The following is a 57,671-nucleotide window of genomic DNA, read 5'->3' on the forward strand; positions in this document are numbered from 1 at the left end:
TTAGGCTCTGTGCACAAAAATAAATTTTCATCGAAGCCAAATAAAAGTACAAGCTAATTTAATCATACCTAGATATGCTGAAATAGTTTTATCAAACCTAGAAAATACTCTTCTAAAATGTTTGATTTTAGAAAAGAAATTCTCTATCAAATGTCTTTCTTTGTATATATGAATATCAAAATCTATAGGGTTTATAGTATTTGATTTACAAGGAATAACAGCTTCAGAGGATATATTTTGAATATGTTCCCTAATCTCATTAGAATGATATGCTCTATCAGCGATGACTTTTGTATTATATATTTTTTGTAGTAAGTCTATAGCTACCTTACTATCATGAGTTTTGCCTTCTGATAGTAATATTTCCATAGGATTGCCTAAAGCATCCGTCATAGCATGAATCTTAGTGGTTACTCCTCCAACTGACCTACCAATTGCTTGGTTATCATTCTTGTCATATCCTGTAGAACAGGCATGCGCTCTTGTTATCGTTGAATCAAGCATAACTTCTTGTAAATCAGGGTTTTGTACCGACTTAAATAATCTAGAGAATATACCTTTATCACACCAGTCTTTAAAACGCTTATGTATTGATCTATATTTACCATAATAAAATGGTAGCATCCTCCATTGGCAACCTGTACGTAACACATAAAATACAGCTTCAATAAACAATCTCAATTTGTCTTCATCATTGCTATGTATACCTTTTTGTGATTTTAAGAATGATAAAATACTTGACCAGAATACTTCTTTTATATGATAATGCATTTGCTAAACCCTTGGTATTTATTGTCTTTCAACTTTTAAATAACAACGGTTTAGCTATTTTCAATCTAATTTATATTTTTTGTGCACAGAACCTAATATAATCTATAGAGTTTTAAGCTTTATAATTTAGTTTGTTATATATAGTTTTATTATTTACATACCTCTACGATTAGTTTATTTTCATTAGTGATTTAAAAAGTTTTGTTTCTTCAGTGTATCTAAAAGTTGATTAGATAGATTATTAAACTCATCTTGTCTATATTTTAACTTGGTGTATACTTCTGCCAAGTTTTTAACCTTACTTTCCTCAATTTTCTTTTTTAGTTCTGGAAAGGACATATAGCGATTCCAACCTTCTTGATTACGGTCATAATAGATTTCTCTGATGTCATCATCTGTATAGTCGTGATACGTATCATAGTGAATAACTCCTTTGATTGGTAGTCTTGACCTTTTTTCTGGATTTTCGTCTGGGTAACCAAGAGTGAATGATGTTATAGGGACTACATTTTTAGGTAAATTTAAAATTTCAATTATTTTTTGAGCACTCCAAAGAGTAGTGCCCATGTAACAAGTACCTAGTCCCTCACTTTCTGCAGCGATAACCATATTTTGAGCTGCAATACATGCATCAACTGTTCCATTCATAAAACTAATAAAATTATCAAAATTTTGAGGAGCATTTTCTAAATTTAACCAACGTCTCATACGATTTAAATCAACACAAACTGTAATTACAATAGGTGCTTGTTTAACCATGTTTTGTTTATGTTGAGCTTCATATAATTTATTTTTAATAGTTGTATCTTTACTGATGATAATAGAAATAATCTGCATATTACCACTTGATGCAGTTCTTATTCCTGATTCTAAAATTCTATTTAATATTTCTTCTGGAACAGGATCTTTCTTAAATTGTCTAATTGAACGATGATTAATTAGTGTTTGATATGTGCTCATAATAAGTCTTTACAGTATCATAGTAATAATTTGATATTAACATAAACACATATTTAGAGTTATTGATCTAAACAGCAAAATTTACAATATATTAGTTCAGATATAAGTATTTATTCTTAATAAGCTTTATTAAAAATAAAGGGTGTTAGAAATTTTCTAAAATAGATACCTTATTCTAGAATGTCCATAATTAGTTATAATTGGTCTAATTTTTGATATTTTTATATAAGTGATTTTTATACCATTTAAGGTGTGAATACCATATGGGGATAAAAATGAAAAATATTTATGATGTTGTAATTTCAGGAGGCGGACCATCTGGTGTAGCCGTAGCTATTGAGTTAGGTTTACATGGTATTAAGACTCTAGTTCTAGAAAAACATGATGAGCCTATGTACTCAGCTCGAGCTCAATTACTTAACTCAAGAACAATGGAGCTAATGTTGCGCTGGGATACATGTGATGCTCTTAGAAAAGAAAATATGCTTAATGTTTCTAATTTTATATGGTGCTCTGGATTAAATGGTGATGTCTATTCTTCGGTAGAGATGCATGATTACCATAATAATAATTCTCCGGAAGAGATTATTCATATTCCACTATGGGTGACTGAAGGAGTCTTAAGATCAAGGTTGAATAAACTAAGCTCAGTTGAAATGTTGAAAAACACGGCAGTTACTGAAGTTAATAATCAAAGCGATGATTTTATACAAGTAAAAGCTAAAAATCGTAAAACTAACCAAACACAAGAGTTCTATGCTAAGTATGTTATTGGTTGTGATGGTGCAAATAGTGTTGTGCGTAATGCATTAGGTATTAATTTTAGTAAACTAGCTTCTGGAAGACGTATGACTAATATACTTTTTGAAGCACCTGGATTATTTGATAAAGTAAAAATTGATAAGGCAGCTTTATATTTTATTATAAATAATAAACATCCTGGAGTTGTTGGGCCTGTAGATCCCAAAAATAATCTTTGGTATACACTTTTTTATGATGAGAGTGATACTAAAAATATCGAAGATTTAGATATTGGTTCTATAATAAATAAAATGGTAGGATTTGAGTTTGATAAGAAAATCGTTAGTGCTGCTTATTGGAATATGCAAATAGAACTAGCAGATGCATATTCAAAAAATAATAAGATATTTCTCGTGGGAGATAGTGCTCATTCTTTTGCGCCAACAGGGGGGTTAGGGTTAAATACGGCTTTTGGAGATGTATCAAATTTAGCTTGGAAGCTAGCTCATGTAATAAAAGGTAAACTACCAGAATATGTGCTTAGTACTTATCAACAAGAAAGAAGACCTATAGCCTATATGAATTTAACTAAAGCTGAAGAGAATGCTAAAGCTTTGATAAACCTTAGCTCAGAACTATCATCTGAGGAATATCCTCAAGCATATGCTAAGTTATCAAGAAAACATGCTCTTTCAGCAGGCATAGGTATGGGCTATGCTTACTTTGATTCATCGTTAGTTAAGTTGCACGATGGTCAATATACAGAGCCTATGGAGCAGTCAAAATATGACCCTAAAGATTTACCTGGATATTTCCTGCCGAATGTAACATTATATGAGAAATCGATATATAGAACTCTTTCTATGACTGACTGGACATTGATTATTTCAGGAAATAAATGTAATACTAACATAAGCGGCGTTAATGTGTTAGAGCTTCCTAAAGATACTTATTCTAGTACTTATGTTTTAATTAGACCTGATTGGCATATTGCTTATACGAGCAATAAGCTTGATTTAGATACTATAAACTCGCTTGTTAACTTTGGTAAATAGTAAAAAAGCTAGCTTAAGTTAAATAAGATAGTTTTATATCATAAGGATTTTTATCGTGAATGAAAATAATTCATTAATGTCTTTGTTGTTTATCCCGGGTAATAAGGTTGAACGCTTTGATAAAGTTAAAGTTAGAACAAATGCAAGTGGTATAATTATTGATCTAGAAGATACTGTCGCTGATATTGAGCAAAAGAACAAAGCTAGGGTTAGTGTTATAGAATATCTAAAAAAAACTTCTAAAGCGAAAGAAGATTTTAAATATTGTCTTCGAATTAATAGTCTAAATACTATCCATGGTTTTAGAGATATACTTTCGCTTTTAGAAGCGGATGTTGTTCCTGATGTTTTGGTTTTGCCAATGGTTGAGTCAGCAAGCACACTGCATCAACTTGATAGTTTATTTCAAGGAAAAACACCTTCATATATAGCTTTGATAGAGTCTACGGAAGGTTTTAGAGATATAGATCAGATAGCACATTCAAGTAGTAATCTTGTTGGACTAGCTCTAGGTGGAGGAGATCTTACTTTTGAATTAGGGGCATCTTGTTCATGGGATTCATTATTGTACTTTAGATCTCAACTAGTTGTTGCAGCTAAAAATGCTAATCTTATAGCGTTAGATGTTCCTTTTAATGATATAAGAGTACAAAGTGATGGGTTGTTTAAAGAAGAGGTAAGAAAGATTAAATCACTGGGCTTTGATGGAAAACTATGTATACATTCTAGGCAAGTAGATATGTTACAAGAGATTTTTAATGTTCCTGAAGTAAAAGGGCATTCAATTGATCTTGGAAGTTCTGATTTTGATCTTTAGATAAGACTAAATTTATTTGATCTCTGCTAATATTCTATGATAATTTTTAAAACGAGTAGGGTTTATATTGCCTTGCTTTAATTGATTAACTATTTCACAGCCTTTTGAGTTTTCCTCATGAGAGCAGTTTCTAAATTGACACATCCCTTTATACTTTTTGAAATCCAAGAAACCATCAAAAAGCTCTTCTTTAGAAATATGCCATAGACCAAACTCTCTAATACCTGGGGAGTCAATGATATTAGTATTATCATCTATCTCATATAAAGTAGAGCAAGTAGTTGTATGACGGCCTTTTTTAGTTGAGTTAGAAACGGCTGTTGTTTCTGTGATTTTCTCACCGAGTATAGTATTTAGGGTTTCAGATTTACCAACCCCAGATTGACCTAAGAATATTGAAGTATGATCTTTAATAGTATCTAGGAGCTTATCAATGCCAAGATTACTCTTAGCAGAGATATAAAAAACTTTATAACCGATATCTTTGTATACATTTACTAAGCTCTCTATAAACGCTTTATCTTCAGCTGTTTGGCTATCTATTTTATTTACCACTATGATCGGTTCAATATCACTATTATGTAAAGCAGCTAAGTATCTATCTATATAATGCTCAACAGGTGCGGGTGAATGAGTGATTATAATTGCTGCATAGTCAATATTTGCAGCTACATTTTTATTTTTACGTTGATACTGATTAGGGCGTGATATTAGATTTTTTCTTTCTAATAATTTTGTAATTACATATGTTGAATTAGCATATTCAAGCTCAACATTATCGCCGACAGTTAGCTCACCCTTAAAATTGTTACGATATAGTGATGAGACTTTCTCATTATTGGCTAGTTTAACTAAAATATTACCGCCAAAATTAGTTATGATTTTTCCTTGCAAAGAATTCAAATTAAATTATTTATTATTAAAATTTATTATAAGCTTTATTAATTAAATTGTTAATAAATAACTCTCAAGTTATTTGAATAAGATTTAGTTCTTTGCTAGTATCAAATAAGTCTTATAGGCTTTACACAAGTAAAAGGAGAGAAAATGAATAAAACTAAAATTCTAAGTCTGATCGCTTTAGGTGCTTTAGGAACATCTATGTCTTATGCGGCAGATAATGCTAAAGCAGACTCAAAAGATAACCTTTCGCCAGAAGGTTACTGGGTACAGTTTGATGAAGATCCAGATGCGGGTCGTGGCATGCCAGAGGGGATTATTCATACTTATTTTGCTAAAGACAGTAAGTATGGTAAAAAAGGAACTCTTCAGATGGAGATTGCAGTTCCTCTAATGTCAGTTAATTCTGCAGGTAAGCCAGCTAAGCCAAAAGCTACTTGTAATAACTGTTCAAATGGATCTTACAATGGCTTTAATTACAAAGGTAAAAATGCTCCTTTACAAGACTTTATATTTGCAGGGAATATGCAAGAGAAAAAAGGAACAGCTCAACCACCTACTAAAAGCTCAATGTATGATAATGGCGGAGTTATAAACCCTAATGATGGTAAGATTTATGCTGCATCAGCACAAGTTCAAGATAATGGTAAAGTTATGTATTCTAAAGCTGCGTATATTGTATGGGGTAAAGAGTTAGGTAGCAAAGCAGCTCATTGGCAAAGAATCACAAAAGCTGATTATGAGAAAGTTAAAAAAGATTGTGGTGTAACAGCCGATGGCCAGTATACAAACAAAGACAAAAAAGTAACAAGTCAGTGTACTAACTATCCAGTATCTCAATTTGGGGTAAAAAGTCCTGTTTAACTAATAACATTTTTTCTTTATACTTTCTTCTAAAATCATTTTCCAAATTAAACATATAGTGCTAAGAAAAGTTATATTAATATTTTTATTTACTTATTTTGCTAGTAGCTATGCTAATGATAAAAAGCTTTTAGCTGATGGTTATTGGTTGCAAAAAGATAAATCTACAGATTCAAATGTCTCAGTTATCCATGCATATAATAATGCTCAGAATAACTTAAATGCAGAGATTTTTGTGCCATTATCTGATGTTGACTATGGTAAGGCACATGCTCCGATAATTTATTGTACACAATGTGGCAAAGGCGATGCCTATGGCAATAAGTATGATTATTCTAGTGGTAAGTATACGTATCAAGGATTAGAATTTGTTTGGAATATGAAAATGAAAAGTTCAGCTGAAGCTGGCGCTAAGGGACCTGTATATTTAGATGGTGCCGTATTAAATCCTCACGATGGTAAGTATTACCATGTAAAAGCTCAAACTATAGATTATGGTAAAAAAGTATTTGTTAGAGCTTTTTGGGGACCATTAGGTAAAAATGAATATTGGCAGAGAATTTCAAAAAAAGAAGCTAAAAAAATAAGAAATCTATGTGGCTTAACCAAAGATAATGTCTATCCTTATGAAGATAAAGATGGCAATGTAGCCAATAAAGAGCTTTTTGAAGAATGCGCAACTAGAGATTTTATAAAAAAACCTTTATAAGTTAAGATGTAAAAATGAGTGATTATCGTCAAATAAAAGTACTACCAGAAAACTTAGCAAATCAAATAGCAGCTGGTGAGGTCATTGAAAGACCTTCTTCGGTAGTTAAAGAGCTTGTTGAGAATTCTATAGATGCTGGAGCAACTGAGATAACTATAGAAGTCCAAGAGGGTGGTAAGTCTCTAATTAGAATCAGAGATAATGGTAAAGGGATTACTCATGATGATTTACAATTAGCTTTAACTCCACATGCCACAAGTAAAGTTTACACTCTTGATGAGTTAGAGTCTGTTGCTAGTATGGGTTTTCGTGGTGAGGCTTTGGCAAGTATTGCTTCAGTTTCAAGGCTGAAGATTATCTCAAAACATCAAGATTCAGATGATGCTTGGCAAATAAATAACCAAACTAGAGAAGTTACTCCTGCAGCGCATGTTACAGGCACAACTATTGAGATCAGTGAGCTTTTTTATAATACTCCAGCTCGCCGTAAGTTTCTAAAGAAAGATAATACCGAGTTTCTACATATTTCTGATTTACTTAAAAAATATATGCTTTGCTACTTTGGGATAGCTTTTAGGCTTATTCATAATGCTAAAGAGGTTAAAGATTTACTTTTAGCAGAAGATGCACAACTTAAATATAATCGTGTATTAGATTTATATAGTCGTGATTTTATTGAAAATGCTATTTATATAGATAAAGAAGTTGGAGATGCTCATCTATGGGGATGGGTTGCTAGTCCAAGGTTTAATAGAGCTAGAGCAGATATGCAGAGTTTCTATATTAATGGGCGTATTATCAAAGATAAAATTGTTACTCATGCGATAAAAAATGCTTATAAAGATGTTATGTATGGTAATAGATATCCGGCATTTTTACTTTATCTTGATATGGATTATAAAGAGGTCGATGTAAACGTTCATCCAGCTAAAAGTGAAGTACGTTTTAGAAACCAAAAATTTATCTATGATTTTCTCTTTGGTACTGTAAATAAAGCTATAACCACAAGTGCGGATGTTGGAGTTGATAAACCGACTTTTCGAGATGATATCCAAGAAGAATTAAGCAGTATGAATAATCCATTGAATATTGGTAATATGAGCTTGGATATTAGTGTAGAAGATGAGCAAGAGGAATCTGAATCAAATACTAGTTTACTTGATAAATATCTGAATAATCAAAATACTCAAGAAAATGAAATTCATATATCACAAAAACCAAAATCTAGTGGTTTAGGGCAGGCTATTTGTCAGATCCATGGTATATATATTCTCTCGCAAGTAGATGAAGGTGTGGTACTTGTAGATATGCATGCAGCCCATGAAAGAATACTTTATGAAGAGATGAAAAAAACTTGGCATGCTGATACTGATAAGTTTAAGCAGAATCTTCTAGTTCCTCTAACTTGTCAGCTATCAAGTAGTATAGTTGCGACTATTGATGAAAGTATTGAAGTTTTTGAAAAGCTTGGTTTTGAAATTTCTGTAGTAGCAGATGATGCGGTACTAGTGCGAGCAGTACCAATTTATGTGAAAAATAAAGATATTCAAAATTTAATATCAAATGTGGCTACAGAGCTAGTATCTTCAGGTAAGACAAAGAGTGTTGAGTTTTATCTAAATCATATTTTGGCTACAGTATCTTGTCATGCTGCTGTACGAGCTAATGATAAGTTAAGTATTCCAGAGATGAATCATCTATTAAGACAAATGGAAACAGTTGAGAATTCAGGTCAATGTAATCATGGTCGACCAACTTGGGTAAAGCTAAGTTTTGCACAATTAGATAATTTCTTTTTAAGAGGGCGATAGCCTTAAATTTTCGTAGAGATAAGTTGAGGCTTATCTAATTTTTGCTTAATTTATATTTTGGTTTACAGCAATATACTTTTTTAAAATATTTTGGTATATTTTGAGGTTTTATATTAAGGTTTTTTAAAAAAATGAAATGTTTATTTTTATCTGGTAGTTTTCATAGTAAAAGTAGAAGTTTAGCTATATTAAAGAATCTTGAGGCATTTTTTAAAGATGATAATATTGTAATTCCAAATCTTAATGAGCTTCCTTTCTATTCTGAAGATTATTGTGAAAATAAACCTAATTTAGTTATTGATTTAGTTGATCATGTTGAAGGGTCTGATGGCATAGTTATTTGTTCGCCAGAGTATAACCACAGTATTCCAGCTGTATTGAAAAATGCTATAGACTGGATTTCAAGACCTGCATATAATTCAGTTTTAAAGAATAAACCTATAACTATAATTACCCAGGCTTCAAGTTCAGTTGGAGGAGCCCGAGCTCAAGCACATATTAAATTGGTTCTTGATGCGACTCTTTCGAAAATTCATCCTTGTCATGAAATGATGATCTCAGGAGCAGAGGCAATATTTGATCAAAATATGCAAATAATAGATGAGAAAGTATTAAGACGCCTTGAGAGACATATAGGAGATTTTAAAGAGTTTATTTATAAGAAAAGGTAAGTCAGTGATGATCGAGAATCTTAAAAAAATGCTTGAATATAAGCAATGGTCAGAAAATAGACTTATGAAAGCAATTAAAAAAGTAAATGAGTTTGATGAGATATTATTATTTATACGTCAGCAACTAAATCATATGATTATCGTAGAGGAGTTATTTAGTGCGAGATTGCAGGGCTATTTACCGCCACATAATGATACGAATAGTAATAATCTTCCAGACTTAATTGAACTAGAAAATAGATTAAATCGATCTAGCTTATGGTATATACAAAATCTAAGAAAATTATCTACTGAGCAAATCATAAAAAATATTGATTTTGTTTTTGTAGATGGTCTAAATGGAAGAATGTCAATTTCTGAAATTTTTTTCATATTATAAACCATGGAACTTATCATAGAAGTGCAATTGGACATCGTTTAGAACAAGAAGGTTATATTCGCCCAGCAGATACATTTACTATGTATCTTCATCATACAGACATATTAAGAAGACATAGGTGATTATTTCCATAGTTTCATCTTGCTTATAAATATTTTTAATATAGAATTCACTTTAGATTATTTACGTCTATATTTTTCTGTAACTAGTTTAGTCTTATGACTTTTTAAATTTTATTAGAATAGGTATTGGTATGCTTAATTATTTTAAAGCTAGAAGTAAGCTATTTAGCAATAAATCTTTTAGCTATGCTTGTATTATGAGTATTTGTAATGCTGTTGTTATTGGTATGGCATATATATCGATAAGTTGGCATTTATTAACACTAAAGAATAACATTGAAGTCATAATTTTATTTATATTCTCTTGGTGGACATTTGGAGTTATATTATCTCCTATTACAGGGTATTTTGCAGACCTTATACCTAGAAGGTTAATTATAATATCAGTGAATGTTCTAAGGGTTGTACTACTTTTTGCATTTATATTTTTAAGTAATCTTGATTCTGTTGAGAAAGTATATTTATTCACAGGATTGTGGGGAATATTGTTGGCTTTCTTTATGCCTGCGATGATGATAATGTCACGAGAACTATTCCCTAATGATGATGTTCTTCTTTATGCAAATAGTACTATGGATGGATTATTTGAATTTGGAATGGTAATAGGGATGTCACTAGGTGGGATGCTTATAGTATATTTTGATATGCACCAGATTATGATGATTATGCTGGTTATGAGTATTCTTTCTAGTTTGTGTAGTTTTATGATTATACCTAATAGGAAAGTAGAGCATAGTAAGGATAGTTTTTTAAATAACTGGATTGAGGTTTTTAGCTATCTTAATAAGAATAAAGCTCTTTATTGGTGTTATTTTGCTCAAGTTGGAATCACATGTATATATATGATTGCTCCAATTTTTATATCACCATATGCCAAAAATATACTTAAAGCTACATCGTTTGAGTTTGGTCTGATAGAAGTGGCATTTTCGGTAGGTTTTATTGTTGGAAGTATTATGCTGCCATATATGATAGAGAGAATATCTCCAAGACTGACTTTAGTTTTATCAATGTCTTTTTCTGCCTTGATGTATATTTGTCTTGGTCTTAACCATAGTGTTAATTTTGCAATTTTATATTACTTTGTTGCAGGCGTATTTATATCATCATGGGTAATAGCAGTTACAATAGCTCAGAAAAATACACCGATACATTTACAAGGTAAGATTCAAGGTGTTTCATATGGTTTATCAGGTCTTATAGTTATGTTTATTTATATGATATTTTTTATGATTAACTATATAGATCCATTACCTAGTAATGAGTGGTTTTATATATTAGCAATATTAGCTTTATGTACTCTATGGCCAATATTTAAAGGTTTGAAATCTCTTAAATAGTGGTTTTATAGATAAAAATGAATAAATTATGTCTATATTAGCCTAGATTATCTAGGTACTTCTCGGCATCTAGAGCAGCCATACAGCCAGTACCAGCAGAAGTTACAGCCTGCTTGTATACATGATCAGCTACATCGCCAGCTGCATATACACCTTCGATACTTGTTTGAGTAGCATCACCCGTTAGTCCAGATTTGACTTTTATATAGCCATTTTCCATCTCAATCTGATCTTTAAAAATACCAGTGTTTGGAGTATGACCAATAGCAATAAATACACCCATAACATCGATTTGAGATTCTTCGTTAGTTTTGACATTTCTAATACGTAGAGCATTAACTCCCATATCATCACCAAGTACTTCTTCTAATGTAGTATCCCAAATAATATTCACATTACCATTTTGAGCTTTTTCCATTAGCTTGTCGATAAGGATTTTCTCAGATCTAAGCGAGTCTCTACGGTGAATTAGTGTTACAGATTTAGCAATATTTGATAAAAATAAAGCTTCTTCAACAGCTGTGTTACCACCGCCAACTACGGCAACATCTTTATTTTTATAGAAAAAACCATCACAAGTAGCACAGGCAGAGACTCCTTTACCCATAAATTTCTCTTCTGACTCTAGTCCTAGATATCTAGCAGTAGCACCAGTTGAGATAATTAGAGCGTCACAAGTATACTCTTCTAATTCACCAATTAGTTGAAATGGTCTAGTTTTTAGATTTACAGAGTTAATAGTGTCATACACAATCTGTGTATCAAACCTTTCAGCTTGTTTTTGTAGTTTGTCCATAAGCTCAGGACCCATAATGCCATCAGCTTCACCTGGCCAGTTGTCAACATCTGTAGTAGTTGTAAGTTGTCCACCTGGTTGCATACCTGTAATAATTACAGGGTTTAAATTTGCACGAGCTGCATAGATTGCTGCAGTATATCCAGCAGGACCAGATCCTAAGATTATTAGTTTATGATGATTTGCCATTTGAATGTTTTTAATAAATAAGTATTGCTAGAATTATAACATTTTTGCTATAGTTTTCGAGCTTAGCTATAATTATATATTATCTAAAATAGTTATGTTTGGGCTTATCTGAGTGAAAATTATGAAAATACCGGCTTATATAGTCCTTAGAGTTTTGACTCTGATACTAGTTGTTGTTGGACTAAGTTTAGTATTTCTTTCTATATTAATGTTAGCATCAGATAGTATTTTACAAGATAGATTAATCACATTTGTAGCTGGGGTAATACTTTTACTTGTTGCATTTATTGGTCCAGTAAGAGTTATATTTCATGGTGCTCAGATACCTTTTGAGATAAAAAGAACAATAACTATACAGGCTTTTACACTGTCTATTTCAGGAGTTGCTCTTATTATCTCAGCTATTATACATACGTTTAGTTATGTAATATTGGCATATATAGTAGTTGGTGGTTGCGCTATTTATTCTGCAATATTTGGATTTTATGCTTTAAGTAAAACTCTTCCTGCAACATTTTATATTAGTGAAATGTTGAGTATATTAAAATCTACAGGCATTACAGGTAATAAAAAAGATAGTCAAGCAGATCAAGCTTTTCAACGCTGGACAAAAGGAAATAAAGGGCTAGCTGTTGGTAAATCTGCATTTGATGGTACAGTTGTTAGGTTAGATAATTCAGAAGTTATCCTGTCTTCTTTTTTCTCAGATAAACCACTAGTGCTAAACTTTGCATCGTATAGTTGTCCACATTATAGAAAGCGAATACCAGAGCTTCAACAGCTAATGAGAAAGTGGCAACCTTTAGGTGTTGATTTTTTGACTATTTATACGGCAGAAGCGCATGCTGAAGATGGTTGGAAACTTGTTGATCAATATATAAATGATGCTGAATATACTAAGGAAGCTGATTTTTGTTTTCCCTATGCAAAAAGTATTAAAGATCGTAAGAAAATGGCAGAGTGGTTAATTAGTAAAAAGAACTTTGAGATGCCTGTTGTACTAGATACTATGGATGATAACTTATTGAAAGCTTATAATTCGTGGCCAATAAGATTGTATATTATATACAAATGTAAGGTAGCATTCTGTGGAGACCAAGGACCTTTTGGGTATAATCCTTCTAGCTTAAATCCTACATTGGAAAAGTTAACAAAATACTAAATGTTTATTTGTTTATATAATCTGTTTTAGTTCAGAAAAATCATCGATATAAGCGAAGCTATCAAGAGCTTTAAGATCAACACCATTATTATAACCATAACTTAGAATTACTGCTTTTACATTTGCCTCTTTTGCACATAGAAAATCATTCATGGAGTCGCCAATCATTAAACTTTCTTTGGCTTTAGCATTTAGTTTATCCATAGCAAAAAGTAGTGGTTCTGGATGCGGTTTGTAGCTAGATGTAGTATCTCCACCAATGACAACTTCAAAATAATTTATTAAGCCTAGATGAGTCAGTGATTGTATAGCATCATCTTCGTGCTTATTTGTAACTACAGCCATTTTTATATTTTTACTTTTTAAAAGCTCAAGTATTTTAAGTACATTAGGATATACCTTACTATTGGCGCTATTTAGGGACTTATATGTTTGGCTTACAATTTTGACACCTTCATCAGCTATAGACTCAATATATTGTTTATCATCAAAATCCAGTGCTAAAACCTTTCTTACAGTTGTTGGGTAGCCTTTACCAACAATATTAGCTATGATATCTTCAGAAATAGGACTAAGTCCAAAATGTTTACGCATCGCATTTGTAGCAGCTGTAATATCTCCTACAGTGTTTACAAGCGTACCATCTAGATCAAAAAATATATTCTTTATCATCATTTAAAATTTATTAGAAAACTTAGGTTACAAGGTTATAGTTAAGAGTCGCTAAAATCTAGAACTAAGATTAATTATCAAGAGTTTTTTTGTTTATATAATATTTTGTTAGGCGTAAAAATGAGAAATATAAGACACTAACAAAAACAATACATAGTAATGTAACAACAGTACTTAAAAGACGCTGATATCCAGCTTGTACTTGTAAGATATCATTATTTGCATATATAGAAGTTAAAAAACATAAGTTTGCTTGAGCTCCCATATAAGCAATATACTTACCTTGTAGTTGGATTAGACCAAATAATATAACAATAATAAAAGCAATAATTAGAACTAAAACTATATTTAAATTAAATAGTACAAGTACAAATGGAACTAATAATCCTATTAAACATCCTAAAAATCTTTGTAAACTTAAGTGATGTATTTGAGAATGTTCAAAACTAGACATAACAGCAACGACACCTATTAGAGCTTGCTCAAATAATAATACGTTTTTAAAAGGAACTGTTATTAAGAATATAAAAGCAAATGTTAAAATAAAGAAAACTGAAAAAGTTATCATCTCAAGATGGTGCTCTTTGGTTCGTTTCCTTTGGGAGATCTTAGCTATATTTTTCTTTTTCAGAAATGGTAAAACTATCACACATACACATAGAGCACCAATTATAGTTACTATAGAGCGATCAATGATAATAGCTATAGCCATATCTTTAGAAAAAACAGCATATGGGTAGAAAAATAGCCCTAAAGTAATACAAAACATAATAAAGAAATATGTATACTCAGTGAAATAATACGCCATCGAAACACAAAGAATCAATAAAAAAACTATTAAACTTATAATAACGATATCAGATTTAAATAATGATGTGCATATTAATACTACTAATAAAGCCATTAGTGTCCCTATACATCTTAGTAGGCCTCGTTTATAAGTCATAGCTTTATTATCAGTCATAATACGTACACAAGTATAGCCTGCCCAATATGCGTACTGTATATGTAGAGCATAGGAGATGCTAATAGAAGCTAATACAGAAATACTTAGTAGTAAGCTAATCATAAATATATAGCTATTAATATTCATTTTAGCAAAGTCATCGTATAGGTTTTCAAAGTGTTGATACATGTTGGATAAATTAGTATTTAAATAAAAGATAACTTGAATAGCTTAGATATTATAATAGATTTGTTATTTATTTCTATTTAGTTTGTAGCTAACTTTAACGATTTATTAGATAGAGAATTCTGCTTTTATCGTAGATATTTCATCAACTTGGCTGGTTTTTATCTCTAAAGCAGAGCTAGAAAATGCATTAGTTCTAGTATCGCGTAAGATTTTCTTAGAAGCAGAGCAATGGATGTTTGTAACTTTTGTGACTTCTAATATTTGTCTTACATTTTGAGAGTTGATTCCACCTCCTGGCATTATTTGGATTTGGTCTCCAAAGTTTTGCTGTAGAGATCTTAGAGTTTCTAATCCAGCTGGTACATTCGTGCCTGTTCCTGATGTGAGGATTCTATCAAAGCCAAGCTCAATGACTTCTCGAGTACTTGCATGAATATCATTAACTAAATCTATAGCTCTATGAAAAGTTAGCTCTTTTTTAGCTTGTCTTGTTAGTTTAATAAAGGGTTCTAAAAAATCCTTATCAATTTCATTCTGCTCTGTTAGAGCTCCAATAACTATGCCATCCACATCTAGATCTAACATTATTTTTAGATCATCAAGCATAATTTGCTGATCTATTTGATCATAATAAAAATCTCCAGCACGATGACGAATCATACCTTGTAGCGAACCTTTAAAGTTAGCTGTAGCAAATTTTACTAGGCTTGGTGAAGGTGTTAGTCCTTCAACACCTAATGCTGAGCATAATTCAAGCCTATCTGCTCCTGCTTCTTGAGCATTGAGGATTGATTGATAGTTATCTACGCAGATTTCTAGTTTTATCATTTTAGTTAAACAATTGACATAACTTATTGGCTAATTATAGCTTAACCTAATAATATAAACTAATCGTTATTTAGCTTTGATTATAGGAATAATGTATGTGTAAAAAATGGAAAGATTAAATTAATATTTAAATATTTTACAAAAGTGCAGTAGGTACCTACACTACATTAATAGCGGAGGCTCTATCTTCCATATTTCTAAGTTTAATACATTTTGGTTTAATATTTTGTTTGCTTATAAATGTTATTTTCTCGATATGCTTCATATTTTGAATAGCTACCGCATAACTAAAAGGTAAAACTAAAATCATTAAAATTAGTAATATTTTTCTCATAATATATCTCTGTATCATATTTATATATTAAATAATATAAAAATGGTTTTTGTAGAGATATCAAAAATTAGACTAATTATAATCAATTATGGACATTTTATTCTAAATTAGACTTGTCAATAATAATGGGTTTTATTATTTAATATTACTTAAATTTTAGTTAGTGTTTTAATATAGCAAATACTTTAGGAGCTTATTTAGATATAAGTTAATCATTATTTAGCTTCGATTATAAGAGTAATGTATGGGGTGAAATGCTAGGGCTTGTGATTTAGTATTATTTTGGAAAGTTCTCTATTATAAACTCTTTTAACATTCTTACTCGATATGGTTGGAATTGTTTAAAAGGGTATACCAAACTAATCATATTATCAGGCTTATCATTTGCATTTAGAGTTACTTTATAGTTTGGTAATATTTGAATAAGATTTCCAGAGTCTAAATCTTTTTTTATATCCCAGTATGATTTTGAAGCTATTCCATATCCTCTTAGACACATTTTACGACTTATATAGCCATTATTAACAATACAAGAAGGATTTAAATTGATTTCAAGTTTATTATTTTGAGGATCTATAAGATACCAGTTTTTAATTGCAGTACCGTTTATTTTTAGGGTAATAAAATCACAGTCTTTTAAAATATTTATATCATTAATATTGGTGATATTTGTTTTATCTAGATACTTGGGACTTGCACATAATATTCTATGACTTTTAATTAATTTTTTTGCGATAAAATTACTATTTTGTAAGTTACCTTGTCTAATAGCTATATCAAAAGGAAATTGGTTATAAGAAACTACATCATCTGTAAAAAGAATATCATATTTGACTTTAGTGTTGATCTCACTGAACTTATCTAATATCGGTAATATAAACTGTTCACCAAGGTCAAAAGGTATAGTTAATCTAATAATGCCTTCAGCTTTATTTTTATTAGCTTGAATATTTTCTTTTATGCAATCTAACTCTTCTAGAAGTTTTATTGCTGATTGATAAAGCATTTCGCCAGCTTTTGTGACTTCTATTTTTCTAGTTGTTCTGACTAGTAGCTTTGTATCATAATAGTCTTCTAATGCACTAATCTTATTGCTAATACTTGCTGGAGATAAATAAAACTCTCTTCCTGCAGCTGATAGATTGCCATGATTTATTACAGCGACAAAGAGCTTTAGTTCATATAACATTTTCATTTTTTAGTTTTTATAAAAAGTACTTTTACTATTTTGCATATTATCATTAAAAATATAAAAAGTATAATACTCATAGTTCTATAAAATTTAATAATTAGATACACAAATATCTTAATCTTATTATCTGCTGGAGAGTTATTATGAAAAAAAGTCTAATTCCTTTAATGTTAGGAGCTTTGACTATAGGGGTTACAGAATTTATTATGATGGGGATTTTGCCTCAGATATCACAGTATTTTCATGTTAGTATTCCTCAAGCAGGACATTTGATTAGTGTATATGCATTAGGTGTTATTGTTGGCGCTCCAGCGTTAGTATTGTTTTCAAAAAAACTTAGCCCTAGGTCATTGTTAATAGTATTAAGTATTATGATAGCTTTATTTAATAGTTTATCTATTTTCTCAACAAGTTATAATTTTTTGATGATTACTAGGTTTCTTTCAGGGCTACCTCATGGAGCTTTCTTTGGAGTAGGAGCAATCGTAGCTATGGAGGTAGCTGACAGAGGTAAACAATCTTTAGCGATTGCACTGATGTTTACAGGATTAACAATAGCAAATATTATTGGAGTACCTTTAGCAACACATTTAGTTTTAGTTACAAGTTGGCAGGCTGCATTTGTTATAGTTGGCTTGATAGGTATCATTACAACTATTACCACTATTTTATGGATACCTCATGTAGATTTGAACAAAGAAAACTCTCATGCCCAAAGCTCAACATCAACTTTTAAAGTTATGTTGAAACTAGATACATGGTTAGCATTTGGAGTAGTATCATTGGCATTTGCTGGATTATTTGCTTGGTATAGTTATATCTCTCCGATGATGATACATATCACCCATGTTTCTAAAAACTTCATTCCTTATGTATTATTTTTTGTAGGTTTGGGAATGTTTAGCGGAAATATATATGGTGGTAGGTTGACTGATAATATAGGAGCATTAAATGCTACTATAGCTAGTTTAATAGGCTTATTAGTAGTTTTATTATTAGCTTATTTGCTAATAGACTATAAGTTTATTTCTGTAGTATTAAGTTTTGGCATAGGTTTTTTTGCTTTTGGATTAGCTCCATCAATTCAAACATTATTGATAAAAGTATTCAAAGGTGCAGAAATGTTTGGCTCAGCTGTTAGCCAAGCAGGTTTTAATATAGCAAATGCTTTAGGTGCTTTTTTAGGAGGGTTGCCTATAGCTTATGGATTTGCTTATTCTAGTAGTATTATTTCTGGAATAATCATCTCTTTGATTGGAGCTGGATTATTATTTATTTTGAAATATAGAACTTTAAAGTTATCAAAAAGTTAAAAGGTTATTATATTTCTAGTTGAAATAATTTATTAATTAAGTGTTTATTATCAAAATAAAAAAATATGGATTTATAATGAAAAATATTCTTATAATAAATGGTAAAAAAGATTTTGGTCACTCAAAAGGCGCCCTTAATCAATATTTAGCAGATCTATCAGAAAGTCATCTAATAAGTTCTGGCTATAATGTAAAAGTTACTAACATTGATAGTGGTTATAACATTGATGAAGAAATACAAAAATGGCTTTGGGCTGATACTATAATTCATCAAATGCCAGGTTGGTGGATGGGTACGCCGTGGATTGTTAAGAAATATCTTGATGAAGTCCTAACAACAGGGCATGGTGCATTATATGCAAGTGATGGAAGATCTCGCTATGATGCTACTAAAAAATATGGTTCTGGTGGGTTACTTCAGGGCAAAAAATATATGTTATCTTTGACTTGGAATGCTCCTATGGAAGCTTTTACTGACAAGGATCAATTCTTTGAAGGTGTTGGGGTAGATGGAGTATATTTACATTTTCATAAAGCGCATCAGTTTCTTGGAATGTCTCCATTACCTACATTTATCTGTAATGATGTAATGAAAGATCCAAAAGTAGAAGAATATACATTAAATTATAAAAAACACTTAGATGGCTTATCACTAAGTTAATAATATCTTATATGCCTGGTATACTTAGATTTTAATAGATAGTTTTGACTTTACTTATGAGTATTGAAATTCATACGCAAAGAACCGTAATCAAATTATTAGAGCCAACAAGGGCTCAACTAATGTTAGATTACTATATAGAAAATAACAAACATTTAGCTCCATGGGAGCCTGTAAGGGATGAAAGTTATTATACATTACAAAACTTCTCTAAAATCTTAGAACAAGCTACGCAAGAGTTTGAGAGTAAAGCTACTTTAAAACTTGTTGCCTTGAATAAAGATGAAAATGAAATAATGGCAGTTTGTGATTTTACAAATATTGTTTACGGAGTATTTCAAGCATGTAATTTGGGCTATTCTATTGCAGAGAAATATCAAGGTTTAGGTCTAATGACAGAGGTTTTAGAAGTCACGATTAGTTATGTATTTGATGAGTTGAGTTTGCATAGAGTTATGGCTAATTATATTGTGAATAATATTCGTAGTGAAAAGCTATTAGTAAAGCTAGGATTTGAGAAAGAGGGTTTAGCTAAATCATATCTTAAGATAGCAGGAAAATGGCAAGATCATATCCTCACAGCAAAGATAAATCCAAAACATAGCTAATTATTAGAAAATGATCAGAAGTTTAGATACGATTTATAATAATTAGTCGTATTAATAATCTATCAAATTCTAATGGCAGAATATACTTTGTATTTTATATAAAAGCTGTCAGGTTTTTTGTGATGTTAGAGGTTATTCCAAGGTGAGAATATGTGATCTTTAACTTAGAATGCTCAGATAAATCATCGAGATAATTTAGTATTAAAATAAATCATTAGGAAGCCAATTATGGTAATAATTATATCGGTAATATTTTCTTTTGTCGCAAGTCTACTTTCTAGTATGTTAGGTGGTGGTTTTGGACTTTTATCAGTACCGACAATATACTGGATAATAACACATTTTTACCCAATGCTTGATCATAAAATGCAGATGACTATAGCTACAGGATCGTGTGCATCTATTACACTTGGGTTAATCTCTAGTATAAAACATATAAGATATAAAAATGTTGATTTTGTACTCTATAAGTCATGCATATTTTTTATGATTATAGGGGTGCTTATAGGTGCTATCTTGATGGTATTTACAAATAGCGAGAGTCTGAAGAAGATATTTGCTATAGCTGTATTTATAATAGCTATATGGATGATGAGATTTAATATTCAAAATTCAAAGAAAATAAACTTTAAGAAATATCAGTTCAATAGCATGTCAACCTTTCTTGGGGCTATATCCGCATTTCTAGGCTTATCAGTTTTTAATGTGCCATTTTTTGTAAGTGCGGGTATAAATCTTAGAAAAGCTATTGGGACATCAGTAATATTAGTATTTACATATTCTGCGATTGTAGGTTTATTTCTAATTATCATGGGAATACCAATTAGTGGAGTTAGTGCAGATCATATAGGATATTTAGTTACACCAGTATTTCTATCTACAATTATCCCATGTGTTTTAGGTAGTTTGATAGGTGCTAGATTAGTAAATGTTTTAGAGCAAAATATACTAAAGGCTATATATGTTTCGTTGATGTTTATAGTTTCATTAATAATGTTAATCTAATTCTTAATGTTAATATTTGTCTAATAGTCTTTTGAATGTAGACTAAATAAATAGGGCTACTTTGCCACTATATAATCAAATTTGCACATTGATGTTTATTATTGTCTATACATAAAATTAATATTTTGTCATACAATTGTTTTTAGTTTGAAAAAGTCAAAATTATAAAACACTAAGTCTGAGAGTTTTGATGCATATTCAATAAAATAAGGGGTAAGTAATAATGAAAAAAATATTTTGTATAATTTTTTTGAGTGTAGTTTTTTCTGGCTTGTATGCTTCGAATGTAAAAGTCAATAACAGCGACTATAACAGTAAATATAAGGAATATTGTAAACATATGAAAGCTGTATATATGACGATAAATTAACCTATTAAAATAGACAAAATAAATACTTTATTCAAAACTCATTTGTAGCAAAAAACATATACCTAAAGTCTTTTGAAACTATTTTGTCATTCTATAGTTTTCTGCATATTTTGAGTCTTAAACTTAGATTCTACGATCAAGTCATACAATGACATATTTTTTTAGGATTAACTATGAAAGTAGTAGGCTGTAGTTTAATTGTAAGATAAGTTCAACATGACATGATCCCTGTAGTTTAGTTATAATAACTCTAAGTAAATTTATTTTATAGAGTTATTATGAGTCAACTATTTATAGTTTATCTAGGTGGAAGTGCGCCAAAGGCAAATATTGAGTTACATGATGTACAGTTTGTAATTGGTAATACTATCGAAGATACTTACGAACAACTTAGGCAAAACTGGTTTGGTACAGTCAAGGGTTTACATTTGGATAGTTACAAAGCTGTAAAAGGAGCAGATGGATATCAAATATCTCTCCAAGATAAACCTCAGAAATCTGATAAGAAGCTATATTTTGTCAATCTTGGTGGTTATGATGAATCTAAGCTAAATGAACTGCATGAGTTTGCATTATTTGTTGCTATAGATAAAACACAAGCAAAAGATAAAGCTAAGAAAAGTTTGCTAAAAAACTCATTACATCAGCATAAAGATAATCTTATGGAAGTAGATGATTGTTTAGAGCTTAGTTCTATAAGTGGTAAATATATTCATCTAATTCCAAGTGATGAAGAGTATAATTTAAAACCTGATTGGTTTGGGTATAGAGTGATTGGGTGATTAGAGTTTCAGAAAATATTTCTCTCGAAAAGTTATTGATAAATGATTCTAAAAAGCTTTTAGAGTTAGTTAATGAGAATAGGGAAGCACTTTATTATTTACATTGGGTTGATGATGTTAGATGTATTGAATCTGCAAGAAAATATATCTCTAACAGGATACAGAAAACATCATCGAATGCTGAATGTTTTAAGATTATATTAAATGGTCAAATTGTTGGAGTATTTAATATAAAATATATTTGTCATCAGATAGCTGAAGCAGAAATTGGTTATTGGTTAGCTAAATCAGCTCAAGGTTTTGGAGTTGTATCAAAAGCAATACTATCAGTCAAAGAATATTTAAAAAATAGAAAAATTCAAACAATAAAAATTACATGTCTTGATGAGAATAAACCAGGTATAGCTGTAATATCAAGAGCCGGTGGTGTAATGGTAGGTTCTATAAAAGATTATAGAGTTATTGACGGTATGAGTTTTGACTTAAATTTATATGAGGTGAAGTTATAAACTAAAATATAAAAGGGTTTTTCGCCTAAGTTATAGCGACATACTTTTTTCATGGCACCACCCACTCCGCTATTAAAATGTTACCCCTTTCAAGAGGGGGTATGCAAAACTGCTTAGTACAGCTAGTCGCTAATGTGCTTTTTAAATATAGTTATAACATTAACAGGTTTCATAAGAGATTATATAGGTTTAAGATTTAAATTAGTCCGGTTTTGTAGTAGCTTGTGTAACACTAACATTTTTATGCATTTTTTGGAAAGCTAGTCTAAAATTCTGTCTGCTACCAGTATATTTATATGCTTTATTTAGAAAGTCTGAATTATTAATTTTATTAGCGTCAAAAGGTTTTGTTTTCCATTCTTGTCCAACTTGGATTAATGTATTTTCGAACTTTATGAATTTAAATATAGCCACTTCTCCTGGTTGGTTTTTATAAACTTTTAGGTTTTTATCTGATAAAGATCCACATAGTAAAATTGCCATACTAGATGATTTAGTTTTTACTGCATTAACAATTTTAATATTATGATTACATGATTTTGAGAAACCACCTAGAACAAAAGACTGATATTGAGAAAGACTAATTTTATTATCCTTGTCATATATCCCTGCTATTGTATAGATCTCATTCCAGCTATCAAATTTTTGACCTATAGGGATTTGTTCATATAAAGAACTTAGCCCTTTTTGAGATCGATAGACATCACCTACTAAGCCAGTACTAAACCAAGCCGGGTATGGATATGTTAATTTAGCATTGTATATGTCTTTTGATAGTATAGTATGTTTAGCTTGTTCTTTAGACATGCCAAAATAATCTTTTTCTGCTGAGAAAGAAATACCAAGAGATAACGTTATAATTAAAATTGATAAAAACAGCTTTTTCATTGAGTTATATTTTTGTACTAAATATATTGATTATAGTGAATCTATAATTAGAAATACACTTATAAAATTAAAAATAGGGGAACTATAGCTATTAGATGAAATATTAAAAGGTATATATTACAGAACCAATCTAGCTTGCTTTTTAACTGGTTCAATCATGTTATCTTTCCAAACCCAGTAATAAACTGGTTCACTACCTTTAAAACTAGCTACATAGTGGTTGTCTTTGTTATCAATAGCATGAATAGTTAGCTCATCAACATAACCAGTTTTTAGATGACGTAAATCTTTAGCTGCTTCTAGTACAGCATCTTTTACAGACATTCCCATTTTCATATATAAAACTACAGATCTAGCTGTACTACAACGAATAGCCATCTCTCCAGTATGGGTACAAGCACAGGCGCCATATCTTGAGTCAGCATATGATCCAGCACCGATAATAGGACTATCACCTAACCTACCTGGGTAGCGCCATGCCCAACCAGAAGTACTTGTCGCTGATGATATAGTATTGTTGTGGTCTTTTGATAAATATACAGTAGTATCAAAAACCTTTTCAGGGTCTAGCGAGTATTTACTTAGTTCAATTAGAGGTATATTAGGAAATTTAGCTCTTTGCTCAGCACTTAAATGTTTGTCTAAATGCTCTTGCCATGCTTTTTCTATCTCAGGTAATAGGTTATTAATTTTTGTAGCATTAATTTCATTAGCAAATTTATTAGCACCTTCGCCAACTAATATCTCATGATATAGTCTTTGCATTACTTCATAAGCTACTTCTACAGGGTTAGCATAACCTTTAAGAGCCCCTATAGATCCTGTACGCAAATCATCACCATCCATTACAGAAGCATCTAAAGTTACACTGCCTAGGATATCAGGCCAAGATCCTCTACCAACGGTTTTTATAGTTGTGTCATTTTCTACAAGTTTGATACCTTCAATCATAGCCCGAAGGCCATTTTCTTTATTTTGGAGTCGTTTAAAAGCTTCAGGTACGCCACCACGACCTTCATCATTCGCAATTAGAATCATTTTTATACCCTAAGTTTAGTAAGTTTTTTTAATATCGGAGTTAACGCAAGTAATATAACAGCCACAATAGTTGCTGCAATAAAAAGTTTAAAATATCCTGATGCAAAGCTACTTGCTGGAGTGTTCTTTGTAACCGCTATATGTGAGCTTATTACGCCACCAAAAAATCCTGCATAAGCACTGATCGTCCACCATACTCCCATCATTGTAGATTTTAAATGCTCTGGAGCTAGTCGAGTAACAAGCGCTAAACCAACTGGTGAAATACATAGTTCACCAAAGACTAGCATTAAATAGCATAGTAATAGCCATATTACATTTGCATGACCAGCATGACCAGCTATTGATCCAGCTATGCTTAAGAATAAAAAGCATAGTGCAAGAAATATTAAGCTAAGCACAAATTTCAGCTCATCAGAAGGCTCTTTATTTTTCTGTCCAAGCTTTTGCCATAAAATAGCAAAGAATGGATTTATAATTATTAGCAATGTTAGCTGTGTTGCCATAAGTGTAGTTACTGGCATATCAAAACCTAAAATATGCAGATCAATATTACTTTTTATAAATAGTGGTATGCTTATAGAAGTTTGGTTGCTTAGTGACCAGTAAAATAGCATAAATATTGAAAGTATTAGTAATATTGCGATATTAGTCTTTTGAGCTTTTCCGAGTGACTTCCATAGTGAAACCAGATAGATTAATAGAACTATTCCAGATAATGAAATTATTACCATTGATTCTGTCGGATGTGCTATTAGATAAGCAAAAATACATGCTGAAACTATTACAAACAAAATTATAGCGTACCAAACGTTTAAACCTAGGAATAAATTCTTTTTCATAATCTCAAAGTTAGGCTCATCACAGCTCTTAGGAAAATGCTTTTTACCTGATTCAAAAAATATTAATCCAAGTGCCATACCAAAAGCAGCTAAACTAAATCCATAGTGCCAGCCAATTTTTTCACCAACATAACCAACAACAAAAGTTGCAATTACAGCTCCAAGGTTGATGCCTGTATAAAAGTAAGCAAAGCCAGAATTTCGTAACGCTTCTTTATCATCATAAAGTCTACCAACCATCGTTGAGACATTTGCTTTGAAAAATCCTGTACCAGCGGATATGCATCCTAAACCTAAAAATAGGGCAGTATCACTAGATCCAGATAGTGCCATGATTATATGTCCCGATATAATTGAAATACCGCCTATTAGTACACAGCGTCTATAGCCGATTACTCTATCAGCTAAGATACCACCAACTGCTGTAGTAATATAAAGAAATGTTACATAACTACCAAATATCAAAGCAGCATTTGCATCTGTGAAGTTTAATTTTTGAGTCATGTATAAGATTAAAATTGCTGCTAATCCATAGTAACTGAAGCGTTCCCACATCTCTGCGAAGAATAAAAATTTGAGTCCTTTGGGGTGTTTAAGAGATTCCATTTATGATTTTAAATAAAAAAACAGTAAAATTCATTCTATCCAAACTTTTTTTATAAGTCATTATTATTTAGCGTTTGATATCTATAAATTTAACTCATATAATCATTCAACATTTATATAAATCATTTTGGAAGTAAAACGATGAGCGTTAAAGGGTCTTGTCTATGTGGTAGTGTAAGTTTTGAATTAGATGGTGATTTTGAGAGCTTTTTTCTATGCCATTGTTCTTATTGTCGTAAAGATACTGGATCAGCACATGCAGCTAACCTTTTTTCAAAAAATGCAAACTTAAAATGGAATTCTGGGCAAGAATTAGTTAAGAATTTTAAGTTACCTTCAACTAGACATACAAAGAGTTTTTGTAAAGAATGTGGTTCAGCTGTGCCGATTGAAGTAGTAGATTTAGGTTTAGTTGTTGTTCCTGCCGGTAGCCTGGATGATGATATAACAATTAAGCCAACAGCACATATTTTCACAGCTAGCAGAGCAAAGTGGGAAGAAAATTTAGCTGAGGTACATAGTTTTGAGGCTTTTCCTCAGGATTAATCAAGATTAGTACTCTAGACCTTCAATATAAAAAATAGACTTTTAATCGTTGCTACTTATCAATATAGGATAGTCAGTATAGATTCCAAACATTCCAATAGATTGAGCATAATTGTATTCTGAGATAGTGTTTACACCTATCATAACTGATTTTATACTAGGATTTGATTCTTTTATTTTTTTAACAGTTTCTCTATTCCATAAATTATTAAAAATAATATTTGTACAACTTTTCCCTAAAGTGAACTCTTCACAAACTTCCATATTACGTTTATTCTCAAAAGCCATCCAGTTAGTGTGATCACTATTAAGTTTATCTTCTGGTATATTTTGCTTTAAATATAATTGTAGAAGAGTTTTTCTAGTTAGATTTCTATTTTGAAAAACTTGAGCAGTTGGGTGTAAGTTTTGTAAATATTTTAAAGCTTTACTGTTTGTTGAATAAAATATTGTTTTCTCCCAGTCTTTTTTAGTAAAACTATGAATAATAATATGAATAAGTTTTTTATATTTATTAGTTTTAATATCAAGTATAAATATTGTATTTTTATCCCTGATTTTTAGTGCTTCATTAAGTGTAGGTATTTTTATTCCTTTATTCCTATATATAAATTTATTATTCTTTTTAAACTCATATCCAGCATCAAGTCTTTTTAACTCTTCGATAGTTTTATTTTCAGGATTACCAACTCCATTAGTAGTTTTTGCTAAGTCAAATCCATGAAATAGAAAAGGAACATCATCTTTGGATAACATTAATGTTAAGTTGATATAATTTGTGTATTTTTGTGATTTTTTTATTGCATAAATTGTGTTTTCTGGCCAATCTCCTCCACCAGCATGATGAGCAATTATAATAGGATTACTATTTTTGGGTATATCAGATGCATATATTATTATAAAATTGAATAGTCCGCCACAGAATATTACTGTTAAAAATATTTGCTTGAAATTTTTTAATATCATATTTAATAAAATAAAGTATTTAATAAAAGCCTATTTTACATTAAATTACTATAATGTCCTTAGTAAAAAATACTGATTTTAGAAAGATTTTTATTATTAAGAATTGCTCAAGACGACTTGTAAGCTATAAGCTTTTAATATTGGCAGAAAGCTAGTTAAGAGTGTGAAGGAGCTTACGGGTATAATGCACTATATTAGAAGAAAAAGACAATTGTTATTAATAAGCAACACAAGAAATGTCCATATTTACTTGATGGATTTAAAAATGATTTTAATCAAGTTGTTATAGACACATCTAATAAAGTTTGGGGTGCTGATATTATCTAGGTTCTGTGCACAAAAATAATTTTACATCGTAGCAAGATAAAGACACAAGCTAATTCAATCATTTTTAAATGTACCGAAATGGTTTTATTAAATCTAGAAAACATTCTTCTAAAATGCTTAATTTTAGAAAAGAAACTTTCAATCAAGTGTCTTTCTTTAAATTCTTGAGTTATCCATTAGCTTTTCGATACCTACAAAAGCTACGTTAAATATTACAGGGCCAAGAAATATTCCGATAAAGCCAAAAGCCTGGATTCCTCCCATAATACCAATTAATGAAGCAACAAAGCTAAGCTTGACTTGTTTATTGATAATTTTAGGTTGCATAATATTATCTGTGAAAATATTTAGTGCAAAACCGACGACTAAAATAATGATAGCCTTTGTAGCACCATATATTACAAATACAGAAGCAGCTAAAAGTATATAAACAATACCAACCATAAATGGAATCATTGAGGCTATAGCTGAGACAAAAGCAAATAGTATCGGACTAGGTATAGATATTGCAGAGTAAGTAATTCCCATAATCACTCCAACAAGCATCGCCGTTAAAAATATTGCTAAACTAACTCTACGTGTTGTTATAATTGCTGTGGAGATAAAGCTATCACTATCATTAAAGTCTTTTAAAACAACATTTCTAAAAAATTTCTCTACAGTTGTGCCACTTACTAAAAATTGATAGACCAGTAAGATAGTTATTAAAAAATCCGTTAATAAACTTACAGATGTAGAGCCGATGTATTTGATTGCTGGCAATGCTTGACCAAGGTTTGAAATTATTTTTTCTTTATCATGCTTGATTGCATTTATAAGCTTATCAAAATGTTGCTGAAGATATTCACCCGCATACGGTATCTTTGCTATCGAAACACTGAGCTGGTTAAAGGTTTGAGATAAAGACTCAGAGTTTTGTAAATATGAAATAATCTCTGTTATGGCATATGAGATTACTATCAGCATTGGTATAAAAATACATAACAAAATTCCTACTGCTATAAGAAAGCTACTTTTATGCCTACCAATATGTTTTTCTAGATATACTTGCAAAGGAGCAAGTATTATAGCTAAAAGAGCAGCAAATAAGATTGGATAAATAAAGGGATATAGTACCCATATAATTAGTGCTCCAATTAAGCATGTAATACTTAGTTTTTTAATTATCGAATATGATGTCATTTTTACACTAAATAAGATGTGTTTTATATTTTATTAAGGATATCAGTATAGTAGGGCTTGTTAAACTATTTATATTTGAATTACCATTTTTCTTGACGGCCTTGAGCATCAAGAAACTTTCCTGAATCTTTAGGCTTAAGTGAGCTTATAAGTTTAGTCATAGCTGTGATACTATCTTCTATCTCAAGAGAAGCATTTTCACCACCCATAAAGGTTTTAACCCAGCCAGGACGCAGACTTATAGTTATTATTTCTGGACACTCAGAAGCAAAGGTTTTTGTTAACATATTAAGCGCAGCTTTAGAGATACGATATGAATAACCAAAGCCAGCTTTTGTTTGCTCTATGGAGCCAGCTTGACTAGCCATGTTGATAACTACTGGATTTTCTGATTTTAGTAAATTATCCTTAAAGTTATGTATAAGGTAGAATGCTCCTAAACAGTTAGTTTGAAAAGCATCATTTATCCAGCTAGGATCAGTATTTGATATACTTATCCTCTTATGATGCTCTGGATAAATTCCTGCATTATTGATTAAGATATCAAGGGGATTATCTTTGTATTTTTGAAATAGTTGTTGTTGTTCTTTTGAGTTAGTAACATCGAGCTTTTCTATACAAAGCTTTTTATATTTTTCGGAAAGTTTATTTAGATTATTAGCTTTAGCTGGGTTACGACAAGTTGCAATTACATAGAAGCCATTTTCTAAGTAATACTCAACGAAACCAAGTCCTATACCTCTACTTGCTCCAGTTACTAAAACAGTTTTTTGTGAAGGGTTTGACATATTGGTTTACAAATTAATCTAGTTATAAATTGTATCGTACCATCTATTATAGATCAGTAAAGAAATCAAAAATTAGCTATTTGCTTTTGAGTATTTTTGAGCTTTTTGTTTCTTTGGTAGATTATCTTTACTGTGTTTGTTTCTAAATTCTTTAAGATCATCTTTAGACATATTACTAGCAAACTGTTTTCTTTCATTTTTATTCATGTTTTTATATTGTTGAGGTGTGGTTTTAAAGTCTTGTAGAGTTTGAGCTCTTTGGCTTGCGTTAGAATGTTTAGGAGGCTTAGCAAAAGCTAATGAGCTTAATCCAACAATTAAGCCAAGTACAATTATTAATATTTTTTTCATATTTTTTCCTTATAAGTCTTATCAAAATACCTTGGTAGGAGTTTTTATTATATCTAACTTAATACTTTTAAATAGGGTTTAAATAAATATTAGCAAAAGATTTTTCTTTAGTTTGCTAACTTTAATATATAAAGATGATATGAGAAAGAAATAGTTTTTTATATCAGATAACAATTATCTTTTGCCTTTTGAGTTAGAGTAGATGCTGTTGTTATTGGTAACTCAACAGCGCCAGCACCTGCGCCTATAACTGCTCCTAAAATAACAGCGCCACCTATTTGCAATGGTTGTATAAATTGATTATCGCTTAAGCCGCCACTATCAAACATCATTGGAGACATCATAGCTCCTCCTGCTATTCCTGCTAGCAGGCCTACAGGTACCATTAAGATAGTTCCTACACTTATACCAATTAAAGAGATAGGGCTCATAAGAGTAGTTGATAACGTATTACAGTTTTTTGGTTGTTCGTGATTTTCACTTTCTAATGTTTTTAGTACTGGGTGATTTATATTTTTATTTTCTGATAAAGAATACCCCATATTGATAGCTAGGAGTAATATTGTAAGATTTAAGAATAAGGTTATTTTTTTAATCATAATTTAAAATAATAAGTTATTAACTTAGATTAAGTTATATTATCACTTTAAATTAGATTTTTGGAAATTATAAAATTGAAATATAAGTAAAGAAAAAATATTTAGAAAATAAAAATTACCAACCAGTAACTTCTTTAAGTTTAGAACCTAATTCAGCAGGTGATCTAGTGTAAGCAATACCAGCAGCTTCAAATGCAGCGAATTTTTCATCAGCTGTACCTTTACCGCCAGAGATAATAGCACCAGCATGACCCATACGCTTTCCTGGAGGAGCTGTAACACCAGCAATATAGCCGATAACAGGCTTAGTTACATTGTGCTTGATATATTCAGCAGCTTCTTCTTCAGCAGTACCGCCAATCTCACCGATTAGGATTATAGCTTCTGTTTGAGGATCGTTCTCTAGAAGTTTTAAAGCTTCGATTTGATTCATACCAGGGATTGGATCTCCACCTATACCAATACAAGTAGACTGACCAAAGCCTAATTTAGTAGTTTGAGCAACTGCTTCATAAGTTAAAGTACCAGAACGAGAGATAATGCCAACTCTACCAGGTTGGTGAATATGACCAGGCATAATACCGATCTTACATTCACCTGGAGTGATAACACCAGGGCAGTTAGGACCAACTACTTGTACATCTTTACCTTTTAAGTATTCTTTAACTACTAGCATATCTAGAGTTGGAACACCTTCTGTAATGATTACAACTAGCTTAACACCAGAATCAATAGCTTCAATAGCCGAATCTTTTACAAATGGAGCTGGCACATAGATTACAGATGCATCAGCACCAGTAGCTTTTACAGCTTCTTCCATTGTGTTAAAAACTGGTCTATCTAGGTGAGTTTGACCACCTTTACCAGGAGTTACACCACCTACGATGTTTGTACCATAAGCAATAGCTTGCTCTGAGTGGAAAGTACCGTTTTTACCAGTAAAACCTTGTACTAAAACTTTTGTATTTTTATCAATTAATACGCTCATTATTTAATATCCTTTTAACTGTTTTAATTTATTAACCTAGTGATTTTACAACTTTATCAGCAGCATCAGCTAAACCATCAGCAGGGATAAGCTTAAGACCAGAAGAAGCTAATATTTCAGCACCTTTTTCTGCATTGTTACCTTCTAGGCGTACAACTACTGGTACAGTTACATTCACTTCTTTCACAGCATCGATGATTGCTTCTGCGATCATGTCACAACGCACAATACCACCAAAGATATTAATCAAAACAGCTTTTACATTTTCATCATCTAGGATTAGTTTGAAAGCTTCTATTACTCTTGCTTTAGTAGCACCACCACCTACATCTAGGAAGTTAGCAGGCTTACCACCGTATAATTGGATGATATCCATAGTAGCCATTGCAAGACCAGCACCGTTTACCATACAACCGATGTTACCTTCAAGAGCTACATAGTTTAGCTCATATTCAGAAGCTTTAAGCTCTTTAGCATTCTCTTGAGACTTATCTCTTAGAGCTAATAATTTAGGGTGTCTATAAAGAGCGTTTGAATCAAGGTTGATTTTACCATCAACACAAACGATATCACCATTTTCTCTTACAGCAAGAGGGTTGATTTCAAATAAAGCAAAATCACATTCAACAAAAGCTTTGTAAGCGCCTAACATAGTCTTAACAAAATCGTTAATCTGCTTGCCTTCTAGACCTAGTTTAAAAGCTACTTCACGAGCTTGGAATGGCTGAAGACCAACTAATGGATCAACTTCTACTTTAAGAATTTTTTCAGGTGAGTTGTGAGCAACTTCTTCAATATCTACACCACCTTCAGTTGAAGCCATGAAAGTCACTTTACGGCTGGATCTATCAACTACAGCACCTAAATATAATTCACGAGTTACAGGGTAAACATCTTCAAAAACACCTACAGAGTTAACTGGTTGACCTTCTGCATCTGTTTGGAATGTCACAAGATTTGTACCAATGAGGCTCTCAGCTACTTCACGAGCTTCTTGAGATGATTTAACAACTTTAACACCACCAGCTTTACCACGACCACCAGCATGTACTTGAGCTTTAATTACCGCAAATTTGCCACCGATTTGGTCAAATGCTTGAGCAGCTTCATTAGGGTTGTGAGCTACAATACCTTTTTGAACTTTTAGACCATAGCTTTCTAAAAGATCTTTAGCTTGATATTCATGTAAGTTCATCGATTTTCTTCCTTATTTGATCGTTTGACGAAAATTTGTAAATAACAGGTAAAATAATAACGTATTTGCTTTGTTTTTTCTAATAAAAAAGCAGCATATAAGTTCAATTAAGCTGAGGTTTTATTCTAAGCATCAATATTACCTATTTAGAGTATTGTATGGTATTTATTTTGTTCTTGCAAATAGCTATGTTTCTTATGCGGATAATAACTATATTTTTAGAAATTTATTATTTAAATAAACAGCTAAAATTTATTTATTAGATTTATGAAATAAGTTAAATAATCACGCTATTGGCATAAATGGTTACATTTAGGTTATCTTTTTCAGATAAAAATACTATTTTAATATTTTGATTTTCCTATAATATGATAATGTTAGTTTAGTAAGTTTAAAAAAATAAGGTACATAAAAATGTTTGGTTATATATTTGATAAGATAAAATCGACTATTTTTTCAAAAATTACGCCATTTCAATTGCTCCTAACATCATTGTTTGCATTTGTATTTGGGTTTGTTCCGGGAATATCATATTCACCTTTATTATTTATAGGGGTGTTGTTCTTAGTTATTATTCTTAGAATCAATATAGGCGTATTTATATTTATTTCGATAATAGCGAAAGCTCTTTCATTTATTTTGGAGGTAGTTAGCTTTTCATTTGGTCAGTTTTTACTTGATGGATTTACACAACCTATATTTAAGAGTTTAGTCAACACTCCAGTTATAGCATATGCTGGTTTTGATTATTATCTTGTCACAGGGGCGTTTGTATTTTCGGTTATCTTAGGTCTAATTTTCGGGGTTATTATTGCAAAGATATATAAGAAAATAGTTGCAAAAATGTCTGTAGTTCAAACAGGATCAGAGTTATATAACCGTATTACAAAAAACTTTTTTGTGAAAATAGCTAGTTGGATTTTCTTAGGCAAGAATGTCGCAAAAATCGACTGGGTTAAAATGAAGAATCGTAAATTTAGACAACCTTTTAGAATAACAGGTGTTATTTTGGTTGCATTGATTATTGTAGCTATATCCTATGCTCCACAGATTCTAGAGACTTCATTAGTATCAAATATCATTAAGCAACAGTTGACCAAAGCAAATGGGGCTACTGTTGACTATAGTTCTTTAAAATTAAACTTAAGTGATGCAAGACTTAAGATAACAGGCTTAGGAGCTGCAGATCCTGCAGATCTTAATAAAGATAGGTTCTATGCTAAATCTATTAGTGCTAGTATAAATATCTCAAATCTACTAACTAGACAGATAGCATTAAAAGATGTTGTTGTTGAGGGAGTATCTCTAGATAAGCAAAGAGAGTCCAAAGGAGAGTTATATATTAATACTATTAAACCCGCACCAAAAGAAGAGTCTCCAAAAACTTCTGAAGAAGCTAAGAAGCAAGCTTTTGATAATATCAAAAAAATAAGTGGTGACTTACAGCAAGTTGACTTACAACAGTTAAAAGATAATGCTAAAGAAGTTAAAGATGTTGCTAGTAATATAAAAGAAGCTGTAGAGTTTTTATCAAGCTTTAGATCAAATCAAACTAAAGTTACAGACTCTCAAGTTAGACAGCAGATTATTACGCCTAAAGAGCAAGCACAAGTTTATGGCTATGCAAATGTTAGAAATGAGAGCTTACGTGATAAGTACCCTAATTTTGTAGTTCAAAATATTGATGTTAAAGACTATAAAGATGGCGATACTTTATATAACGCAATTATTACTAATATATCTACAAATCCAGAGTTGCTAGCAAAACCTACTACAGTTGATATTAAATCGACAAATAATAAAAACCTTGATGTTGGTGTAGTTATTTCTAATAAGCCTAATGTTGATAATACTGTTAGATTTAATTTAGCTAATGTAGCTGGTGATGCTATAAAAGGTTTAACTATCCAAGGTGTTGGCTTAGATGCTGATAGTTTAGATATCTCTGGTAATGGAACTTGGCAGTTTAGCGGGGTTAGAAATGTAAACTTTGATATCCCATTACAGTTAGATTTTAAAAATGTAGGTATCAACTTCAATCAATTCAAGCAAAAAGTTTCTGATTTAACTTTAAAAGGTGTTATATCTGGTGACTTAAATGGTGTTAGATTTGGTTTAGATACATCTTCTTTGAAAAATTTAGTAAGTGTTGATACTGTGAAAAACACAGCTTCACAAGTAGCTAAGCAAGCCGGATTGGATAAAAAAGCTCAACAATTTTTAGATAATACTAAAATAAATGGTAAATCCATAAGTAACATAAGCGTAAATGGTAAGTCAATAAAAGATTTAAATGCTCAAGATATAAAAAATTTGAATCCTCAAGATGTCAAAAACATAGCATCTAGTTTTGGAGTTCAAATCTAAAACCATATTCTTTAAGATTTTTCTAAATAAAAAATTGTATAAATCTTATCATTTTCTTCAAAATATGCTGAAAGTGTATTTTTTTTACTGATTTATTATTCCTAAATAATTTAATTTGAATTAGACTTATATCAAGGTATTTTTTTTATAAATTTGCTGCTTAAAATTTTGCATGATTTTCTATAGTTGAGTATGATTTTTATTAAAGATCGTTTATTTACTGTAGACCTTCTAGCTATTGAGTGTAAATAATAGTTAAAATAATAATAGTTAAAATTAATATGTAAGAGATATTTTAGGAGACATTAAATGAAGAAAGTATTGGCAGCTATTTTAGGAATTTCAGCATTAGTGCTATCAAGCTGTTCAGCTAATCAAGAACTTAAAACAAATAATAAGCATAGTGTTGGTGTTCAAAGACCTATTGATTATGCTAGAGTTATAGCTATTCCTGCAGTTGTAAATGAGCTGTTAAATGATGAGATGACTCCTACAATAGGACCTAAAGATGCTAAGAAAGCAGTGATTGTTTTTTATGACTATGGTTGTTATAGATGTACGAAAAGTTATTCAAAGATGGTTAAGCTGGTAAGTGAAGAGCCTAATGTGAAGTTTATATTTAAAGCTTATCCATCGTCATTGAGAGCTAATAATAAAGTTCCTAACTATGCATCATTAATTGCTAACGAATCATATTTGCAAGGTGGTCCTCAATTATTCGCAGAATATAATAAAGTTATATATGGTCAGCGTGAAGCAAATGGTAAGTTAACAATTCAAGATGTTGATAATGCGATTAAAAAACTAGATATTGCTGCAGATAAACCTAGGCTTAAACGACAAGCAGAGAAAGAAGAGCTAAAAACTAAAAGAGTTGCTAAGTTAATAGGTTTCACAGGACCTTCTTCGTATATCGTCTTACCAACAGCACTTGCAAAAATGAATGCTGAACAGTTGGAGACTCATGTTGATCAAATATCTGTTATAGCTATCAAAGACACAGGTAATGCTGATGATTATCATAAGTTAATTAATCAAAGTATGAACAAGATAAGAACAGAATTAAAGAAGATAAAATAATAGGTTAAATTATAAATATAAATCTATCTGCGACCTCCACCTCTTATTCCTACTCCTACTTTCATTACATGGCTTAGATTTCCAAATTGATTTGAGTTAATAAATTTATGATTTGCTTGGTTAAAGTATCTTCGTCCATGATTATTGTACCCATACCATCCGTAAGGAAAATAGTCATAATCATAAGGAAGATATTCATTATTATATATAGAGTTATTATATCCTTCAGGGGATTGATCGGGGTAATAACTAGGTGTCATATTATAATTATTGATAGTTCTATTTTCTTGAGCTTTAGAATTAACGGTATTTATGCTACCTAATTTAACTTTCTTAGCTTCTTTACTTTTAATATTTGAAAAGGATGCTATTCCATTAGTGTTAGTTTCATATACTGCCCCCATACAGAGACAAAATGAACAAGTGGAAATAGTAACAGATAGTGCTAGTTTATGCATAAAATCCTCTTTTGTATATTTATTCATTGTTTAAAGTTAGTTTTCATAATTTATTGTATATACTGTTAAATTTTGATTTATTCCTCCATAAATAGAACCTTACATGAATAAATCCTTTTATACATTCAAACACTATAAAGTGAAGGTATATAAGAACTGATATGGTAAAAATTTTTTCAAAAGGTCCTACAGTATGTAAAAGCATATTTGTAAAATGGAGATAAATGACAACCATAATTAAGAATAAGGTTATAAGAAGGTTTAATATGTTAGGTATGCCTTTGTCTATGTATGCCTTCTTAGAGACATTATAGATAATCTGGCCCTTTATTTTATCTTTATATTCAATACCGTAAATTAAGAGTATATCTTCCTTTTTTATTTCATTTTTCTTTAGTTTATGTTTGTTTATTTCTATAGAGTTTTTTTCAAAGGTGATTTTAGTTGACTTAGTTTCTCTAACTTCTTTTAGTAATATTTTATATCTTTTCCAAAACATCTCTGTATTAACACTCTTGTAATGTTCCTATAGTTTATTTTATCTCTTTATACAAAAATTTGGCATTAAAAATTTGAACTATTATTAATTTTTTATATATTTAGCTATTAATTATTGATAATATAAATGGTGAGAATAATGATTCACTAACTAGCGAGGATGCTTAAAATGTTTGCAAAGCTACTAAATAAAAATCTTGAGCCTTTAGTCGACAACCTAGTTGAGAAAGAAAAGTTTATAGTTAACGATGTGCATACTAATATTGACGCTACAAATGTTGTACCAATAGATGATAGTACTGAGTTAAATTTTTGGCAAGAAAACTTTCAACAAAAGCCTTTAAGAAAGTTTAATGAAAATGATTTTAGTGATAAAAATTCTATTTTATCAAAAATTGCATTTAGAGAGCCTAATAGTGATATTCGACAGTTTTCAGAAAAGGTGAAGGCTCCTAACAATTATTCAGAAGCTAATAGGCATTTACCTACTGTAGAAAAGAAAGTGTATGACCTTAGAAATGTTGACGATGTAAATATGCATAACTACGGTGTTGAACTTGTAAGGTTGGAAAAGCCTATGGTTCTAGATTTAGAAGGAAATGTTTACGAAAATATCAAGCCTTATTTAGATAATATCTTTAAAGGAGTTAATAGAGTTTTCCCAGAAGCAGATAAAATAATTCTAAGATCTGCTTTAGTTAGAAATATCGTCAAAGACTCTAATGATAAAGGTATCGGTTCAGCACATTCTGATTTTACTTGTTCATCTGGAGCTCAGTGTCGAAGTTCTTTAATAGAGAAGGGACTATTAAAAGAAGGGAAAAAATATATATTTATAAATGCATGGATGCATGTTAATCAAAAATCTCAAACATCTACATTAGCTTTTATGTCTGGTAAATATGCAAAAGCAGCAGATATGGGGATTATAGAGGTTAAGTCGAAAGAGTTTAAAAACTCAAGCTATAGGTTGAAAAATAGTTCCAATCATTTTTGGGGGTATTTTCATGATCTTGATATTGATGAGTTAGTTATTTTTAAACAGTTTGATAGTGAGAAGGCGAAAAATTATCAAAATCATAGTGATGTAACCTATCATTCAGCAGTAAGATTGTCAGAGGGGATTGATATTCGAAGTAGTATGGAGCTTCGTTTTATTATAACTTTTGACTAGGGGAGTTTTTATCTTTCAAAAACTTTTAAGGCTTCTAAAAAAGTGTCAACATTTGCATCTTTCTTGGTAGCATTCTCACTTAAATACCTGCGATAAACTCTAGCATTTGGTAAGCCATTAAAAAGATTTAGTGTATGCTTTGTTATATTATTAAGCTTAATGTTAGAGTCTTTTTGCATTTGTTGTATAATGTACTCAGCCATTTTATAGCCAACTTCAAGGGGAGTTATTTGTGATGATTCTTGGTTATAGAACTCATGATCAAAATTTTTAAATATCATAGGATTGTGATATGCTTCACGGCCAATCATTACACTATCAACATACTCTAAATGTGCATGAGTATCTTCAACTGTTGTAATACCTCCATTAATACCAAGCTCTAAGTTCGGGAAGTCTTTCTTAATATTATAAACAACATCATATTTAAGTTCAGGGATTGTACGGTTTTCTTTAGGTGAAAGACCACTTAACCAGCCTTTACGTGCATGGATGCAAACAAAATCAACTCCTGCTTGAACTTGCTTATCTACAAAGTTATGTAGCTCTTCATAGCTATCATTATGGTCATAACCTATACGACATTTAACAGATATTGGGATATTGATATTATCTTTCATTGCCTTGACACAATCAGCAACTAGATTTGGTTCTGCCATTAGAGATAAACCAAAGTTGCCTTTTTTAACTCTTTCGCTGGGGCAACCAACGTTTATGTTAATCTCATCGTAGCCTAGCTTTTCAGCTAATTTACTACATGTTATAAAATCCTTAGGCACACAACCTCCAAGTTGAAGAGTAACAGGATTTTCTTCAGGATTATATTTTAGTAGAAAATCTTTATTGCCATGAAGTATAGCGTTTAAAGTTACCATTTCTGTATACAACATAGTTTCTTTGGTTATTAAACGCATCATATAACGGTAGTGCTTATCGGTCCAATCAAGCATTGGGGCAATACATATTTTTCTACTGTTGAGATTCATTTTAAATTTATAGGTTTAATTAGTTATTATAATGGATCATTATTATAACTTAAACGATGGATGATTTTATCAATTGGTGTACGATATTTTTCAGTATTTTTTGAATACCTAGCATAACGAGGATCTGATCTATCATATAACCAATTCGCTAAATCCCAACCATAAGTAGTTTGGAAGCAAAGTTTGCCAAACTCTGTTAGGTCAAATTCTGCTTGGGTTTGCAAGCATCCTGTCATAAAAACATCGGCATAAGTTTGTAATATGGGATATTTCTTTGTTGGGAATTCAGCATCTTTAAAATCCTTTACATACATCCAGAAATCTCCTTTAGGTAAGCTTTTAACTCCTAAAGGAACTATATCTTTACGGGGAACTTTAACTCTACAATAAGATGCCTCTCTTAAGTCTGTAGCAGAGATATCACTAGCTGAAGCTTTATAGTAGATAGCATTCATAGCATAGCCTTGATTTGGTACCGCAAGTAAGAATGTAGCATGTGATTTTTCTCCACGTGACGCCCATAGTCTTTCAAATCCACTAACTAGTACTGGTGCTGCATAAGTTGCATCAGGCACAGTAATCTGTCGGGATGCTTTATTCATAAGACTTCCGTAGCCAATAACATAGTTTTTCTTTTTTGAACTTACATTTGGACGGCAATTTTGTGTATTTTCAGGAGTTTGAGATAATTTATTTTGCTCTAGTATTTGTAATTCACTCTCATGTATTGAAGTCGCTTTATTAAAGCCTGATATCTTACCAATAATAAAACTAAATATTACTATGGCAATGATTATAATAGCTATTAATATATTTTTCTTTTTTAACATTCAAAGAATATCGTTTCTTAAAGCTTATTTACACTATATCATTTCTATAGCAAATTGGGAACCTAGCAGTAAAATCTGTTTTTTTAAATATTTTTATAGCAACTATTATGATTCTTTTAGCATAAAAGAGCTAAGAGGGATGTTGTAGTCTACTTGATTTATAGAGCTAGCCCTCTCTGATTGCAGCATATTTTTGCCGAAGATATATGCTGCTATTATTAATATTGGTACTAATATTGTTATTGCTATTAGTAATCTTTTTAAAGGAGTCTTTTTCAAAATGATTATAATAAATAGGTCTTTAAAGTTGCATATTATAACTATGTTTTTATTAAATGGAAGTATTAATTTCTTCAAGCTTATTACCAATATTTTATAGTATAAAAATAGATTAAAGCTACTTTAAATTTATATATTCTTTACTAAGTTTTCTATTAAGACTTTACTAAACAGTTTTACCAATGTTTTACTTATTTTAAGAACTTTAATTAATCAATAAGGGTATGTTTTAGGTGTTAACCTGTAAGTTAAGCTCTACATGGTTAGATATGTTTGTCTTAATAAATAATTTATTTTTCTCTAGCATATTTTTTCTTATGTGATAAAATGAGACTGTAATTAAATTCAAACTCTAGACTTTAATTACGGAGATCAATAATGTTAAGAATTACTCAAGAAGCAATCACTTTTGATGATGTATTGCTTTCACCTCGATATTCAAATGTTTTACCTCATCAGGTTGATTTGAAAACAAATATTACTAGAGGTATTCAGTTAAATATTCCTTTAGTATCAGCTGCAATGGATACAGTTACGGAGTCTCGCTTAGCTATTTCAATAGCTCAAGAGGGTGGTATAGGTATTATTCACAAGAATATGTCTATAGAAGCTCAAGCTCAAGAAGTTAAGAAAGTAAAAAGATTTGAGAATGGTATGGTAATAGATCCTATTACCGTTAAGCCAGAAAGCTCAATCAAAGAAATAATGCAGCTAGCAAGAGAGCATAATTTTTCTGGATTTCCTGTTGTAGATCAAAATAATCATATTGTAGGTATTGTTACAAGGCGTGACTTTAGGTTTGCTAAAGACTTAGAAGAGCCTGTTAGCTCTATAATGACTACTAAAGAGAAACTTGTTACGGTTGCTGAAGATGCGTCTCAAGGATCTATTAAAAAACGCTTACATGAGTATAAGATTGAGAAGCTTTTAGTTGTAGATAATAAGGGTGAACTTGTAGGATTGATTACGACTAAAGATATTGAGAGATCGCAAAATAAGCCAAATGCTTGTAAAGATTCTTTAGGTCGTTTAAGAGTCGGAGCAGCAGTAGGAACAGCAGAAAATACTAAATATCGAGTTACAGCTTTAGCAGCTGAAGGTGTTGATATTATAGTTGTAGATACTGCTCATGGTCATTCTCAAGGTGTACTAGATATGGTTAAGTGGGTAAAAGATACTTACCCTAAGATTCAAGTTATCGGTGGAAATATTGCTACAGCTGAAGCTGCTTGTGATTTAGTAAAAGCTGGGGCAGATGCTGTTAAAGTTGGTATAGGCCCTGGCTCTATCTGTACAACAAGAATTGTTGCAGGCGTTGGAGTACCGCAAATTACAGCAATATCTAATGTTGCCGAAGCATTAGAAGGTACTGGAGTTCCAGTTATTGCAGATGGTGGAATTAGATTCTCAGGTGATATAGCAAAAGCAATCGTTGCAGGGGCATCTGTAGTCATGATAGGTGGGCTTTTTGCTGGTACAGAAGAGTCTCCAGGTGAGGTTGAGCTTTTCCAAGGCCGCTCATATAAATCATACCGTGGTATGGGATCTCTTGGCGCTATGGAGCAAGGATCTTCTGATAGATATTTCCAAAGTAATACGGAGTCTAAGAAATTTGTTCCAGAGGGTGTAGAAGGAAGGGTACCTTATAAAGGTTTACTTTCTGCTGTTATCCATCAGTTAATAGGTGGGTTAAAATCTAGTATGGGCTATACTGGATCAAAAGATATTGAAACAATGCGTACTCAGCCAACATTTGTTCAGATTACAGGTGCTGGATTTAATGAATCTCATGTTCATAATGTGACTATTACAAAAGAGCCACCAAATTATCAATCTTAAGATATGTTTCTTAACTCTTATTTCAAAAAAAATTAATATATTTAAGCTTTAATCCATTATATGTTTTTACTATAAAACTATTTATAGTTTCTTTAGTTAATCTGACAAAAAATACCTATAACTAATTATCTAGATACAGTAAAATAACTAACAATACACATAATATAAAAAATAAATTTCTATGAAAAATGAAAAACCTAATTTTGAAGATGTTACTGAGGCTTTAAAAGTGATGCAGGCCCTAAGCTCAGCTTCTGAAGCTCATGGTTTACTTTGTGCATTGTTTAGTTTTGGTGCAAAAGTCAAATTTACTGCATGGTCAGACTCTTTGATGACAAAAACTATTGAAGAAGGAGATTTGGTTGCAACTTCAGCTTTAAAAACTATGAAAAAACTTTATGATTATACAAAGTCTCAATTTGATGAGAAAGGTTTGAGCTTTGATTTATTTATTCCTGAAGATAGTGAGCCCTTAAGTTATAGAGCAGAAGCGCTCACTTACTGGATCAAAGGTTTCTTATCTGGGGTCGGTTTATTTGGTTTAGACTTTGAGAATTCAAAAGATAAAGAAGTCAAAGAAGCAATTCATGACCTAATGCAAATATCATATATGGATTATGATTCTTTAGGGCAAGACGAGAGTAACGAAGATGATTTTATGGAATTATTAGAGTATACAAAAGTTGCAGTACTACTTATAGATAGTGAAAAAATTTGAGATTTAAAATGAATATTAAATATGATGTAGCAATTGTGGGAGGAGGAATAGTTGGTTTATTAACTTCTCTAGCACTTGCAAAAACTGGTTGTAAAATTATTCATATTGAAAAAGATCAATTACAGGTTAAAAATGATAATAGAAGTATAGCCGTATCTTACTCATCAATAGCGTTTTTAAACACTCTTGGCTTATGGGATAAAGTAGCAAGTACAGCACAAGCTATTAAAAAAGTTCATATTTCTGATAAAGGTAGATATGGGAGAGCAGAGATTTTTGCTAAAGATGAAAATTTACCATTTTTAGGTGCTATAGTTTCTATGCAGGAGCTTTTGGCTGTAGCTTTACAAAGTGTTGCCGATAATCTAAATATCATTAAATCCTTCGAAACTAATGTTATAGATCTAGAGAAAAACTCTAATGAGTATTCTTTAGTAGTTGAAAAGCAAGGCCAGAAGAGCATTATACAAGCAGGGTTAATAATCGCTTGTGATGGTGCAAATTCAAGTATGCGCAAAATGATAAATGTAGAAGCGCAAACGACTGATTATAAACAAGATGCAGTTGTTTTTGATATTCAAACAGATTTAGATAATCAAAATACCGCATATGAGAGGTTTATGACAGATGGAGTGCTTGCAATGCTTCCTAAGTCAAAAACGGTCATGGGATGTGTCTGGACTGTTGATCGAAAAGATTCAAAAGCAAAATTAGCTCTAGATAAAAAAGAGTTTGAAGAACTAATCCAAGATAGGTTTGGGTATAGATTGGGTCAAGTTAAAGTTACTACAAAACCTGTAGTTTTCCCCTTATATCTTGTTCAGTCAAATGAAGTATATAAAGATAATGTATTATTTTTTGGTAATGCGTTACATTTTTTACATCCAGTATCTGGTCAAGGTATGAATCTTAGCATTAGAGATATTGGTTTTTTGTATGACTTACTAGCTAAACTATCCCGTCAGTCTAGCGACTGCCACCCCTTCCAAACAAAGGGGAATATTGAAAGAGTTTTGCAAGAGTTTGAGAAAGTTAGAAAGCCTGATCATGATAGAACAATTAATATAACACATGGTTTTGTTAAATGGTTTGTTTCAAATGACCGTAAGTTAATTGCAAGTAGAAATGCGAGTTTACACTTATTACAAAGAAGTAAATTAGCTAAGAAGGCTTTATCACGAGTAATGATGGGCAAACTCACAAAGGGCTCGACTTTAATGAGAAAGGTGGTTGAAGATGAGCATTAGGAATATCCAAAAAGATGTTGTAATTGTTGGTGGGGGTATGGTTGGGCTTAGTTTTGCCTTAGCACTACATAAAAGTGGCTTGCAAGTTGGAGTTGTTGAAGCTAGAGATGTTAATCGAAAACCTCTAGATTCTAACAGAGTAGAGACTAGAGTTAGTGCAATTAATCACACCTCAAAGAGATTGCTGCAAGAGCTAGGTATTTGGAGTAAGATTAAAAGCAATCGTATATCACCATATTATCAAATGCAAGTATGGGATGATGTGGTTAGTGAGAGCATTAGTATTGCAGCTGAAGAAATATCCGAGCATAGTTTGGGATGTATAGTTGAGAATGATGTAATAACTCAAGCATTAGTTGAAAAAATTAATGATACGAGTATTGAGATTTTTGCGAATCAAAAAATACAAAAGATTCAAAGAAATGGAAATACGGAAAAGATTATATTAATAGATAGATCCCTGAGCGGAGTTGAAGGGTCGGTTGAAAGTACTTCACAGCAAAATATCGTTGAAACAAGCCTAATAGTTGGTGCTGATGGAGCTAACTCCTTTATTCGTGATTATTTTAATTTTGAAACTAAAATAAACTCATATAAACATACTGCTATAGTAGCGACACTTGAGCTTGAAAGAGAGCATGATCTAACAGCATATCAGCGCTTTTATGATAAGGGTGTATTAGCGTTTCTACCCTTAGAAAACTCTAATAAAGCATCAATAGTTTGGTCTGTAAAAACTGATTATGCTAATTTCCTGATGAGTTTAGCTGATGAGAAATTTGAATTAGAGTTAGCAAAAGCAATTGATAATACTCTTGGGAATGTAAAACTTTTATCAAAAAGATTTAACTTTGAATTAATTCAGCGCCATGCGAAATCTTATATTCAAGATAATGTTGTGCTAGTTGGAGATGCTGCCCACACTATTCATCCTCTTGCTGGACAAGGTGTGAACATCGGTTTTAAAGATGTGATTGCTCTTACGAAAGTTCTTAGTGAGGCATTTGCCAAAGGTAGGCTGATTGGTCATATTTCAACTCTTGATAAGTATCAACGCGAAAGAAGACTTGATAATAAAAAAATGATAGCTCTAATGAAAGCCTTTAAAGAAGTTTTTGGTAGCGAAAATGATTATATCAAAAAAGCCCGTAGAGCCGGATTTGAGTTTGTTGATAAAAATAGTATTGTTAAAAGTTTAGTAGTGAAGCAGGCTTTGTAAAGAAAGATCATTATTAATGCTAAAATTAGAAAGATATTTAAATATCTGAAAAGTGTTTTAGAAATACTTAAATCAATTCAAAGTACTTTATAAAACAATCAAAATGAAACAGGTAGTTTTGCTTACAAATTACATATTAAAATTTCTTAATATCAATTCTTAACTTCTTTTGTAATTTTTCAATATAAGAGAATTCAGCTTCTTTAATTATTAGAATGCTATTACCAGATTTTCCCATACGACCTGTTCTGCCTGCTCGATGCTGGTAATCTTCTGCTTTTGAAGGGATATCATAATTTATTACAAAATCTACATCATTAATATCAAGTCCTCTAGCTGCAACATCTGAGGCAACTAAAACTTTAATTTGGCCATTTTTGAACTTTTTGATGGTATTAGCTCTATCAATTTTATTTTGTTCACCATGAATAGAGCCAACACCACATTCTAGTTTATCTATTTTCTTAGTGACGAAATCTACATCATTATTTCTATGTAGAAATATTATAGATTTGGCTGGAGATATTTTGTTGAGTAATTTTCGTAAGGTATCTGTTTTACGATTGCCATCAGCGATAATATAGTTATGTTCTATTGTTTCTTTTTCTTTTGAATTATCAATAAGCTCTAAGTTTTCAATAAAACCATTAGCAATATCAAAGGCATGATTTTTGATAGTAGCAGAGCCTAATATATATTGTAGATTTGTAGTCTTAGAGATAACTTGTTTTAAAAGCTTTAAGCTATCATCTTCAAGCATCCGGTCTGCCTCATCGATGATACAGTACTGTAAATGAGCAGCTTTTAGCTTTTTTTGATCAATAAGTTCTAGAATTCTGCCAACAGAACCAACAACAATATTAGGTTTTTTCTTTAATTTCTCTTTTTGTCTGTCTATAGATGCTTTACCAATTAATGCTAATGATTTAATGCCTATGCTTGAGAAAGTCTCATTTATAAAATTACTAATTTGAATAGCTAACTCATGAGTGGGTGTAAAAAAAACAACTTGAGTAAGAGGTTTTTTATTTATTAGTAGTTTATTTATAATTGGTAAAATATAAGCGAGTGTTTTACCACTACCTGTTGGTGATTTTAACCATATATTATTACCAGATGAAATTTTTCCAAAGCTTAAGGCTTGTGAGTTTGTGGGTGTTTTGATATTTTTATTTTCTAATATTTCTATGATGTTTTGGCTTAAGTGTAAGTCTGAAAATAACATAAATATTTATATTTAAATTGTTATATATACGGATAATAGCATATTAAGGTGATAATGACCTAAATTGTTATATCTATTATCTAAGTTATGATAATATTTTGCTCAAAAGCTTTTTTAAAAATAATTTTATTAAATGAAAACAGATGATTTTGATTATAAGTTACCAGAAGAGTTAATCGCTAGTTATCCTCTAGAAAATCGTGATGCTAGTAGATTGTTAAAATTAAATAAGCAAACTGGTGAAATAGTAGATCATAAGTTTACTGATTTTATAGATTTTATAAACCCAGAAGATTTGCTTATTTTTAATAATAGTAAAGTAATGTTAGCACGATTGTATGGTGAAAAAACTACAGGAGCAAAACTTGAGTATCTTATAGAAAGAGTGCATTCACCAAAAGTTTTTGAAACTCATATCAAAGCAAATCGCTCACCAGTTGTTGGTAGTGATATATATGTTCAAGATACTTTAGTAAAGGTTCTAGAAAAAGATGGTGGCATGTATCTACTTGAGATTCAAGGAGATAAAGATATTTATCAGATTATGGAAGAGTTTGGACATGTTCCTCTACCTCCATATATGAAGCGAGATGATGAGGAATTTGATGCTGACAGATACCAAACAGTTTATGCTAAAGATTTAGGCTCTGTTGCTGCTCCTACAGCAGGATTACACTTTTCAGAAGAATTGATGCAACAGATAAAAGATAAAGGAGTAGATATAGCTTATATCACTCTGCATGTGGGTTCTGGAACTTTTAAACCTGTTCAAGTTGATGATGTTGATAATCATAAAATGCATGCGGAGGTTATTTCTGTACCAGACGATGTTTGCCAGAAAATTCGTCAAACAAAGGCAAATGGTGGTAGAATAATAGCTGTTGGCACAACTTCTGTACGTTCATTAGAAACTGCGGCACAGAGTGGTGAAATTGAGCCTTATCAAGGTGAGACTGATATTTTCTTGTATCCAGGTAAAAGTTTTAATGTCGTCGACGCAATGATTACTAATTTCCACTTGCCAAAGTCTACTCTTATTATGTTGGTTAGTGCATTTGCTGATAAAGAAAAAATTATGAAAGCATATAAGCATGCGATAGCTGAAAAATATAGGTTTTTTAGCTATGGTGATGCAATGTTTATTTATTAGATGAAGTTATTGATTTAATAATAGTAGTTATTCCCAAGGAGATGGGAGTCTCTCGCGTAAGTAGAAAAACTATGTGCCAAGAACGACGGTGACTAATTTGAAAGTTGAGGAATATAATGAAAAATAAAGCATTCTTTTTTGATATTGATGGAACTTTAGTTCATGAAAAGCAAGGTAAACTTTTTGTCTCTGATAAAAATATCCAAGCAATAAAAGATTTAAGAAAACAAGGCTATAAAACTTTTATAGCAACAGGACGCACTCAAGGCTTTATTCCTGAGGCAGTACTAGGTTTACCAATGGATGGTTTTATTACAGCAAACGGGTCTGTTGTTAGTATTGGTGGAAAATTAGTTTATGAGAAACTTTTCCCTCAAAGTGCGATAGATAATGTTTTAAAATTTTGTGAGAAGCATAATCATGATTGGCTCTTTGAAGGTGAGTATGCATATGTAAATAATCTAGAGTCTGAAGATCTTGGTTATTTTTATAATAATGTAATTGTTAATCAAGATAAGATTATTACAACTCATAATTTATATAATGTCACTATCTATAATGCTTTAGTTTTAGGTAAGAATGTTGATAGCATTGCATTGCAAAATACTTTAGGTGATAGTTATGTTATCGCGCCACATGATGAAAATGGGTATGTGGATTGTTATTTAGCAGGACATACTAAAGCTGACGGTATTAATAAAGTTGTTGAAAACCTTAATTTAGATAACTATGAAACATATGCGTTTGGCGATGGTAACAATGATCTAGAAATGTTTGATAGGGTTGATGTAGCAGTAGCAATGGAAAATGCTTCAGAAAGGTTAAAAGAGAAAGCTAGCTTTATAACTAAAGCAAATTATCATGATGGTGTCTATTATGGTCTAGGTAAGCTTGGACTAATCTAATTGTTTAATTAAATTTTGGAATATATTTAATATGATTTCGGTTATTTTTTGTTTTGTTGTTATAGGTATCATAGTAGGTACATTAGCAGCATTATTTGGTTTTGGAGGAGGTGTTATAGTTGTACCTGCTATTGCTATGTATATTTCTGTATATGAACCTACATATGCATCTAATTCAATGCATATAGCTGTTGCGACATCTTTGCTTGTTATGTTGTTTACATCTTTAAAAACGACTTATGCGCATCACAAGGCCAATAATATAATTTGGAATGTTGCGCTAAAGTTAAAACTAGGATTAATTATAGGTACTATCGTAGGGGCAGCAGTTGCTAGTTATCTTTCAAGTATCTTATTAAAGATTCTATTCATTATATTTTTGATATATACAATTGCTAAGCTAATATTAAAAATGATCAGTAATGCAAAATCTGCAAAAATTAATGAATCTAGTCATAGTATAAATAAACCATCATCGAAGTTATTGTATACTTATGGTCTTATAACAGGTTTTGTATCTGTAGTGCTTGGTATTGGTGGAAGTATAATTATTGTTCCTTTCTTAAGAGGGCGCAACTATAAGCTTACATCAGCAGCAGCTATTTCATCATCTATAATACCTTTTTTAGCACTTTTTGGAGCTATATCATATACCTTGATAGGTTTTGGAGATCCAAACCTACCTAGTTATTGTTTAGGGTATGTTTATCTGCCAGTAGCTGTTAGTATAGTTGTTGGTTCTTTTGTAGGTGTATCAATTGGTGTTAAATTATCACGAATAGTTCCTAATAGGATACAGGATTGGGTTTATTTAGCATGTATTATTGTAATTTTAATGCTTATGATTCTTTAGGCTTTGTGAATGCTAAAATATAAAATAAAGGAGCGTTTATAAAGGCTATTATATATTTTATAACTAGAGTTGAGATGATTATTTCAAAGGCACTTTCTATAGGTAAGATACCAGCTAAAGCAAATCCGTAAGTTATAAGGCTTGTATCAAGTATTTGAGATATTAAAGTAGATCCTGTATTTCTAAACCATAGCCATTTTATATCAGAACTGAAACTTCTAAGCTTTGAATAAATAAGTACATCAAATAATTGTGAGATTAAATAAACACAGTTACCAATTATTACAGCTTTTAGCGCACCGCCATTAATTGAGAAAAATAAATCAAAAGCTTCGTTTGTTTGTTTATAAAAAGAATCATTAATAGAATTAAATAGTGTTGCCATAAACATTAGAAGTACAAATGATAAACCAAAAAATATTGATTTAAGTACGGCTTTTCTTGCTTCTTGTCGACCATATTTTTCATTAAGTAGGTCATTAGCTGTGAAAATACCTCCAAACATAACATTACCTAAAGTCGCAATTATATGAAATCCAGCAATATCATAAGTAACACCCTTATTAACTTGGATGTTTGCTACTATTACACTAATAACTATAAATACGTGTAATCCCTTTTTACCAAAAAGTTTAAAAGCCAGAAATAAAATAAAGAAGTCCATAAATGTAAAGAGGATTAAAATATCAAAATTACTCATTTGTCTACCTTTAGTTTTGTTTACCCTGGATAGTTACGAACAGGGGATTTAAAATCTGCTATAATATAACAAAAGTATCTATTAATAACAAATATTATATCTTTAGGAGGTAGCATGCGCTTTGCTCATGTGATGTTAAGGGTTAAGGATTTAGATAAGTCTATAGATTTCTATACAAATATTTTAGGAATGACTGTACAGAAAAAAATGGATAATGTTGAATATAAGTATACATTAGTATTTTTAGGATATGGAGATATTTCTAGTCATACAGTTTTAGAGCTAACATATAATTGGGGTGATCATGAGTATGAGCATGGTAACGCGTTTGGACATTTATGTATGCAAGTAGACAATGTTTATAAAGCTTGTGATGCTGTAAAAAGAAGGGGTGGTGTTGTAACTCGTGAGGCAGGTCCTTTAAAAGGAGGAACTCAAATTATAGCATTTATAAAAGATCCTGATGGTTATCAAATAGAACTTATTGAAAAAGCCTAATGAATAAGAGAAATATAAAAGATACTTTAAATGTAATAATAATAAGAGGTTACTTTAGTAAAGGCGACTCAGTAGTACATACTGTTGTCGATGGTAAAAAAGTTAAAGTCACTACTGTAGCTCTAGGTCGTCCAGTATTTGTCAAAAGAAAACTAAAACGAATTATTGATAAGTATAAAATTAATAGAGAAAACTATGATTTAATTTATGCGATCTCTATGTCTGCAGGCATATCATCATTAATAGATGAAGAGTTGTATAAAAAATTACATTTAATTACTCCGTTTTTTATTCATCATAAGACGATGAGAGTGTTAAGAAAGGTTAGACTTAGAAAAATGCTTGGAGCATATTTCTTATTATTTATGAATGGTAAGCTTGGTAAATTTAATGAGAATATTAAAGTTACTCTTACAGAGAATGATACGATCGTTGATAATAAATTTTTTGAGAGCACTTGGGGTAAGACTAATTTAATTAAAGACCTAGATCATACATTAAATGATGAGGTTATTGAGGAGATCCTTAAAAAAGATATTGAGTTAATGTCAAGTAATAAATAGCAACTTTAATAAATTGTAACTACATAAAATTTCATAAAAGTATAGAATATATATACATTTATTATGTTTTTATAGAATTATGATAAGAAACAATAAAGGTTTCTCTCTTGTTGAATTAATGGTTGTAATAGCGATAGTAGCTATAATAGCAGTTGCTGCAGTAGTATCGTATTCAAATCATATAACCAAAGTTAGATTGCAAAATGAGATTGATAAAATGGATAATTATCGTAAAGCAGTTGCAATGTATATTCAAGAGCAAGGAATAAGCAGTGATCAGCAGTTCCAGTCAGGAATAGCTGATATGAAAGATACTTATTTTGGTGATGATAATGTTGCTATCATGAATGAGTTTCGAGAAAATAACGGTCGATTAATTAGTCATCCTGTAGTTCAAGGTATTGCTTATCAAATAGCAATAACTCCAAGAATAAATAATGGAGGAACTTTAGTTAACTGGGAATGTGATATTGGTTATGATAATCGTAGCGATGGAACGGTCGATCCTAATCAGCCGACAGGTAGTCCTCCTTCTGGAGCAATGCCTAATGGTTGTAATGAGAGTAGTGAAGAATTAAATGATGATTTATTAGAGTTTCAAAGCTTAATAGATGAATTATCTAGTACTGTAGATACTAATTTTAATAATGCATTAACTGCGTGGTATCAAAGAAGAGATGATGCTCTTGCAGTTGATACTGAGTATCAAAGTTATATTACAGCAAGAGATAGCGCTTTAGCAGACTATAATGATTATCAAAGTGAGATAACAACGATAAACAGTGAGCTAGCTACTAGAAATGATTTGATAGATCAAAAGGATACAGATGCTACACAGTATGAAGCAGATGCTACTGTTCATAGAGCTAATCAAGCTACAGCTGAAGCAAATGGAGATACTGAATTAGCAGCAACTTTTCAAGCAAGTGCAGAAGCTGCAGAGGCAAATGCTACAACATTAAGAAATGAGATATCTGTTTTAGAGGATGAAGTAACACTGTTAGAGAGTAATAAAACAACTGCACAAACTAACAGTGCTAATTCTTATAATGATTATACTACACAGGTTTCTAACGCAGAAACTCGTTATGATACAGTAGAAGCTGATACAAAAAATCTTGAAATACCTGAAGGTACCTCTCGTGAAGAAGTGGAAAATTATAGTTACTCACAAGCTATAATCTTATCAAATCAAGAGTATAATGCTGCTAAAGATGCATTATTAGAAAATCCTCAGTTTGCAGAAACTGTTCGGGATTCTGCAGACAGATTAGAGAATGGAGTACCTGTTGGTGCCCCTGAGGTTTAATATTTATTGTTAGTTATTCATAGAACCAAGTAGACCATACTTATTATTGTCTAATGGTCCAGCAGGATTATTTTTAAAGAATTCATCATTTATAGTTAGATGATAAGAATTAAACTTCTGCGTAGGAATTGTGAATCTAATATAAAGATGAGTATCTTTAGAGTTTGGGGGAGATACTGCGAAGTATTTAGCCACAGTAAACTGTCTATTGATACTATTATATTCACCATTGTAGTGACTAGCAGAAAGTCTAGTTAAATCACCTAGCTGAACTTTTTTAGGCATATTAGCAAGCCATTCTTTTAAAGTGTTTGTTCTGTCTGTTATGTCCGTTATAGACTCTTCATTTTGCTTATTAACACCTTTTAAATGATAATAATTAGTATTCCATACATAGCCGTTGTCAGTAACTTTATATCCGTATTTACCTCTATATCCTTCTTCAAAGCTAGCAACTTGTTTATGATCACTTACTGTATATAGCGCTGGATCATTTTTACTAAATATTTTTGCTTTATTTTTCTCAATTTCTGCGACTGTAGAGTAATTTCTTAGTAGGTTTTGAACTGTTGTAGTTTCAATTTGATCCACATTTTTAGCAGCTGGCGCATGACTAGCAGGGTCATTTACCAAGACTGTCAATCCTTTTGAATTAGTTCCTCCAGCAATGTACGGATATCCTTTAACTGTGCTATCTGTATTATATGTTAAAGCTAAAAAATCATTACCTTGTTTAAATTTAAATATTTCTAAGCGCTCTTTACCAATTATCTCAGCATCTCTATTTTTAAAAATTAAAGTTCCTCCTCCTTTAACAATATTCCCAGCAAAACCCATCGTTGTGCATGCAAAGCTAGATATATATGCCAGGCTCATGACTGATGCGATAATGATCTTATATTTATTTTTCATAAGGATTCCTTTTTTAAATTTATAATTTCATTTTAAGCACAAGTTAATGAAGTTACTTAGTTTTTTATAGCAATTCCTCTAAGTCTTACATAGTCAGCATACCATTTGTTATCTTTAAAAAGCTTTCTATACGCAAGAGATTCAGCATCATTGAGAAAATCATCGACATTATTTATTTTATCTAGTAAATTTACTCTAAATGTTTTTACCCAGTTTTTAAAACCATCTTTACCCTCAAGTAGAGTAGGTCTTTCAAATAGAATCATATATTTTACAGTAAAGCCATTTTCCTCAAGAAGAGAGCTATATTCTGAAATACTCGGATAGAAGTTATTTATATCATAATCTTCGATATTATATTTTTTAGCAGTTGTATCTAAGCTGGATAGTACTTCTTTAATATTACCTTTACCACCCATTTCAAATACAAATCTACCATTTTTTTTCAGAACTTTATTTATGTTTTTTATAACAGCAAGAGGATTTATCATCCAGTGCAAAGCGGCATTTGAAAAAACCGCATCAAAACTTTCTTTATCAAAATCTAGATATTGTTGTGCATCCATTTGCTTAAACTCAATGTCAGGATAGTTTTGTTTTGCTTTTATTAACATACTCTCTGAAATATCAACACCCGTAGCTTTGGCATCTTTGCTTTTAATTTCATTTGTAAGCTCACCAGTTCCACAGCCTAAATCTAGAATATTTTCACCTTGAGAAGGACTTAAAAGTTCAATAACATCATTGCCATATTGTGTAACAAACTTTCCTGTTGAGTTATATGATTTTGGTTGCCATAAATTATTATTGCTCATTTAAAAAGCTCCTTAATTTATCCTCTAGAGATAGTTGAGTGATGGAATAACCAGTATATCAATAATCCCCATATACCAAAGACTAAGCCTACTAAAATCCAAATATTTTTAGGTAATAAAATAGTAGTTAATCTTTTATCTAGAACTTTTGGGATATCTTTTGCTATTCCTAAGCCACAAAAAATGTGAATTAATACATTAAAGGCGACTATTATGGGTAAGGAATTATGTATCAAAGTTGATGAGATGGTATTAATATCCATATAAGTTTAACCTTAAAATACTATATGTGCATGTTCTTTTGAATGATATGAGTTTTGATAATATTCACGAATAATATCAATTGCTTCATCTACTGTATCAACAAGATGGAGAATCTTTAGATCATTTCCATCAACAACACCACTTTTTAACATTGTTGTTTTTATCCATTCAACTAGACCTCCCCAAAAGTCCTTACCAAAAAGTATAACAGGCATATATGTCTTTTTCTCAGTTTGGATTAAAGTGGCTATATCAAATAATTCATCCATAGTTCCAAAGCCTCCGGGCATTACGATATATGCCATGGAGTGTTTAATAAACATAGCTTTTCTTGTGAAGAAGTATCTATAGCTAAGACTAATGTCTTGATACTGGTTAGGTTTTTGCTCGTGAGGAAGGGTTATATTTAAACCAACGCTTGAAGAAGATCCATCTAAAGCACCTTTATTACCAGCCTCCATAATTCCAGGTCCTCCACCTGTAATGATTGTAAATCCATGGTTAGATAGCTTCTCTGCTATTTCTGTAGTTTTTAGATAATATTTATTGTCTTTTTGTAATCTTGCAGATCCAAATATGCTAATAGCAGGAGTAAGCTTATCTAAACGTTCAAAACCTTCTACAAGTTCAGATGTTATTTTTAGTATATTCCAAGTCTCTTTAGCGCGGTCAAATGTGACTTCACCATCATGTGTTGGAACTATTTTCTTATTATTACGATTCATAGAACATCTCTCTTATAAATTAGGCTAGTGTTTTATTTTACGATTATCTATAATTATATATATAAGTTTGTAGTATTTGTACATATAATCAATAGGGTTATTATACAAGAAGTTAATGTTTTAATAAAAAATTCACAAAGGAGAATTTAGATGGGTTTTCTAGCAGGAAAGAAAATTGTGGTTACTGGACTTTTAAGTAATAAGTCAATTGCTTATGGGATTGCAAAGGCTCTACATAGAGAAGGTGCAGAGCTTGCATTTACTTATGTTGGCCAATTCAAAGAAAGAGTTGAAAAACTAAGTGCTGAATTTAATCCAGCAGCAGTTCTTCCTTGTGATGTTACATCAGATCAAGAAATTAAAGATTTATTTGTAGAGCTTGGCAAAGTTTGGGATGGTCTTGATGGCATTATTCACTCAATTGCATTTGCTCCGCGCGATCAATTAGGTGGTGATTTTGTCGATACTGTAACTCGTGAAGGTTTCTCAATTGCTCATGATATAAGTGCTTACTCTTTTGCAGCCTTAGCTAGAGAAGGGCGTGCGATGATGAAAGGTAGAAAGGGATCTATCGTTGGTCTTACTTATATTGGTGCAGAAAAAGCTATGCCAAGTTATAATACAATGGGTATTGCAAAAGCATCTCTAGAAGCTACTATGAGATATACAGCTCTTGCATTAGGTCCAGATGGAATTAATGTAAACTGTGTATCAGCGGGACCTATTAAGACTCTTGCTGCTTCTGGTATTTCTAACTTTAAGAAAATGTTAGATTATAATGCGACAGTATCTCCGCTTAAGAAAAATGTTGATATTATGGAAGTTGGTAATACAGTAGCTTTCTTATGCTCAGATATGGCTTCTGGTATTACAGGTGAAAATATCCACGTAGATGCTGGTTATCACAGTGTATTAATGGGTAACGTTCTTTAAGAGATTCTTTCTTATCCTAGTCTTATATAATTTTATCTTTTTATTAAATAATACTTGCAAAGCTCTATAGATTAAGTAATGATCAACTTAACTGTGTTTCTAATCTGTAATTTTAAAAAGATTAATATAGGAGAAATAACTATGAAAAAGAAAGTACCTTTAACAATTGCTTTAACAGCTTCTATGTCATTTGGTGTAGCTTTAGCTGATCAAGCAAAAACTCCAATTACGCAGAGCTCTTCAACTGTAAGTAGTCAAGCTGCTTCAAGTGATACTAGCTGTGGAAGTAAGTGTGCTAGTGGATCATGTGGTTCCCATGCTAAATCAAAGTCTGATAGTACTAATCAAGCACAAAATGCTTCAAGCCAAACAGATATGGAAGCTTAATTATTCTTCTAATTTTGAATTAAAGAAGTTTAAAAGTAATTATGTATGTGACTAAAAAAGCTCAAGGTATTGGCTTAAGATCTGAGCATCAAAAAACATTATCAGCTAAAAAAGTTGAAGGTGTTGATTTCTTAGAACTTGCTCCAGAAAATTGGATGGGGTTAGGTGGATTTAAAAAAGACTATCTAGATAAGGTTGCTAGTATTTATCCAATAATAGCTCATAGTCTTAATTTATCAATAGCTGGTTTTAGACCCTTAAATAAAGAATTTCTAAAAAGTCTTAAAATTTTTTTGGATCACTATAACATAGATATATATAGTGATCACTTATGCTTCACAGATGATGAAAAGGGCTATTTATATGATCTTTTGCCAGTACCTAGGGAAAGAGAGGTTATTTCACACATTTGTAATAGGATTGAACAGGTTCAAGATATTATTAAAAGGCCACTCGCTTTAGAGAATATTTCATATTACTATGAGTATGATAATGATATGGATGAGCTTGAATTTATTAATACTATTTTAGAAAAAAGCGGGGCTAAGCTTCTTCTTGATATTAATAATATTTATGTTAATGGACAGAATCATGGTTATGATCCATATAAATTTATAGACAATATAAAAAAAGGAAGTATAAGCTACTATCATATTGCGGGGCATTATAAAAGTGATGATTTTATAATAGACACTCATGGAAAGGATGTTGTTCAAGAAGTAAAA

Annotated in this window: 61 protein-coding genes (1 of these 61 running past the window's edge); 33 read left to right on the forward strand and 28 right to left on the reverse strand. The window is 31.1% G+C overall.

What is annotated here, in order from left to right; all coding sequences use genetic code 11:
• Positions 1 to 27: 27 nt before the first annotated feature.
• Both F3D62_RS00950 and F3D62_RS00955 read right to left on the reverse strand, forming a co-directional pair.
• Complete coding sequence (locus F3D62_RS00950; RefSeq protein ID WP_150466385.1) at positions 28 to 771, reverse strand: IS5 family transposase; 744 nt, start codon at positions 769 to 771, stop codon at positions 28 to 30.
• Positions 772 to 954: 183 nt separating this feature from the next.
• A complete protein-coding gene (locus tag F3D62_RS00955) occupies positions 955 to 1,731 on the reverse strand; it encodes a nitroreductase family protein (protein ID WP_150466386.1) in 777 nt (258 codons plus the stop codon).
• 275 nt (positions 1,732 to 2,006) lie between these two features.
• Here F3D62_RS00955 and F3D62_RS00960 point away from each other — a divergent pair, with 275 nt between their 5' ends.
• Both F3D62_RS00960 and F3D62_RS00965 read left to right on the forward strand, forming a co-directional pair.
• Positions 2,007 to 3,527 carry an FAD-dependent monooxygenase gene (locus F3D62_RS00960; protein ID WP_191092503.1) on the forward strand — a complete coding sequence of 507 codons (1,521 nt, stop codon included), beginning with the start codon at positions 2,007 to 2,009 and terminating at the stop codon, positions 3,525 to 3,527.
• 55 nt (positions 3,528 to 3,582) lie between these two features.
• Positions 3,583 to 4,344, forward strand: coding sequence for an HpcH/HpaI aldolase/citrate lyase family protein (locus F3D62_RS00965; protein ID WP_150466388.1), 762 nt, complete (start codon positions 3,583 to 3,585; stop codon positions 4,342 to 4,344).
• 12 nt (positions 4,345 to 4,356) lie between these two features.
• On the opposite strand, the gene rsgA is transcribed toward F3D62_RS00965, so the two are convergent.
• Positions 4,357 to 5,238, reverse strand: a complete 882-nt coding sequence (gene rsgA / locus F3D62_RS00970) for a ribosome small subunit-dependent GTPase A (protein WP_150466389.1) — start codon at positions 5,236 to 5,238, stop codon at positions 4,357 to 4,359.
• Positions 5,239 to 5,391: 153 nt separating this feature from the next.
• On the opposite strand from rsgA, the gene F3D62_RS00975 reads away from it, so the two are divergent.
• From F3D62_RS00975 to F3D62_RS01005, 7 genes are all read left to right on the forward strand, one after another.
• Positions 5,392 to 6,108, forward strand: coding sequence for a DUF2147 domain-containing protein (locus tag F3D62_RS00975; RefSeq protein WP_150466390.1), 717 nt, complete (start codon positions 5,392 to 5,394; stop codon positions 6,106 to 6,108).
• A gap of 58 nt (positions 6,109 to 6,166) precedes the next feature.
• Positions 6,167 to 6,817, forward strand: coding sequence for a DUF2147 domain-containing protein (locus F3D62_RS00980; RefSeq protein WP_150466391.1), 651 nt, complete (start codon positions 6,167 to 6,169; stop codon positions 6,815 to 6,817).
• Between the two features lie 14 nt (positions 6,818 to 6,831).
• The gene (mutL, locus tag F3D62_RS00985) at positions 6,832 to 8,628 is read left to right on the forward strand and encodes a DNA mismatch repair endonuclease MutL (RefSeq protein WP_150466392.1); all 1,797 of its coding nucleotides are present in this window, start codon (positions 6,832 to 6,834) and stop codon (positions 8,626 to 8,628) included.
• 131 nt (positions 8,629 to 8,759) lie between these two features.
• Entirely contained in the window at positions 8,760 to 9,299 is a 540-nt protein-coding gene (locus F3D62_RS00990; protein WP_150466393.1) for an NADPH-dependent FMN reductase, read from the forward strand.
• 7 nt (positions 9,300 to 9,306) lie between these two features.
• The gene (locus F3D62_RS00995) at positions 9,307 to 9,678 is read left to right on the forward strand and encodes a DinB family protein (protein ID WP_150466394.1); all 372 of its coding nucleotides are present in this window, start codon (positions 9,307 to 9,309) and stop codon (positions 9,676 to 9,678) included.
• Between the two features lie 26 nt (positions 9,679 to 9,704).
• Positions 9,705 to 9,800, forward strand: coding sequence for a hypothetical protein (locus F3D62_RS13215; RefSeq protein WP_411961308.1), 96 nt, complete (start codon positions 9,705 to 9,707; stop codon positions 9,798 to 9,800).
• 131 nt (positions 9,801 to 9,931) lie between these two features.
• Complete coding sequence (locus tag F3D62_RS01005; RefSeq protein ID WP_150466395.1) at positions 9,932 to 11,140, forward strand: MFS transporter; 1,209 nt, start codon at positions 9,932 to 9,934, stop codon at positions 11,138 to 11,140.
• A 37-nt stretch (positions 11,141 to 11,177) separates the two neighbouring features.
• Here F3D62_RS01005 and trxB read toward each other — a convergent pair whose 3' ends face one another.
• Positions 11,178 to 12,125, reverse strand: a complete 948-nt coding sequence (gene trxB, locus F3D62_RS01010) for a thioredoxin-disulfide reductase (RefSeq protein ID WP_150466396.1) — start codon at positions 12,123 to 12,125, stop codon at positions 11,178 to 11,180.
• A 121-nt stretch (positions 12,126 to 12,246) separates the two neighbouring features.
• On the opposite strand from trxB, the gene F3D62_RS01015 reads away from it, so the two are divergent.
• Entirely contained in the window at positions 12,247 to 13,287 is a 1,041-nt protein-coding gene (locus F3D62_RS01015) for a deiodinase-like protein (RefSeq protein WP_150466397.1), read from the forward strand.
• A gap of 12 nt (positions 13,288 to 13,299) precedes the next feature.
• Here the strand turns inward: F3D62_RS01015 and F3D62_RS01020 are convergent, their stop codons facing one another.
• From F3D62_RS01020 to F3D62_RS01035, 5 genes are all read right to left on the reverse strand, one after another.
• A complete protein-coding gene (locus tag F3D62_RS01020) occupies positions 13,300 to 13,959 on the reverse strand; it encodes an HAD-IA family hydrolase (RefSeq protein WP_150466398.1) in 660 nt (219 codons plus the stop codon).
• Positions 13,960 to 14,029: 70 nt separating this feature from the next.
• On the reverse strand, positions 14,030 to 15,028 hold the full coding sequence (locus F3D62_RS01025) for an FUSC family protein (RefSeq protein WP_191092504.1): 999 nt from the start codon (positions 15,026 to 15,028) through the stop codon (positions 14,030 to 14,032).
• 171 nt (positions 15,029 to 15,199) lie between these two features.
• A complete protein-coding gene (locus F3D62_RS01030) occupies positions 15,200 to 15,922 on the reverse strand; it encodes a copper homeostasis protein CutC (RefSeq protein ID WP_150466400.1) in 723 nt (240 codons plus the stop codon).
• Positions 15,923 to 16,079: 157 nt separating this feature from the next.
• Positions 16,080 to 16,256, reverse strand: coding sequence for a hypothetical protein (locus tag F3D62_RS12675; RefSeq protein WP_191092505.1), 177 nt, complete (start codon positions 16,254 to 16,256; stop codon positions 16,080 to 16,082).
• 277 nt (positions 16,257 to 16,533) lie between these two features.
• A complete protein-coding gene (locus tag F3D62_RS01035) occupies positions 16,534 to 17,451 on the reverse strand; it encodes a LysR family transcriptional regulator (protein ID WP_150466401.1) in 918 nt (305 codons plus the stop codon).
• 140 nt (positions 17,452 to 17,591) lie between these two features.
• On the opposite strand from F3D62_RS01035, the gene F3D62_RS01040 reads away from it, so the two are divergent.
• The 6 genes from F3D62_RS01040 (at position 17,592) to F3D62_RS01065 (ending at position 22,696) form a co-directional block, all read left to right on the forward strand.
• Entirely contained in the window at positions 17,592 to 18,761 is a 1,170-nt protein-coding gene (locus F3D62_RS01040; RefSeq protein ID WP_150466402.1) for an MFS transporter, read from the forward strand.
• Between the two features lie 76 nt (positions 18,762 to 18,837).
• The gene (locus tag F3D62_RS01045) at positions 18,838 to 19,422 is read left to right on the forward strand and encodes an NAD(P)H-dependent oxidoreductase (protein ID WP_150466403.1); all 585 of its coding nucleotides are present in this window, start codon (positions 18,838 to 18,840) and stop codon (positions 19,420 to 19,422) included.
• 56 nt (positions 19,423 to 19,478) lie between these two features.
• Positions 19,479 to 20,030, forward strand: a complete 552-nt coding sequence (locus F3D62_RS01050; protein ID WP_150466404.1) for a GNAT family N-acetyltransferase — start codon at positions 19,479 to 19,481, stop codon at positions 20,028 to 20,030.
• 228 nt (positions 20,031 to 20,258) lie between these two features.
• The gene (locus F3D62_RS01055; RefSeq protein ID WP_150466405.1) at positions 20,259 to 21,035 is read left to right on the forward strand and encodes a sulfite exporter TauE/SafE family protein; all 777 of its coding nucleotides are present in this window, start codon (positions 20,259 to 20,261) and stop codon (positions 21,033 to 21,035) included.
• Positions 21,036 to 21,683: 648 nt separating this feature from the next.
• A complete protein-coding gene (locus F3D62_RS01060) occupies positions 21,684 to 22,187 on the forward strand; it encodes a DUF1543 domain-containing protein (RefSeq protein ID WP_150466406.1) in 504 nt (167 codons plus the stop codon).
• Positions 22,184 to 22,696 (forward strand): GNAT family N-acetyltransferase, encoded by a 513-nt coding sequence (locus F3D62_RS01065; RefSeq protein WP_150466407.1) that lies wholly within the window; start codon positions 22,184 to 22,186, stop codon positions 22,694 to 22,696. Before F3D62_RS01060 ends, F3D62_RS01065 begins: the two co-directional genes overlap by 4 nt.
• 201 nt (positions 22,697 to 22,897) lie before the next feature.
• Here the strand turns inward: F3D62_RS01065 and F3D62_RS01070 are convergent, their stop codons facing one another.
• From F3D62_RS01070 to F3D62_RS01080, 3 genes are all read right to left on the reverse strand, one after another.
• On the reverse strand, positions 22,898 to 23,584 hold the full coding sequence (locus tag F3D62_RS01070) for a hypothetical protein (protein WP_150466408.1): 687 nt from the start codon (positions 23,582 to 23,584) through the stop codon (positions 22,898 to 22,900).
• Positions 23,585 to 23,701: 117 nt separating this feature from the next.
• Positions 23,702 to 24,622, reverse strand: coding sequence for a N(4)-(beta-N-acetylglucosaminyl)-L-asparaginase (locus F3D62_RS01075; RefSeq protein WP_150466409.1), 921 nt, complete (start codon positions 24,620 to 24,622; stop codon positions 23,702 to 23,704).
• Between the two features lie 2 nt (positions 24,623 to 24,624).
• Positions 24,625 to 26,070, reverse strand: coding sequence for a peptide MFS transporter (locus F3D62_RS01080; RefSeq protein ID WP_150466410.1), 1,446 nt, complete (start codon positions 26,068 to 26,070; stop codon positions 24,625 to 24,627).
• Between the two features lie 141 nt (positions 26,071 to 26,211).
• On the opposite strand from F3D62_RS01080, the gene F3D62_RS01085 reads away from it, so the two are divergent.
• Entirely contained in the window at positions 26,212 to 26,616 is a 405-nt protein-coding gene (locus F3D62_RS01085) for a GFA family protein (RefSeq protein WP_150466411.1), read from the forward strand.
• A 42-nt stretch (positions 26,617 to 26,658) separates the two neighbouring features.
• Here the strand turns inward: F3D62_RS01085 and F3D62_RS01090 are convergent, their stop codons facing one another.
• The 7 genes from F3D62_RS01090 to sucC all read right to left on the reverse strand — a co-directional run bounded on the left by F3D62_RS01090 (position 26,659) and on the right by sucC (position 33,012).
• Positions 26,659 to 27,582 carry a glycerophosphodiester phosphodiesterase family protein gene (locus F3D62_RS01090; RefSeq protein WP_150466412.1) on the reverse strand — a complete coding sequence of 308 codons (924 nt, stop codon included), beginning with the start codon at positions 27,580 to 27,582 and terminating at the stop codon, positions 26,659 to 26,661.
• A 483-nt stretch (positions 27,583 to 28,065) separates the two neighbouring features.
• Positions 28,066 to 29,091 (reverse strand): AI-2E family transporter, encoded by a 1,026-nt coding sequence (locus F3D62_RS01095; RefSeq protein ID WP_150466413.1) that lies wholly within the window; start codon positions 29,089 to 29,091, stop codon positions 28,066 to 28,068.
• 80 nt (positions 29,092 to 29,171) lie between these two features.
• The gene (locus tag F3D62_RS01100; RefSeq protein ID WP_150466414.1) at positions 29,172 to 29,879 is read right to left on the reverse strand and encodes an SDR family oxidoreductase; all 708 of its coding nucleotides are present in this window, start codon (positions 29,877 to 29,879) and stop codon (positions 29,172 to 29,174) included.
• A gap of 72 nt (positions 29,880 to 29,951) precedes the next feature.
• Positions 29,952 to 30,230: a hypothetical protein gene (locus F3D62_RS01105; protein WP_150466415.1), complete on the reverse strand. Its 279-nt coding sequence runs from the start codon at positions 30,228 to 30,230 to the stop codon at positions 29,952 to 29,954.
• Between the two features lie 158 nt (positions 30,231 to 30,388).
• Positions 30,389 to 30,829, reverse strand: coding sequence for a hypothetical protein (locus tag F3D62_RS12680; RefSeq protein ID WP_191092506.1), 441 nt, complete (start codon positions 30,827 to 30,829; stop codon positions 30,389 to 30,391).
• A 115-nt stretch (positions 30,830 to 30,944) separates the two neighbouring features.
• Complete coding sequence (gene sucD / locus F3D62_RS01115; RefSeq protein ID WP_150466416.1) at positions 30,945 to 31,817, reverse strand: succinate--CoA ligase subunit alpha; 873 nt, start codon at positions 31,815 to 31,817, stop codon at positions 30,945 to 30,947.
• Positions 31,818 to 31,848: 31 nt separating this feature from the next.
• Positions 31,849 to 33,012: an ADP-forming succinate--CoA ligase subunit beta gene (sucC, locus tag F3D62_RS01120; RefSeq protein WP_150466417.1), complete on the reverse strand. Its 1,164-nt coding sequence runs from the start codon at positions 33,010 to 33,012 to the stop codon at positions 31,849 to 31,851.
• Between the two features lie 414 nt (positions 33,013 to 33,426).
• Between sucC and F3D62_RS01125 the strand changes: the two genes are divergently transcribed.
• On the forward strand, positions 33,427 to 35,379 hold the full coding sequence (locus tag F3D62_RS01125; RefSeq protein WP_150466418.1) for a TIGR03546 family protein: 1,953 nt from the start codon (positions 33,427 to 33,429) through the stop codon (positions 35,377 to 35,379).
• Between the two features lie 309 nt (positions 35,380 to 35,688).
• Positions 35,689 to 36,459 carry a thioredoxin domain-containing protein gene (locus F3D62_RS01130; protein ID WP_150466419.1) on the forward strand — a complete coding sequence of 257 codons (771 nt, stop codon included), beginning with the start codon at positions 35,689 to 35,691 and terminating at the stop codon, positions 36,457 to 36,459.
• Positions 36,460 to 36,482: 23 nt separating this feature from the next.
• On the opposite strand, the gene F3D62_RS01135 is transcribed toward F3D62_RS01130, so the two are convergent.
• Complete coding sequence (locus F3D62_RS01135) at positions 36,483 to 36,917, reverse strand: hypothetical protein (protein ID WP_150466420.1); 435 nt, start codon at positions 36,915 to 36,917, stop codon at positions 36,483 to 36,485.
• Between the two features lie 667 nt (positions 36,918 to 37,584).
• Here F3D62_RS01135 and F3D62_RS01140 point away from each other — a divergent pair.
• Positions 37,585 to 38,589: a CmcJ/NvfI family oxidoreductase gene (locus F3D62_RS01140; protein ID WP_150466421.1), complete on the forward strand. Its 1,005-nt coding sequence runs from the start codon at positions 37,585 to 37,587 to the stop codon at positions 38,587 to 38,589.
• A gap of 8 nt (positions 38,590 to 38,597) precedes the next feature.
• Here the strand turns inward: F3D62_RS01140 and dusA are convergent, their stop codons facing one another.
• Positions 38,598 to 39,575 (reverse strand): tRNA dihydrouridine(20/20a) synthase DusA, encoded by a 978-nt coding sequence (gene dusA / locus F3D62_RS01145; protein ID WP_150466422.1) that lies wholly within the window; start codon positions 39,573 to 39,575, stop codon positions 38,598 to 38,600.
• Between the two features lie 26 nt (positions 39,576 to 39,601).
• Complete coding sequence (locus tag F3D62_RS01150; RefSeq protein WP_150466423.1) at positions 39,602 to 40,405, reverse strand: gamma-glutamylcyclotransferase family protein; 804 nt, start codon at positions 40,403 to 40,405, stop codon at positions 39,602 to 39,604.
• A 657-nt stretch (positions 40,406 to 41,062) separates the two neighbouring features.
• Between F3D62_RS01150 and guaB the strand changes: the two genes are divergently transcribed.
• The 4 genes from guaB to F3D62_RS01170 all read left to right on the forward strand — a co-directional run bounded on the left by guaB (position 41,063) and on the right by F3D62_RS01170 (position 45,707).
• On the forward strand, positions 41,063 to 42,523 hold the full coding sequence (gene guaB, locus F3D62_RS01155; protein WP_150466424.1) for an IMP dehydrogenase: 1,461 nt from the start codon (positions 41,063 to 41,065) through the stop codon (positions 42,521 to 42,523).
• Between the two features lie 181 nt (positions 42,524 to 42,704).
• A complete protein-coding gene (locus tag F3D62_RS01160) occupies positions 42,705 to 43,241 on the forward strand; it encodes a UPF0149 family protein (RefSeq protein ID WP_150466425.1) in 537 nt (178 codons plus the stop codon).
• Positions 43,242 to 43,249: 8 nt separating this feature from the next.
• Positions 43,250 to 44,488, forward strand: coding sequence for an FAD-dependent monooxygenase (locus F3D62_RS01165; protein WP_150466426.1), 1,239 nt, complete (start codon positions 43,250 to 43,252; stop codon positions 44,486 to 44,488).
• Positions 44,478 to 45,707: an FAD-dependent oxidoreductase gene (locus F3D62_RS01170; RefSeq protein ID WP_150466427.1), complete on the forward strand. Its 1,230-nt coding sequence runs from the start codon at positions 44,478 to 44,480 to the stop codon at positions 45,705 to 45,707. Before F3D62_RS01165 ends, F3D62_RS01170 begins: the two co-directional genes overlap by 11 nt.
• Before the next feature lie 136 nt (positions 45,708 to 45,843).
• Here F3D62_RS01170 and F3D62_RS01175 read toward each other — a convergent pair whose 3' ends face one another.
• Positions 45,844 to 46,932, reverse strand: a complete 1,089-nt coding sequence (locus tag F3D62_RS01175) for a DEAD/DEAH box helicase (RefSeq protein ID WP_150466428.1) — start codon at positions 46,930 to 46,932, stop codon at positions 45,844 to 45,846.
• Positions 46,933 to 47,065: 133 nt separating this feature from the next.
• Here F3D62_RS01175 and queA point away from each other — a divergent pair, with 133 nt between their 5' ends.
• The 3 genes from queA (at position 47,066) to F3D62_RS01190 (ending at position 49,840) form a co-directional block, all read left to right on the forward strand.
• Positions 47,066 to 48,082 (forward strand): tRNA preQ1(34) S-adenosylmethionine ribosyltransferase-isomerase QueA, encoded by a 1,017-nt coding sequence (gene queA, locus F3D62_RS01180; RefSeq protein WP_150466429.1) that lies wholly within the window; start codon positions 47,066 to 47,068, stop codon positions 48,080 to 48,082.
• A 116-nt stretch (positions 48,083 to 48,198) separates the two neighbouring features.
• Positions 48,199 to 48,987: a Cof-type HAD-IIB family hydrolase gene (locus F3D62_RS01185; protein WP_150466430.1), complete on the forward strand. Its 789-nt coding sequence runs from the start codon at positions 48,199 to 48,201 to the stop codon at positions 48,985 to 48,987.
• 31 nt (positions 48,988 to 49,018) lie between these two features.
• On the forward strand, positions 49,019 to 49,840 hold the full coding sequence (locus F3D62_RS01190) for a sulfite exporter TauE/SafE family protein (protein ID WP_150466431.1): 822 nt from the start codon (positions 49,019 to 49,021) through the stop codon (positions 49,838 to 49,840).
• Here F3D62_RS01190 and F3D62_RS01195 read toward each other — a convergent pair.
• Positions 49,827 to 50,540 (reverse strand): queuosine precursor transporter, encoded by a 714-nt coding sequence (locus F3D62_RS01195; RefSeq protein ID WP_150466432.1) that lies wholly within the window; start codon positions 50,538 to 50,540, stop codon positions 49,827 to 49,829. The genes F3D62_RS01190 and F3D62_RS01195 overlap by 14 nt on opposite strands.
• A gap of 114 nt (positions 50,541 to 50,654) precedes the next feature.
• Here F3D62_RS01195 and gloA point away from each other — a divergent pair, with 114 nt between their 5' ends.
• The 3 genes from gloA to F3D62_RS01210 all read left to right on the forward strand — a co-directional run bounded on the left by gloA (position 50,655) and on the right by F3D62_RS01210 (position 52,910).
• Positions 50,655 to 51,038: a lactoylglutathione lyase gene (gene gloA, locus F3D62_RS01200; protein WP_150466433.1), complete on the forward strand. Its 384-nt coding sequence runs from the start codon at positions 50,655 to 50,657 to the stop codon at positions 51,036 to 51,038.
• Positions 51,038 to 51,601, forward strand: a complete 564-nt coding sequence (locus F3D62_RS01205; protein ID WP_150466434.1) for a hypothetical protein — start codon at positions 51,038 to 51,040, stop codon at positions 51,599 to 51,601. The genes gloA and F3D62_RS01205 overlap by 1 nt, the downstream gene beginning before the upstream one ends.
• 79 nt (positions 51,602 to 51,680) lie before the next feature.
• On the forward strand, positions 51,681 to 52,910 hold the full coding sequence (locus tag F3D62_RS01210; RefSeq protein WP_150466435.1) for a prepilin-type N-terminal cleavage/methylation domain-containing protein: 1,230 nt from the start codon (positions 51,681 to 51,683) through the stop codon (positions 52,908 to 52,910).
• A 9-nt stretch (positions 52,911 to 52,919) separates the two neighbouring features.
• Here the strand turns inward: F3D62_RS01210 and F3D62_RS01215 are convergent, their stop codons facing one another.
• The 4 genes from F3D62_RS01215 to F3D62_RS01230 are packed head-to-tail and all read right to left on the reverse strand — an operon-like array spanning position 52,920 to position 55,626.
• Positions 52,920 to 53,822: a carcinine hydrolase/isopenicillin-N N-acyltransferase family protein gene (locus F3D62_RS01215; RefSeq protein ID WP_150466436.1), complete on the reverse strand. Its 903-nt coding sequence runs from the start codon at positions 53,820 to 53,822 to the stop codon at positions 52,920 to 52,922.
• A 56-nt stretch (positions 53,823 to 53,878) separates the two neighbouring features.
• Positions 53,879 to 54,637, reverse strand: coding sequence for a class I SAM-dependent methyltransferase (locus F3D62_RS01220; RefSeq protein WP_150466437.1), 759 nt, complete (start codon positions 54,635 to 54,637; stop codon positions 53,879 to 53,881).
• 17 nt (positions 54,638 to 54,654) lie between these two features.
• Complete coding sequence (locus F3D62_RS01225) at positions 54,655 to 54,900, reverse strand: hypothetical protein (protein WP_150466438.1); 246 nt, start codon at positions 54,898 to 54,900, stop codon at positions 54,655 to 54,657.
• A gap of 12 nt (positions 54,901 to 54,912) precedes the next feature.
• Positions 54,913 to 55,626 carry a TIGR00730 family Rossman fold protein gene (locus tag F3D62_RS01230; RefSeq protein ID WP_150466439.1) on the reverse strand — a complete coding sequence of 238 codons (714 nt, stop codon included), beginning with the start codon at positions 55,624 to 55,626 and terminating at the stop codon, positions 54,913 to 54,915.
• A gap of 150 nt (positions 55,627 to 55,776) precedes the next feature.
• On the opposite strand from F3D62_RS01230, the gene F3D62_RS01235 reads away from it, so the two are divergent.
• From F3D62_RS01235 to F3D62_RS01245, 3 genes are all read left to right on the forward strand, one after another.
• Positions 55,777 to 56,559 (forward strand): enoyl-ACP reductase, encoded by a 783-nt coding sequence (locus F3D62_RS01235; protein WP_150466440.1) that lies wholly within the window; start codon positions 55,777 to 55,779, stop codon positions 56,557 to 56,559.
• Positions 56,560 to 56,700: 141 nt separating this feature from the next.
• Entirely contained in the window at positions 56,701 to 56,946 is a 246-nt protein-coding gene (locus tag F3D62_RS01240) for a hypothetical protein (RefSeq protein ID WP_150466441.1), read from the forward strand.
• Between the two features lie 47 nt (positions 56,947 to 56,993).
• A protein-coding gene (locus tag F3D62_RS01245) for a DUF692 domain-containing protein (RefSeq protein WP_191092507.1) crosses the window boundary here: on the forward strand, positions 56,994 to 57,671 show its 5' portion. It continues 129 nt past the right edge of the window; only the first 678 of its 807 coding nucleotides appear in the window; the start codon lies at positions 56,994 to 56,996; its stop codon lies off the right edge, out of view.

The organism is Francisella sp. SYW-9 (assembly GCF_008711465.1).
GTDB lineage: Bacteria > Pseudomonadota > Gammaproteobacteria > Francisellales > Francisellaceae > Francisella.

Excerpts from the sequence above, each read along its gene's own strand:
- sucC (WP_150466417.1), bottom strand. The coding sequence starts at position 33,012 with ATGAACTTACATGAATATCAAGCTAAAGATCTTTTAGAAAGCTATGGT.
- F3D62_RS01015 (WP_150466397.1), top strand. The coding sequence starts at position 12,247 with ATGAAAATACCGGCTTATATAGTCCTTAGAGTTTTGACTCTGATACTA.
- F3D62_RS01185 (WP_150466430.1), top strand. The coding sequence starts at position 48,199 with ATGAAAAATAAAGCATTCTTTTTTGATATTGATGGAACTTTAGTTCAT.
- F3D62_RS01150 (WP_150466423.1), bottom strand. The coding sequence starts at position 40,405 with ATGTTAAAAAAGAAAAATATATTAATAGCTATTATAATCATTGCCATA.
- F3D62_RS01125 (WP_150466418.1), top strand. The coding sequence starts at position 33,427 with ATGTTTGGTTATATATTTGATAAGATAAAATCGACTATTTTTTCAAAA.
- F3D62_RS01140 (WP_150466421.1), top strand. The coding sequence starts at position 37,585 with ATGTTTGCAAAGCTACTAAATAAAAATCTTGAGCCTTTAGTCGACAAC.
- F3D62_RS01135 (WP_150466420.1), bottom strand. The coding sequence starts at position 36,917 with ATGCATAAACTAGCACTATCTGTTACTATTTCCACTTGTTCATTTTGT.
- F3D62_RS01020 (WP_150466398.1), bottom strand. The coding sequence starts at position 13,959 with ATGATAAAGAATATATTTTTTGATCTAGATGGTACGCTTGTAAACACT.
- F3D62_RS01030 (WP_150466400.1), bottom strand. The coding sequence starts at position 15,922 with ATGATAAAACTAGAAATCTGCGTAGATAACTATCAATCAATCCTCAAT.
- trxB (WP_150466396.1), bottom strand. The coding sequence starts at position 12,125 with ATGGCAAATCATCATAAACTAATAATCTTAGGATCTGGTCCTGCTGGA.
- F3D62_RS01195 (WP_150466432.1), bottom strand. The coding sequence starts at position 50,540 with ATGAGTAATTTTGATATTTTAATCCTCTTTACATTTATGGACTTCTTT.
- F3D62_RS01050 (WP_150466404.1), top strand. The coding sequence starts at position 19,479 with ATGAGTATTGAAATTCATACGCAAAGAACCGTAATCAAATTATTAGAG.
- F3D62_RS01075 (WP_150466409.1), bottom strand. The coding sequence starts at position 24,622 with ATGATTCTAATTGCGAATGATGAAGGTCGTGGTGGCGTACCTGAAGCT.
- F3D62_RS00960 (WP_191092503.1), top strand. The coding sequence starts at position 2,007 with ATGAAAAATATTTATGATGTTGTAATTTCAGGAGGCGGACCATCTGGT.
- F3D62_RS01035 (WP_150466401.1), bottom strand. The coding sequence starts at position 17,451 with ATGAAAATGTTATATGAACTAAAGCTCTTTGTCGCTGTAATAAATCAT.
- F3D62_RS01175 (WP_150466428.1), bottom strand. The coding sequence starts at position 46,932 with ATGTTATTTTCAGACTTACACTTAAGCCAAAACATCATAGAAATATTA.
- F3D62_RS01100 (WP_150466414.1), bottom strand. The coding sequence starts at position 29,879 with ATGTCAAACCCTTCACAAAAAACTGTTTTAGTAACTGGAGCAAGTAGA.
- F3D62_RS01165 (WP_150466426.1), top strand. The coding sequence starts at position 43,250 with ATGAATATTAAATATGATGTAGCAATTGTGGGAGGAGGAATAGTTGGT.
- F3D62_RS01040 (WP_150466402.1), top strand. The coding sequence starts at position 17,592 with ATGAAAAAAAGTCTAATTCCTTTAATGTTAGGAGCTTTGACTATAGGG.
- F3D62_RS01210 (WP_150466435.1), top strand. The coding sequence starts at position 51,681 with ATGATAAGAAACAATAAAGGTTTCTCTCTTGTTGAATTAATGGTTGTA.
- F3D62_RS01005 (WP_150466395.1), top strand. The coding sequence starts at position 9,932 with ATGCTTAATTATTTTAAAGCTAGAAGTAAGCTATTTAGCAATAAATCT.
- F3D62_RS01235 (WP_150466440.1), top strand. The coding sequence starts at position 55,777 with ATGGGTTTTCTAGCAGGAAAGAAAATTGTGGTTACTGGACTTTTAAGT.
- F3D62_RS01190 (WP_150466431.1), top strand. The coding sequence starts at position 49,019 with ATGATTTCGGTTATTTTTTGTTTTGTTGTTATAGGTATCATAGTAGGT.
- F3D62_RS01230 (WP_150466439.1), bottom strand. The coding sequence starts at position 55,626 with ATGAATCGTAATAATAAGAAAATAGTTCCAACACATGATGGTGAAGTC.
- F3D62_RS01240 (WP_150466441.1), top strand. The coding sequence starts at position 56,701 with ATGAAAAAGAAAGTACCTTTAACAATTGCTTTAACAGCTTCTATGTCA.
- sucD (WP_150466416.1), bottom strand. The coding sequence starts at position 31,817 with ATGAGCGTATTAATTGATAAAAATACAAAAGTTTTAGTACAAGGTTTT.
- F3D62_RS01220 (WP_150466437.1), bottom strand. The coding sequence starts at position 54,637 with ATGAGCAATAATAATTTATGGCAACCAAAATCATATAACTCAACAGGA.
- F3D62_RS01225 (WP_150466438.1), bottom strand. The coding sequence starts at position 54,900 with ATGGATATTAATACCATCTCATCAACTTTGATACATAATTCCTTACCC.
- F3D62_RS01170 (WP_150466427.1), top strand. The coding sequence starts at position 44,478 with ATGAGCATTAGGAATATCCAAAAAGATGTTGTAATTGTTGGTGGGGGT.
- F3D62_RS01105 (WP_150466415.1), bottom strand. The coding sequence starts at position 30,230 with ATGAAAAAAATATTAATAATTGTACTTGGCTTAATTGTTGGATTAAGC.
- F3D62_RS01205 (WP_150466434.1), top strand. The coding sequence starts at position 51,038 with ATGAATAAGAGAAATATAAAAGATACTTTAAATGTAATAATAATAAGA.
- guaB (WP_150466424.1), top strand. The coding sequence starts at position 41,063 with ATGTTAAGAATTACTCAAGAAGCAATCACTTTTGATGATGTATTGCTT.
- F3D62_RS00975 (WP_150466390.1), top strand. The coding sequence starts at position 5,392 with ATGAATAAAACTAAAATTCTAAGTCTGATCGCTTTAGGTGCTTTAGGA.
- F3D62_RS01080 (WP_150466410.1), bottom strand. The coding sequence starts at position 26,070 with ATGGAATCTCTTAAACACCCCAAAGGACTCAAATTTTTATTCTTCGCA.
- dusA (WP_150466422.1), bottom strand. The coding sequence starts at position 39,575 with ATGAATCTCAACAGTAGAAAAATATGTATTGCCCCAATGCTTGATTGG.
- F3D62_RS01095 (WP_150466413.1), bottom strand. The coding sequence starts at position 29,091 with ATGACATCATATTCGATAATTAAAAAACTAAGTATTACATGCTTAATT.
- F3D62_RS00995 (WP_150466394.1), top strand. The coding sequence starts at position 9,307 with ATGATCGAGAATCTTAAAAAAATGCTTGAATATAAGCAATGGTCAGAA.
- F3D62_RS01060 (WP_150466406.1), top strand. The coding sequence starts at position 21,684 with ATGAGTCAACTATTTATAGTTTATCTAGGTGGAAGTGCGCCAAAGGCA.
- F3D62_RS00955 (WP_150466386.1), bottom strand. The coding sequence starts at position 1,731 with ATGAGCACATATCAAACACTAATTAATCATCGTTCAATTAGACAATTT.
- F3D62_RS01045 (WP_150466403.1), top strand. The coding sequence starts at position 18,838 with ATGAAAAATATTCTTATAATAAATGGTAAAAAAGATTTTGGTCACTCA.
- F3D62_RS01215 (WP_150466436.1), bottom strand. The coding sequence starts at position 53,822 with ATGAAAAATAAATATAAGATCATTATCGCATCAGTCATGAGCCTGGCA.
- F3D62_RS01025 (WP_191092504.1), bottom strand. The coding sequence starts at position 15,028 with ATGATTAGCTTACTACTAAGTATTTCTGTATTAGCTTCTATTAGCATC.
- F3D62_RS00990 (WP_150466393.1), top strand. The coding sequence starts at position 8,760 with ATGAAATGTTTATTTTTATCTGGTAGTTTTCATAGTAAAAGTAGAAGT.
- queA (WP_150466429.1), top strand. The coding sequence starts at position 47,066 with ATGAAAACAGATGATTTTGATTATAAGTTACCAGAAGAGTTAATCGCT.
- F3D62_RS01070 (WP_150466408.1), bottom strand. The coding sequence starts at position 23,584 with ATGAAAAAGCTGTTTTTATCAATTTTAATTATAACGTTATCTCTTGGT.
- F3D62_RS01055 (WP_150466405.1), top strand. The coding sequence starts at position 20,259 with ATGGTAATAATTATATCGGTAATATTTTCTTTTGTCGCAAGTCTACTT.
- F3D62_RS12680 (WP_191092506.1), bottom strand. The coding sequence starts at position 30,829 with ATGATTAAAAAAATAACCTTATTCTTAAATCTTACAATATTACTCCTA.
- F3D62_RS01085 (WP_150466411.1), top strand. The coding sequence starts at position 26,212 with ATGAGCGTTAAAGGGTCTTGTCTATGTGGTAGTGTAAGTTTTGAATTA.
- F3D62_RS01090 (WP_150466412.1), bottom strand. The coding sequence starts at position 27,582 with ATGATATTAAAAAATTTCAAGCAAATATTTTTAACAGTAATATTCTGT.
- gloA (WP_150466433.1), top strand. The coding sequence starts at position 50,655 with ATGCGCTTTGCTCATGTGATGTTAAGGGTTAAGGATTTAGATAAGTCT.
- mutL (WP_150466392.1), top strand. The coding sequence starts at position 6,832 with ATGAGTGATTATCGTCAAATAAAAGTACTACCAGAAAACTTAGCAAAT.
- F3D62_RS00950 (WP_150466385.1), bottom strand. The coding sequence starts at position 771 with ATGCATTATCATATAAAAGAAGTATTCTGGTCAAGTATTTTATCATTC.
- F3D62_RS01160 (WP_150466425.1), top strand. The coding sequence starts at position 42,705 with ATGAAAAATGAAAAACCTAATTTTGAAGATGTTACTGAGGCTTTAAAA.
- F3D62_RS01130 (WP_150466419.1), top strand. The coding sequence starts at position 35,689 with ATGAAGAAAGTATTGGCAGCTATTTTAGGAATTTCAGCATTAGTGCTA.
- F3D62_RS12675 (WP_191092505.1), bottom strand. The coding sequence starts at position 16,256 with ATGAGAAAAATATTACTAATTTTAATGATTTTAGTTTTACCTTTTAGT.